This window comes from Segetibacter sp., assembly GCF_025963695.1.
Classification (GTDB): domain Bacteria; phylum Bacteroidota; class Bacteroidia; order Chitinophagales; family Chitinophagaceae; genus Segetibacter.
In genome coordinates, this window is the sequence record NZ_JAOQAH010000086.1 from 1 (window position 1) to 52,466 (window position 52,466).

The following is a 52,466-nucleotide window of genomic DNA, read 5'->3' on the forward strand; positions in this document are numbered from 1 at the left end:
TTTTAATGAAGTCTTAACAAAAAAACCAACCTACTGTGGCGTACGAAAGCAACGAACAAAAAATTGAAAGTGTTTACAGCAAAAGAATCCGTGCGGGAAAAAGAAGAACTTATTTTTTTGATGTAAGGGCTACCCGTAGCAATGATTATTTTTTAACCATTACAGAAAGCCGTAAAAGGTTTAACGACAATGGTTACGACAGGCATAAAATTTTTCTGTACAAAGAAGATTTTAATAAGTTTACCAAAGCATTAAATGAAGCTGTAGATTATGTGAAAACGGACCTAATGCCTGATTTTGATTTTGATGCTTTTAACCACGACAATTACGAAGAAAATGGGGGAGTAGTTGAAGCCACTGCTGTTGAAGTTGAAGAGGTGGCTATACCAACTATGCCAACTGAATTAAGCGAGGTAGTAGCATCTGTCTCCGTTCCATCTTCAAATCATAGTACTGAGGAAGTTGATAAATGGTAGAACAGTTGGTAAGCATTTTTAACTGATTAATCGTTTTTATACTAATAAAAAAAAGCAGGCATTTTTCGATGCCTGCTTTTTTATGTCCTTTATAAAAGATGCTTTTCTAGTCTGGTAAACGAAGGTATTTTTTTACCTCATCGTAATTATCCCAGTTAATGCCACTAGCCAAACGGGCAGCCTTGCCTCCAGGAATTAGAATATAGCGATACTGTAAATAATTAAAATTTCTTATTCTTCGTGAACTAAGGTTGGCGTTCGATATTAGCGAAATCTCCTGGTTAGTGAAATACGGGTTGGTTGTTACAAGGCCTCCAAAAAGAAAAAGATCGAATAATGGAAGCGGTACGACATATTGGCTCCTGGTAGAGTCACTCCCTAGGTTACAGTACACTCTCATTTCCCCTCTGTTCAAGATAGAATCTACCAGCTGTGGAGCTGGAATTGTAGCCTCATATCCAAGACTATCGGTACCAGCGAAAGTGACATTTAACCAGGCGGAATAAATTACATTAGCGGTACCTGGTGAACCGGGTGAACCTGGGACACCGGGTGCTCCCGCAGCACCTGTGGGACCAGCCGGACCAGCGGGGCCAGCTGCACCAGCAGGACCCTCTTTAGCACATGATGCGAATAATAACGCAATGGCTAAAAATAAAGAGCATTGGATAGTGAGGATTTTTTGTTTCATGAGTGTTTTGACTTTTTAATTTTTGTTAAAGCTTTCTATTAATATTAGGGATTGTACAAGAACAATTTAGGTAAACTTTAGAATAAAAAATGCACTTCTAAGAATTCTTTCGGAATTAATAATACAGCTATAAAGGTGCTGCATAAAACGCTTAACTATTATTTGCTGCTGTACCAGGAGATCCACGATTTGCCGTCTCTGGCACCCACCATATCATAACTTGATTCGCTTGTTTGGACTAAATAAAATCCAGCTGAATTGTAAAGTACCTGCCTCGAAGCTGCAGCTGCACCTGTTGTAGGGTAAGTGCCATATTCACCCAGTTCTCTAAACAGTGCGCGTCCATCGGAAGTAAAGGTCGGTATCCTTGGCGCTGAACCATAATCAACGTTAAGAGAATTGGTTGCCTCGTCTAAAAAAACAGGCGCAAAAAGATCGTTAGTAGTTCCATACTTTGGGTAATAGATTAAAAAGAAATAGGGAAGGTTACCGCTACTTACCAACTTGTTGACCCCAAACGCGTCTTCGACTCCATTTGCATGAAAGCCGTTAAAGGAATACCAATAGTCGTCGCTAACCGCGGCGTAATTCCACCAACGGAAAGGAGCGTTAAGATCGACTTTTAGAGGCACCATAACTTCTGTAATGGTTGCTGCTGCATTATTAACTGTAGCATCGATAACCTGGGTACTTGTCGAAAAGCTTAGATTAGTAATTTGTGATATTCTTAGATTTCCTACCGTAATCGGTTTGGTAAAACCAATACCTCCTAACACTAAAAAGTAATCCGTCATTCGTGAAGAGTCTAAAAGATTTCCGTTAACATCGGTCCATTTTATGGTTCGTGTGGCTGGGTCAAAATTAAAATCTACTGAAGCTGATCCTATTGTTAACCTTTTATAGTATGTCTGAATTTTATTTATTAATAATCCATTTGCTAATTGTCCACTTGTAAAAGCAGCAGCCTCCGCTTGTGTTGCTTTTACCAATACAGCCTTACTTCCATTAAACCTTCCAACCAGATTGATTGTGTCTGCAGAACTTGAGTCGAAATAATATTCAAAATCAGATTGTAAGCCTGCGCCTACCGGCCCTCCGTTCACGTTGGGATTTGGATCGGCAAGAACATGCAGATAAGAGTAGGTGTCAAACAAAAGACTAGGTTGCTGGATAGCTTTGAGGCGATAACTGCTTTCTTTAATATTAACGGCAGAAGCTGAGTCAAAGCTTGATAGCATCTGCACGCGGTTGGAGTTATTGAATTTAAAATAGAAAGTGTAAATACCTCCTCCTTTTGGATATATTAAACCCTTCCAGCCATTGGTCGCACCTGCTAGTTGGGTTTGGTATGCATTGAGGGCATCATTGAGCCTCTCGTCAGGCGGCTTACTAAAAATACTTTCATCATCCTTTTTGCAGGAAGAAAATAAAGTAACTGCGGAAACAATTATTATAAGTAGTTTTTTCATTTATTATTTAACCGGTTTTGATCAAAATAGAAGCGCATTAATTTCAGCTTTCGTTCTTAATTGCAGACTGTAAAAATTTATATTCCATGCCTGTTTGAAGTAGTTGATGACAACGGCTTCCTTTTGTCTTAATCTTGCTTTGGCTTTTTCTGCGGTAGTACCATTGGCTGTAGTACCTGTATAGTTGATAGAGTTAACGAGATCATCGAACCATGGTTTGCCGTTTACTAACATCAATGAAACCATTTCGGCCCAATCTTCTTCTTTACTGGATTGTGCGTAAGGAGTTATGAAACCGTCGTAGAGAGCGTCACGATCAGAAATGTTTAACCAATCAGATGTGTAAGAACTTGCGCTGGATGCGCTAAAATCTATAGGAACTTTGATGCTCTGGTCAAGTATGTGGGCATATTCATGGTGTATTACGTGAAACATTCTTAATACAACCCCATTGTCAGCAACTGAGTAGCCGGGCATACCTTTAATGCGAAAGTTATTGATGTTGCTGAGCACTACTTTTCGCCCCCCTTCTGCAAAACCTTCGACTATTGCCCCTCTTATATAAATGGGGCTACCAACCAAAATCATAAATTTTGGGCTGATCCTTTTAAAGAAAAGGTCGCCGCCTTCAGCTACATATGTATTTATCCATACCTTCTTTATTGCCCTCATTACCGGGATAATTTGTTCTTCTTTCGGAGGAACAAGGGTTTTGTCAAGAAAATTGTTTATCTCAAACTGGTCCCACTTATACTTAACCGAGATGTTATATGGAACGGTAAGGGTATCAAGAATATATTTATCTATTTGACCGCTAACCCAGCTATCACCGCCAAGTCCAGGAATATTATCGACACTGCCTGGTGCAGCTTCTTTCTTACAGGAAGAGGCAAGAATGGCTAATGAAAATAAGAAAAAAGCAACTTTTATAATCTTCATAATAATTGTGTTTATAAACTTACCGGGGATTAGGTGCTAAACCTGCAAGTGTTGTTGATTGCGGAAGTTGTAACACCCTACGGGGATCATCGCGGGTAAGTGTGATAACTTGTCCTTCTCTGGTGGGATGAACGACAGGTATTTTATATCTTAAAATGTCGAACCAACGCATTCCTTCGTGAACGAATTCCGCTCTTTTGTAATATAAAATGGCTGCAATTAAGCCGGCTCTGATATCATTCGCTCCAAAAGCAGATCTTATTCTTGACTCTGTAATGTTATTAGAAGCCGAATAATTGTTTATACGGGTGCTGGCATAAGCATTCAAATTAGCTAAAGCTCCGGCTACATTTCCAGTAGAGGCATAGGCCTCTGCCTGGTTAAACAATACTTCCTCTGCTGTAAAAAGTGGAACCATTACATATGGATCTCCAATGTTTGCATTAACCGAAACCTTTACAAAATATTCATCAATTTTAGGTACCAGGGAATGTGTGCCTTCGTAGGCAGAATATAACTTATAAGCAAAAGTGCCACCGGTTAAAGGATCAGGTCTTGGAAAAATCTGGCTTTGTTTTTCCTCACTAACACCGTAGCGCACATTGTAGTAATTGCGAGACCATAATGATTGGGTCTCCACTAAGAGCAGGTTAGCAGGCTCTGTTGATTTAGCGTAAATTTTAAAAAGTTCAGTTACATCTGTAATGTTTTGATAAGAGCTATTCCAACCCCTTAAATAAGGCAGGTAGTTATTACCCGGAATAGACAGATTAGCATACTGAATAGTTTTGTTATAATCCTTCTTAAACAAGTAAAATCTTGTGGCAAAAGCATTGGCAGCAGAACGGTTAAAATGATACTTTGGAACATTGTAGGCTTTATCTTCTATTAATGGAAGACCTTCTAGGATGTCTTTTTCAACCATATCGTACACATATTGTACTGTCTTTCTTTCATATTGTTTGATGACTACGGTTTCTGGCTCCGTTACATAAGGGATACCGGGGTCAGAGGAAGCTGTTGCTACATCATAAAACTTAGAAAAGAAATTTACAAGCATAAAATGTGCATATGCTCTTGCAAGTAAAGCCTCGCCTTTTTGGTTTCTAAATGTATTAGGATCGGGAGCTTTATTAATTGTTTCCAACGCTAAGTTTGCTGCTGCTATTGCGCTGTAACAGGCGTACCAGTAGCCTTCAGGAGAATCCTGTTGATTTTCTTTCGTATCAATGTAGAAATAGAGATCGTGAATGGTGTTGTCGGTTTGACCATTGCCTATATCAGTAACATTGTCAGACATGGTTTCTGCAATAGGCTGGTAATTGAACTGCGGATAGGCTGTTCCCAGCAATTGAGAAACCTTTTCGGGGCTATTTAACTTTGCCCTGTTGTCTGGTTCTTTATCCAGGTATTTATTGCACGCGGACAAAGTCAGTACAACTAAACAGGAAATATATAAAAAAATGTTTTTCATGCTACTAGTTTAAAGACCAACTTTTAGTGAAAGTGTAAATTGCTTTTGAATCGGTTGGGCAACTCCCCCTGAATTAAAAAATTCCGGATCCTGTCCTTTCAATGTAGGATCAGAATAGATCAGCCATGGGTTTGCAGCCACGGCCGTAACCGCGAGCGATTTAAAGCCTATTCTATCCAGGGTTTTCTTAGTTACATTATAAGTGAGAGATACTGTCTTTAATCTCACAAAACCTCCGTCAGCTATTCTTACTGTAGAATAATTATAGTTGTTGTAAGGGTATCCGCCGCTTCCACCTAACACATACCGTTGAAAAGCATCTACAATAGAGGGTACGTTTGTTAGTTTTTCATCTCCAGGCATCACCCACCTGTCGTTAAATTCTTTAGGCATGGCGTCAAAGTCGGTATATGCTGTTCTGAAGGACGGATAAAGTCTTATTTTATTTCCAGCCTGGTAGGTAACAAATACATTGAGTGAAAAAGCTTTGTAGTTAAAAGTGTTAGATAGACCTCCTGTTAAGGTTGGATCGACAGGTCCGGCATAAACAAGATTTGAGGTGTTTTGATCCTGCAAGTAAACATTTGAACTAACCTCGCCTTTTTCGTTTACAAATTGGGGCACACCGGTAATATGGTCCAGGCCTTTAAAATTAATTGAAAACAAACTGTTAACGGGGTACCCCTGGGTGTTGCCGCCTTCCGCTTTAACAAGGTCAAAAATTAGCGGTATATTTTTTACGTTTGTTATCTTGGTTTCATTGTAGCCTATTGTAAAGTTGGTTCGCCAACCCCAATTCTTTTTACGAATAATACTTCCTCCGATTAATGCTTCGGCACCTCTTGAAGTCATATCTGCATAGTTAGCTGCTTTAAGTGCTTCACCGCCAATACCAGCTGTTTTAATAATGCTGATGAGATCAAAACTATTTCTCTGATAAATATCAAAACTGAAGTTAAGCCTGCCTTTAAATAGTCCCCCATCCAGGCCTATATTGGTTTGGTAGTTTTTTTCCCAGGTAAGATCAGCGTTTTCAAGATTTGCGAGCCTTATAACTGATTCTCTTTCTGTCGGAAATGTTCTGTTAGTAGTAAGGCTTCTTAAAACTGTGTTTGAATTTGTTGCCGGCCCAAGACTGGCAGTCAGACCATAACTACCTCTCAGTTTAAGGAAGTCTATCGCAGTAAGGGTTTCCATAAATTCTTCCTCTTCAATATTCCATGCACCTCCAAAACTCCATGTTGGCAGCCAGCGAGCTTTCGGGGAAGAACCTAACCTGTTGGAACCATCATACCTGACAGTACCATAGAAATTATATCTCTTATTAAAAGTGTACTGAGAGTTGAGATAAAAGGCGGCAAAGCGGTCGTACTCTTTACTCATTCCATAATAAGGAAAACTACTTTCTATAGTTTGTTTTAGAAGGCGATAGTCAACGAATGGTATGCCGCCGTTTTCGTATTGATATCCATAACCGGTATTAGAGAAATTTTGTCGGTCGGCATATTTAATCTGCTGGCCAACAAGAATGTTTACATTATGCTTGTCATTAAAAGTATTGGTATAATTCAAACTATTCCTAACATCAAAATTTAATAACTGGTCTTCCGTCCGATTATAAAATCCGCCGTAAGGCAATACAACAACGGGAGGAGCAGATGGATTGTCAGGGTCTGTATATAAAAACTTGTTAGCTGCAGCAATGGTTGCATTTCCGTTCGCCCTGTAGGCCTGCGCCATGTTGGCGTTTTCGGTAATCTGATGTTCACGTGAAGATTTTACATAGCGAAGTGCACCAATAAACTCGTAACGAAGGTGCTGGTTGAATTTATACCCCAATTCGCCTTGCAACTTTAAGTCTATCACATTTATATCAAGGTAATTATTCTTTAACTCGTTAACGATGTTAAACGGAGCAAAATTTCTCCTGAAATATTCCTCATTACCTCTTTCGTCAAATGCAGTCATTGTTCTGCTCGTATTAAGCCCATAGCTAAAAGGGTTGATATCGAAGTCTCTATCAAACTGTCCGGAAACAGGGTTGCTTACCCGGCCTAATGCCCCGGGTGCTCTTTGTTGACGTACAGAACCTACAGTCATAAAACCTGTAGATAATCTGTCAGAAAAGTTATAATTATTACGGAAGTTTAACGTGTATCTTTTTACTTTATCAGCAATAGTCCAACCATTGTCATTATAAAAGCTTGTTGAAAAAAAGCTTTGCGACCTGTCTGTACCGGATGAAATACTAAGCGAATGCTCCTGGGTTAAAGAATTCTTGAACAAAACGTCAAACCAGTCAGTGTTGGCTGTTGCATACTTTTTAAGAAAGGCTGATTTGGCTTCTGTAGTATTTGCCAATAGAAAAACGCCATAAGCATCAGGAGTATTAATCAGATCAAACATTTTTCCATAAACTCCATAATCTGCCCTGCTAAGAATGTCAGGTTGCAAAATTCCTTTGCGTTCCAACTCACCCAACACAGACATTTGTTGTGCGGAATTCATGATGTTATAGTTACTGTACCGGGGTTTAAGTTGAGTACTGTAGTTGCCGGTGTAATTAACAGTAGGCTTGCCAGCACGACCTTTTTTAGTAGTAATTACCACAACCCCGTTCATTGCTCTTGCACCGTACAGGGCAGTGGCAGCGGCGTCTTTTAAAATATCAAAAGTTTCTATATCGTTTGCGTTAATGCCAGCAACGGACGAACCTAATAAAGTTGTAGGATCACCACTCGACAATTGTTCATTAGATATATTGACAATGTCTTCTAATACAACTCCATCCACCACCCATAAAGGTTTGTTTTCTCCATTGATAGATGTCGCACCTCGCACCCGTACTTTAGGAGCACTGCCAAAAGTGCTTGAAACATTTTGAACAGATACACCAGCTGCCCGCCCTTCAAGCATACGGCTCACATCTATAACACCTTCAATTTTTACATCTTCGGCTTTTAATGTAACGGCAGATCCTGTGAATCGTTTTTTGTCAATTCTTTGAAACCCGGTTACAACAACGTCCTGCAACATACCCAGGTCTGGTTTCATACTAATGTTAATTGATCTTTGTCCTGATGCAAGTCTTACTTCCTGTGTTGCCAGGCCAACAAAACTGACTACCAGCGTAGCTCTTTCAGTAACCCCATTTAATTGAAACTCACCAGCTGCATTTGAACTCGTGCCATTTTTAGTTCCTTTCTCTACAATAGAAACTCCTTGTATCGGCATATCGAGTGAGTCTGTAATCTTTCCCCTTACCGTATTACTTTGAGCGCTTAATGTCATCCCAATTGAGATAAGTAAAAATGTCAAACTAACAACAGGTAGTAGCTTTTTAACGATTAGTACATAGTTGTTGGAAAATGCGAACGCATTTTTTGTCATAATCTTTTTATTTGTTTCTTTCTTATTGTTTGTATAAGTCTTGTTTAAAATGCCCCTTATGCTGTATTATTAGTAAAAGGGCTAAGGCTATCAAGAGAGATGGAGAAACGATATTCCACCGTTCTATAATACTATTTTTTTCCGAAAATATGTCAAAATGAGAAATGGCCTCCTTTAAAATATTCTTTTAATTGTCAAAAGCGGTCAATAAATGTTTGAATACTGTAATAAGTGCCAACCGCAGTTATTAACTTAATTGATATAACTAAATTTTTACAATTGAAACTCCTGAATTTCGATCTTTTCCTTTTAAAACTCCCGCAGAAATAAAAGACATTATAATAGGAAAAGATGAGCACACAATATGCTGCTTCTACCTTGTTAATTTGATAATGCTAGGATGTAATGCAACAATTCTTCGTTGAACTATTCATCGTAAAATTTATCTTTGCAAAAACCGATTTATGCCATCATTCGACATTACCAGCAAAGTTGATTTGCAGACATTAGATAATGCTATTAATACCGTAAAGAAAGAAATTGAGAATCGCTTCGATTTTAAGGGGAGCCCGGTTAAAATAGAATTAAATAAAAAAGATTACAAGATTGACCTTGAAGCTGAGAGTGAAATGAAACTGACTCAGATAACAGATGTAATTCTTAGCCGAAGCATGAAACAGGGCATTTCTCCAGAAGCTTTTGATTTTAGCAACGAACATTCCCCTAGTGGAAAGGTGGTAAGAAAAGAGGTTCCGGTAAGAAATGGAATTAAACAGGAAGATGCAAAAAAGATCGTGAAAGCTATAAAAGACAGCGGATTGAAAGTACAGTCACAAATAATGGATGATGTTATAAGGGTTACAGCAAAAAAGATCGACGAGCTGCAGGATGTAATCTCTCTGTGCAAAAACAGTAATTTTGGAATTGCGCTTCAGTACGTAAACATGAAATCTTAAAGAACCGTAAAATGTTTGTCTTACTTCTAATTTCTTTTGGAGGAGAAGTAGTAAACACATAATTTTGCACGTCGAAATTAAGAAATGCAGCCGCTATAAACCCAGCGAAAAACAACGGCTTTTAAATATCAATACATTATTATGAAACAAGGTCTTCATCCCGCAAATTATCGGTTAGTAGTTTTTAAAGATATGAGTAACGGTCACAGCTTTTTAAGCCGTTCTACAGCCAACTCAAAAGAAACAGTACAATGGGAAGATGGTAACGAATACCCCGTTATAAAATTAGAGATCTCTAACACTTCTCACCCCTTCTATACTGGTAAAAACATGCTTGTAGATACTGCAGGTCGTATTGATAAGTTCAAAAAGCGTTACGCAAAGAAGTAATTTGGTTTTAAAATTATAAAGCGAGCCCCTCTCATCGAGGGGTTTAGTTTTTTATACCACTATCAAAACATTATAAAAATATTTGTAGAACAAGGCTTATAACCTGTTTCAACATTGTTGTGTCACTCACTTGTACTCTATATCTTTATTCATCTAATCTTACCTCTTAGAGAACGACAGCTATAATTCGGCTTAATTTTTTTTGAACTATACATCATTTTCATCTCTTTTTATTCCAAAGAATAATTTCTCCAACAGATTAGCCATCACGACCGCAACTACAGCTCCCACCGCATAACAGACTAAGTCGCTCCACAAAAAACCATATCCTAAAAGAAGACCAAAGGGATAAGTATGCCTGACTGTTTGAATCCAGGGTGCCTGGAACAGTTGAAGCGTTTCTATACATATACAAATGAAGTAAGCAGCTATTGCAACTTGCCATAAAGGTTTACCGGGTGCAAGAAAACGAACACCAAAAAAGATGCAGGTTGCCGACAAGATATCTCCTCCATAAGTTGCTAATATTGCTGGTAGGGTAGCATGGGTTGAGCGGGTACCAAGACCAAGCGGTATAGTAATTATGATAAGTAAAAAGTAAAGACACCGCTTATTTTTTGTCACAGTTCTGTTTTTGTCGTGTTGCTACCTTCAGCAACGTTTGCATGAGAGTTATTAGAACGAAGCCGACTCGCCCTGCTCTGTTTCCTAAAAAGCATCGCGCTCTGTTACCTAAATAAGCGATAACTGCCGAAGTTAGAAAGGGGTTTTCTTATTCCTGGTAGTGCTTGGTGGTAAACAATAGGCACTTTTTTGCAAGCAGCAACAAGTGACATAACGATAGAGCGGAAGATGTTTTTGAAGCTAAGGAATGAAAGCGTTGTGTTGAAATAGAATGTTGCTTGCAAAGGTGGGCAATACCCTCTCAAACTAGATAAAGATGTAGGAGGTGAATGCCTATGCTGCTTACATGTGAGTCCCCCTTGCATTTTTATTGCCGAAAACCTTTTTTAGCAGCACCACGATTTTTTCTACAATAAAACCTACCAACAGTCCGCCAATAGCACAGACCAGTACCTTGGCAAGCCAGGCCAATGCCGGTATATGGGCTAAAGCTTCTTCTAGGTCATGCAGTAGATGACTGGTAAACGGAATGCCATGGGCAATTATTTCGGCACCGACCCAAAGCATGGCTGCCGTACCCACATAACTTAGAATTCCCAGGAAGTGCGGCATAAACTTTACAATGCCGCGGCCAAATTTTTGAAGAGCCGGGTGAAATTTATCACGCGCCAGGTGTGATCCGATATCGTCTGCTTTTACAATGAGGCCAACAAACCCATACACTGCCACTGTAATAAAAACAGCCACGGCCAGCATCACCAAAACCTGGTTTAGCAGCGCCTGGCCAACTACCTGACTGTAAGCAATGGCCATAATTTCTGCAGACAAAATGATATCAGTCCGCACGGCACCTGTAACACGTTCTTTTTCCAGTTCCTCTGGTGTAATGGTTATTGCCGCGTCACTTTGGGTGGGTACTGTAGGGTGTTTGCTAAACATAGCATGCACCTTTTCGTAGCCTTCAAAACATAAATAAGCACCGCCTAACATTAAAACTGGAGTAATAGCCCAGGGGGCAAAGTATCCCAGCAACAAGGCCGCCGGGCTTAGGATAAGCAGTTTATTTACCAACGATTTTTTAGCGATACGGTAAATAATCGAAAGTTCCCGCGATGGGTCGAGGCCCACAACATACTTAGGTGTAACGGCGGTATCGTCGATGACAATGCCCGACACTTTTCCGGTAGTTTTTGTTACCATGGCAGGCACATCATCCAGACTGGCTGCGCTTGCTTTTACCAAAGCTGAAATGTCATCTAATAAAGCAAAAAATCCTGAAGCCATATTTCAATAGTTTGCTACTTAATGTTCGTTTTAAAACTGCTAGGCATTTTTTCTCCCTTTTTGCCGGCAGCAAGTTAAGCGCAGCTTTTTAATTAACAAACTTCGTTCTGCCAACAACTGATTAAGCATGTGTGTAGACTTAAGGGAACGGGCGTACCTGATGAAGCAAGCACAAGAGTAAAAGTGTGCGACGCAACATTGGGTTATTAGAATTTCTACAGTCGGGTACAAAAGAATAAAGCCTAACAATACCAGGGTCAGCAATATTCGTATCATGCTTGGTACAGAATGTTATTAATATTAATGGTATTCCGAAAAGGCTTGTTTAAATCTTTATCGTAATAGCATTTGAAAGCGACTTTTTGACCGATTAAACTACTAAAACCTGCAGTCCTAATATTAAGCATAAAGGTATTTTGTAACAAGCGCAGAATAAGCTTCACTAAACTTTTGTCATTATCCCCACTTAAATAGGCTACCTTTAGTTGCTTTCGAGGTTGTTTTGCCATATCATAATAGTCCTGTTTATATCTGCTTGTAAACAATTTTTACTTTCTCTATAATTCTGCTTTGCAAACAGACTGAGAATTTCTAATCGTATAGGTCGTAGATCATCTGCCTATGCTTTTACTCTTTTTAACTCATTAATAAATTTCAAGTTATGGCTGCATCTGTTCTGCAATCTAAGATTCTCTTTATAAGTACTTTCCCTCCTCGTAAATGTGGAATTGCGAGCTTTACGCACGATTTGGTAAATGCCATTACCAACGAAATAGCGGAAGAAATGGTTATTAATATTTGCGCTCTGGATAAGAAAAAGAATGCCGATTTATACGAGTCGCCCGTTACTATGGTGATGGACGGACATTTATTGGATTCGTGTCTTGAAACCGCTAAAAAAATCAACAAAGACCCTACTATAAAGCTTCTTTGCATAGAACATGAATTTGGTTTATTTGGTGGTGAGCTGGGTGAATATTTACTTGGCTTTTTATCGTTGATTGAAAAACCTTTCATCATTCGTTTTCATACGGTACTTCCTTCTCCTTCTGTAAAAATGTTACACATCGTTCAGTCAATAGGAATGCTTGCCGACAGAGTGATCGTGATGACTAAAAACGCCGCGAGAATATTGAAGGAAGACTATCAGCTAGGTTCGGATAAAATAATCATTATACCGCACGGAACACATGCAAACAGCACAAGAGATAGTGAGGAGTTAAAACTTAAATACAATCTCGACAACAAACATGTGCTTACCACATTTGGCTTACTGAGCCCTAATAAAGGAATTGAAAAGGGCATTTTAGCTATGAGGAAAATCAGTGCAAGTTTTCCTGATGCTGTGTATATTGTTTTGGGGCAAACTCATCCTAACTTATTAGAGGAGGAAGGTGAAAAATACCGCGACTATTTGCAACAGTTAATAGTTGATAATGGCCTGGAAGAAAACGTAAGACTGATAAATGAATATGTTCCTACAAAGAAACTGATGGAATATTTAACGTTGACAGATATATACCTTTTTACTTCAAAAGATCCCAACCAGGCAGTTAGTGGTACGTTCTTATATGCAATGAGCGCAGGTTGCCCGATTATTTCAAACTCGTTTGTTTTGGCTAAGGAAATGCTGGATGATAGAACAGGCGTTATTTTAACGCCGGGTAAGGATCATGAATTAGCCGAGAATGCAATCAGGATTCTTGAAGACCCGGAGCTAAAAAAAGAAATGAGTAATAATGCCTTTCTAAAAACAAGGAATACTACCTGGGAAAAAGTAGGTCAAAAGCATTCGAATTTATTTCTAAACATTTTGGAAGTACCCTTATTTACGCCGGAGTTAACTACTCAATACGTAAACTAAAAAGTAGTGATTGCTTTTATGGGTGGGCATAGGTAGTGCTATAAACATTGTTGGGGCAGGTAAGCCGGCTTTTTATACTTCCATTGACGAATTTAAAATAATTGTACAAGTGAGTGACACAACCGGAGGTGCACAAAGAATTGATGTCGGTTACCAAATAAAAAACATGAGTTAAGAGGCGACTCTTAAGTCAATTACAATATTGCAATAAATATTAAAACAAAATTTATGGAAACAGCAGAGGTATTAGTTCACTCAAACCCGCGTGTTCTTAAGAATAAAGACCTGCCACAGTTTAATTTTTCTCACATCAAAAGTCTTACAGATGATACCGGTATTATACAACACGCCATATTCAATATACCAAACCGCAAAGAGGGATATTGTATAGATGATAATGCAAGGGCCTTATTGCTGGCTGTATGGGCGTGTAAGGATAAACAACATTCGAGTGTCTTACCACTTCTACAGGTTTACTTAAGCTTTATTCACTACATGCAGACTGAGAATGGCGAGTTTAAGAATTTTATGAGTTATACTAAAGAAGCTTATGAAGAACGTGGCTCGGAGGATTCTTTCGGCCGCACCATTATGGCGCTTGGATTTCTTGTTAATGAAGCTCCTTCTCACCTGCTTAGTAAAACAGGCGCCGATATTTTTGCGAAAGCATATAGACATATAGACCAGCTTGTTTCTATACGTGGCATTGCTAATTCAATTGTTGGCGTTTGCCAGTATATTAAATACAATTACCCTGATGACGTGAAAAGAGACCTTGTGATAAAACTTGCCGACAAAATGGTTGGCATGTATGAAGCAAACAAGGACAGTAAATGGCATTGGTTTGAACCAGTTCTTACTTATGACAACGCTATATTACCCCTTGCTTTATTAAATGCGTACGAGGTTTCGAGCGATGAAAACTATTTGAATATTGCTTTAGAGGCTATGTGTTTTTTAGAGTCAAAAGTATTTCATTATGGGGTGTTAAGCCCAATCGGAAACCAGGGTTGGCTCAGGCGCGGAAGTGCTGCAGCAAGATTTGATCAACAGGGTATTGATGCAATGGCGATGGTTCTTTTTTATCAGCAGGCTTTTAGAATTACCCGAAACAAAAAGTACTTAAGCCGTATGTATCAAAGTTATTTATGGTTTCTTGGTACCAACGATCTTGGAGTGGCTTTGTACGACCCTAGCACTGGCGGATGCGCCGATGGGTTACATAGCGAAGGCATTAACCTAAACCAGGGCGCAGAAAGCACTTTGGCATACTGGATTTCACATATGGTAGTAGCAGCGGCAATTGCAGAATGAGAGTAGCCATTTTAGCTCCTGTTACCTGGCGTACTCCGCCCCGTAACTATGGCCCATGGGAACAGGTAGCTTCTGTATTAACAGAAGGATTGGTAAAGCAAGGGGTAGATGTAACGTTGTTTGCAACAGGAGACTCTGTTACGCAGGCAAAACTGCAATCTATAAGGCAAAAGCCATTAGGTGAATTTCCCGGGGATGCGAAAGTTGTTGAATGCCTGCACATTTCTAATGTAATGGAACAAGCCGAAAAGTTTGATATCATTCACAATCACTTCGATTTTCTTCCCCTTACTTATACAGGTTTAATCCGTACTCCGGTTATAACAACTATACATGGTTTTTCTTCAGAACAAATTGTTCCTGTTTATAAGAAATATAACGCACGCACTTCGTATGTTTCTATCAGCGATAGCGACAGGCATCCCGACCTGAAATACCTGGGTACTGTTTATAACGGCTTAAACGAGCAACAGTTTGAGTTCGGGCAGGGAAAGGGTGATTTTCTTTTATACTTTGGCAGAATACATCCACAAAAAGGAGCGTATGAAGCTATTCAGATAGCCATTCAATCAAATAAAAAACTTATCCTTTGCGGGCTTATACAAGAGCAATCATACTTTGATGAAAAAGTAGCTCCATATCTTAATGAATCCTCTGTCATTTATTTGGGTAATGCAGGGCCCGAACAGCGCAATCGATTACTGGGAGATGCAATTGCACTATTACATCCCATTGATTTTGAAGAACCATTTGGGCTAAGCGTAGCTGAAGCGATGATGTGTGGTACCCCTGTAATTGCCTTTAAAAGGGGCTCGATGAAAGAATTGATTGTTGACGGTAAAACCGGGTTTTTGGTAGATAACATTGAAGAAGCAGTTGTTGCAGTTAAAAAGACCGCGGGTATAAAAAGGTCTGAATGCCGCGATCACGCTATGGAGAAATTTAGCAGTGATACGATGGCATTAAGTTATATGAAATTGTATGAGCAGGTGGTAACGAACGCGAGTAATTTTTAATTTTGTTACAAGCATTTGTGCTTGTGGCATCCTGGTTGTGTCACTCACTTGTACCGCAAATCTATTTTCAGCGTGCTTGAAACAGTTGGAATATATTGAAAAAGCGAAAAATATGCGGTGGTTTTCAAACAATAGGCTGCAGAATTTCTTTTCTTAGAAATTAAGAGGTAAAAGACGAAACGGTTTGGATTATTTTATGCAGGTTTCAACAGGATGGAATGCCATTATAAAATGGTACAGAATTATTAAATATGGGTTAATACTTTTCCTTCTACTCTTTAAGCGTCTTCTGGGCACTAAAAGTACAAGTGTGCGACGCAACAATGCTTAACAGAAATGCTGTTGCCGGTTACCAAAAAAACGACTTATTGTTAATTGCTCTTCAAAATCTCATCTAACAACTCGCTAAGCGAAACGGTTGCAAAAGATGAGGCATGATCAGATACAGCATAAGGTATAAATAATTTATTACCATGTATTATAGAGCCGCAGGAGTAAACAACGTTTGGTACATACCCATCTCTTTCATCTTCGTTGGGTACCAACATTGGTTCTTTCAAACGGCCAAGCTCCCTGGTAGGATTATCAAGATCAAACAAACTTGCACCGAGGCAATATTTACGCATAGGCCCCACTCCATGTGTTATTACAAGCCAACCTTTTTCAGTTTCAATTGGCGAACCGGCATTTCCGATCTGCACGAACTCCCACGGAAATTTTGGCTGTTGCAATAGAGTTGCTTCTTCCCACACAAAGATGTCATCGGAGAACATGATATAATTATTGATGTTATCAATGCGCGAAAGCATTACATATTGCCCGTTAATTTTGCGGGGAAATAATGCAAGGTTTTTGTTTATAGCAGCTTTTCCGTGAAGTGGAGCAATTTTAAAATGACAGAAATCGGTAGTTATAATTAATTGGGGTAAAATAAAAGAACCATCATAAGCAGTGTATGTGGCAATGTATGTAGCTGAGCCGTCATCTTCAATAAATCGTACAAATCTCGCATCCTCAATTCCGTTCTTTTCGGTACGTGTTACAGGAAAAATAACACGTTCTGAAATGAGTGAGTCAGTTGAAAAATGCAATTCATAGTTTGTATTCACCCTGCCTAAAATGTCGAACCGTATCTTCTTTTTTTCAAAAGGAGCTTCTATTGTTAGCAAAGCATTTTCTAAAACATGCTCAATTTCTTTGTAAGAAAACTGATCTTTCAATTCGTTTAAAATAGCAGTACCCAAATTTTCAGGCAGACTTATCCGATCTAATAAATTTTTAAAATCAGATTTGCTGTCTTTTTTTTGCTGCGTCATAACCCCCTCCCTTATAAACCTGCCGGATGGTTCAAGGTGTATCATTGCATTTTCATCCAACAACGCTTGTTTGAAAACGATGGAAGAAATGTGACTTTCGCCGGTGGCCCTAAAACTTATAATTACTTTTTTTTGTCCGATCCCTGCCCCACGTTGATCGGGATCTTCTACTATTGAAGGATTGAACAAAGCGGCTGCTTCAATAGAATACTCCATAGTAAAATAGGAACCAATAATCTGCTTTTTTTCTTCAGATAAGATAATTAGTTCCTCTTCTGTTATTAAGTAGTTTATTAGTTCGAAATGCCTTGTAAAAATTGTCTTTATATTTTTGTATCGTAACGAGAATTCATTTAAAACCTCGTGCAATAAATTACTTGCCTCATCTTCCTGCATGTGCAGTATTCTTTCGATAAGTGTTCTGGCACGTACATCGCCTGTGTTGAAAAATCTTGGAATTACTTTCTTATAATCTGGATTAATTCTTGAGTTAATTCTTGTAACAGATACTGGCATTTTTGTTTACTTGGGATAGCTGACGAAGGTATGCTAATAACATCTCTAACCTGTTTATATAAAGGAATACCAGTTTTTTGCCAGAACTGGAAATACGCTACTATAGCTAACATTGGCTATTGTTTAAGCACCAGGCCGAATGTGCTGCATTTCTTCCAGTGCTTTCCGTAAAACACATTATCTGTAGTCTCATTTGCAATAGGCCTATTGCAACAGGTGAAAAGGCGTTGGCGGTAGGAATGCATTTAACGTAATTAATGGTAAAGGAGGTGCATGCCGGGCGACACAACTGGCAGCTTTAGACAGCGACGGGAGTGCTTACTCCTTTAATGAATTAGCAAAAGCGAAATTATGCGGGAAAAACAACGTTAAAAGTAGCTCCGACTCCAACAGTACTTTCAACCCATACTTGTCCCTGATGATTATCTACTACTTTTTGTACGATGGCTAGTCCTAAGCCGGTTCCTTCATACTCGGCTTTGCCGTGTAACCTTTTAAAGATGCCGAAGATCTGATGTAAATGCTCTTCCGCTATTCCAATGCCGTTATCTGAAACCTCGATTTGATGAAAAAATTTATCAGTGAAATTAGCTGGAATTCGGTCTGCATAACGCGCCCCAATTATTTTCCTTGAACTTAGTTGTATAAGGGGCGCAATTTCTTTTTTATGGTACTTTATTCCATTGCTAATCAGGTTTTGAAACAACTGCTTCATTTGTCGTGGATCGCCTTTTATTACAGGTAAATCCTCTTTTTTGATTACTGCATTTGTTTCTATAATGGTTGCCTCCATATCTTCCATTACCTCTTCTACTACTTTGTTAAGGTCAACATCAATAGCGCTTGTATTGCCTAAAGTAGAATTAGAGTAATCGAGCAAATCATTAATTAAGTTGCTCATACGGCTAACTGCCTGGCTAATCTTACCTGCATAACGTTGGTTAATTTCGCTAATCTCTGTTCCTAATCCGTTCATTAACCTTTCGGTAAAGAAATGAATTTTGCGTAAAGGTTCTTGCAGATCGTGAGAAGCAGCATAAGAGAATTGCTTAAGCTGCTCGTTTGCTATCTTCAGTTCAGTTGTTCTTTCCTCAATTTTTCTTTCCAGTAAAGAAGCAGCTTCTTTTTCTTCCGTAATATCAAGCGCAGTTCCTATTAAATAATTATTGCCTTGCTGACTGATCAGCGTTCCGTTTAACCGGATCCACCGAATGGTACGGTCAGGCAATTTTAACCGTGCTTCGTACAGCAAACTTCCTGTTTCCCTTGCGATAGCATGAGCTTTTTCCCGAATTGCCTGATCCTCTTCAATAACTGCATCTAAAAAATTTTTGTAACTCCAACTTTTATCTGGATCTAAACCAAATATTTCGGCAGCTCTACGGCTATGTATTATGGTTTGTTTATCAACATCAATTTCAAAGGTGCCCATAGCCGCAGACGCAACAGCTAAACGCGTTCTTGCTTCACTTTCTTTAAGGGCATCTTCTGCCACCTTTCTACTGGTAATATCTTGCATCGACCCTAACATTCTAATAGCCACCCCTTCTTCATTATGTAACGCATAACCGCGATCAAAAACAGTAGCATAACTTTTATCTTTCTTTAAAAATCGATATTCTTCTGACCAGTTTTTACCGCCTTTTATCACCTGATGAATATTTTCTACTACCCGTTCTTTATCATCGGGGTGAACACGCTTATACCATGAGTCTATAGTTGGTTCAATGTCTTCGTCCTTGTAACCAAACAACTCCTTAAAGCCTTCGTTCCACCAAATCAGGTTTGTTTTCAGATCCCAGTCCCAAATACAGTCTTGCGTAGCCTTTGCCACCAAGTCAAATCTTTCATTGGTTTCAATGATATCTTCTTCCGCTTTTTTCTGGTCATGAACGTCGGTGGTAGTGCCATACCATTTTATAATTTTTCCAGATTCATTTTTCATTGCAGTACCACGTGCTAAAAACCAGCGATAAGCACCGTCATGTCTTTTAACCCGGTATTCTAACTCGTAACCAACACCTGTCTCAACTGCGAGTGCCCAGGCTCTAACCGTTTTTTCTATGTCGTTTGGATGAAGTGTTCGTAGCCATCCTCTTCCAGCAAGCTCATCAAGATGTAACCCTGTATAACCATTCCATCTTTCATTAAAAAAATAGGCATTGCCATCGCCATCTGTAGCCCAAACAAGCTGGGGCATGGTGTCAGTAACAAATCTTAGTTCTTTATTTGCAGCTTCCAGTTGACCTTCAATTTTTTCTTGTTTTGCAACTGCCAGCCTAAACTCCAATTCATTCATTACCATCTTTGAAAAACGAACCAACAATTCTTCTTCTAAGGCTGTAAATATTCTTTGCTCCTTGTCAACAATACAAACAGAACCAATATTGTGTCCGTCTAAAGTTATCAAAGGAGCCCCCGCATAAAAGCGCAAACCAAAATCGCCGTGAACCAGAGGATTTGCCAGTAGACAAGGCTCATTTTTGGGGTCAGAAAAAATAGTGGGCGCAGGTGAAAGAATGGCGAAGGAACAAAGACTTACACTTCGGTCCGTATATTTTACACCCGGCATTCCGATGTTGCCTTTAAAAAACACTTTGTCCTCATCTACAAGAGATACAAGGGCAATGGGTGTTTTAAAAACATGGGTCATTATTTTAGCAATATTATTAAATGACTCTTCAACAGAAGTATCAAGGATTTCATAGCGCCGTAACGCAGTTAATCGTTTTTCTTCATCCTTAGGAAGAATATTATGTTCAGAGGGTAAAATATTCAAACTACTACGGGTTTTTAAGCAGGTAAACTTATATAACCATTTCTATCCGACATTGTTGTAAAATGTGTTTTTGACTTTCTGGTGTTCCACTCTTTCAAGGGTAATCCTTCGAACTTTTGTTTTTGATGTAGCCAGCCACAGAGTTTCAATTAAACATCGTTGTGTCACACCCGTGTACATTTCGTAAATTATCTCAACGCTAACCGTACGTCTTTTTCAATCGAATAATGTACTCGTTATAATCCTGGTCGATATCCGTGCCAGCAGTTCAAAAGGGTTTAGTTGCTGTTGCAGACAGCCTTTTACTTAGGGAAAAAGAAACCGAAACAGTACTTTATGAAGTAAGAAAAAGCTAAAAATAATTTTTACGGTGGAAGAATAATAGTTATTACCATAAAAATGATACCGCTTTTTTACATTAATTTTTAATCTTTATTCATCTAAGCCCTCCGAAAAGGAATGCAGGAAGGGTTTATTAGGAATATAAACGCCGAAGTTGTGATGGAGGGGATATATGTTTTATATAACGCTATTAGTAAGCATGAACAATTTAAGGTTTTCGAGCAGCAGGCATGGGGTATCTTTTTTAATACCATTGGACTAACCATCAGAGGGTTTTGCACAGCGAAAGGAGCGGATGAGTTAGATACTCATGTCGAAGATATTAAAGCCGCTGGAGGGGTGAAAGCATTTAAGAAAACAACGACCCTAACATAGGTGCAAAGGTTATTATTACGGTCATTAATTATTTGCTATCCGTCTTATAATTATTATCGGCTTTTGAATTTTTAATAAAAAACAAAAAAACAATCAGGATCATGAAAAAGTTAACAGCATTATTTGCAGGGCTATTCTTACTACTTCTATCATTTAACGCCCCCGCACAGACAGCACCAGCAAAAGATTATTTTGTAGCTAAGTGGGATCTGCTAATGGAAGGACTTCCTCAAGGCGATCCGCGCCTCATAGTTGATTTACAACGTAAGGATGGTAAATTAACCGGTACTATTTTAGACTCTACCAGCAAAGAAATCGCAAAGATTACCAGGGTAGAAGAAACGCCAACTACAGTCACTGTTTACTTCACTGCGCAGGATTACGATGTAAATCTGGCTATAAATAAAAAAGACGAAGACCACGTAACTGCAAGTTTGTTAGGAATGTTCGAGGGTAAAGGTGTACGGATGAAGGAAACAAAATAGTTGAGCCTGTTAATTAAAAACAGGTATGGCAGCAATGCCCCCATACCTGTTTCTAATTAATAAAAGTACAGCTGTCAGCTTTGAGCTGGTGATATTTTAATTAATAGTATTGTTATCAACTAATCGGTTGCTTTCTCAAACGAAAAAGTATCGCCATCAAACAGGCCTTTGTCGCTAAGTTTAAGATGAGGGATTACCAAAAGTGCCATAAATGAAAGGGTCATAAATGGTGCAGATAATTTTGATCCCAGGCTTTTGGCCATTTTATCTATTTCAGTGTATTGTTGCGCAACCTCGTATCCGTCTTTATGGCTCATTAATCCGGCAACAGGTAAACCAAGAACTATAGATTTTTCTTTTGAAACACAACTGACCCCGCCTTTTTCGGTAATTACCAGGTTTGCCGCTCTACACAAACTCTCATCGTCTACTCCTGTTACAATTATATTATGGCTGTCGTGGGCCACAGAAGAGGCAATGGCGCCTTCTTTTAACCCGAAATTTTTTATCCATCCTCTTGCAATTGGTGCTTTGTGATAGCGGTTGATTACTGCTATTTTCAAAATGTCTTCATTTGAATTGCTACATAAATAGTTATTATCTTTTTTAAGGAGCGAGGAAGAGACGAGTAGTTTGTTTGTTATTAATTGTCCATCCAGCGCCTCTATCACCGGTATTTGCTTTTCGCTGCTAGATAGATCTAACACCTCAAAATCTTTTGGAGTGGTTAGGTCACATTTAAAATGGTTAATGTTAAGTGAAGGAATAGATCTGATTTTTGTGGCTCCGTTTTCGGCCACTAATTCTCCAACTATGTACGTAGCGACTATGCTAAAACTTATAAGATCTTTCGCCATTATAAAATCTGCGCTATCACCTTCTTTAAGTAATCCAACATTAAGTTTATAGTGGGTTACCGGATTAACACATGCCGCTTGAAGCACGTCAAAAACATCAATACCTTTTGCTACGGCTCTTGCACAAAGTTTATTTATATGACCTTCAACAAGGCTGTCGGGATGTTTGTCGTCGCTGCAAAACATCATATTCCCCGAATGTTCCTGTAAGAGATGTGCAAGTGCTTCAAAGTTCTTTGCAGCACTGCCTTCACGTATTAAAATCTTCATTCCCAACTTAAGTTTCTCTAGTGCCTCTTCTGCTGTAAAACATTCATGATCGGTGCTAATGCCAGCATCAACATATTTCTTAGCATCTTCACCTCTCAATCCGGGAGCATGTCCATCGACCGGCTTATTTAGTTTATGTGAAGCTGCTATTTTTTGTATTACTTCCTCATCGTTAAACAATACCCCTGGAAAATTCATCATTTCACTGAGGTATTTAATTTCTTTACGTTGCAATAAATCTTCTACGGCTCTTGCGTCTAAGGCAGCGCCTGCTGTTTCAAATGTAGTTGCGGGTACGCAGCTAGGTGCTCCAAAATTAAATTTAAAAGGAACCTTGTTCCCATTTTCAAGCATATATTCTACGCCTTTAATACCACATACATTTGCAATTTCGTGTGGATCACTTATTGTTGCAACGGTACCGTGAACAACGGCAAGTCTTGCAAATTCAGAAGGTATTAGCATGCTGCTTTCTATATGCACATGGCTGTCTATAAATCCTGGAAGGATAAAATGTGGAAGTGTCCCTTCATCAAAAAGTTCTTCAATCCTTTCTATAATTCCATTTGCAACTTCAATTTTTGCAGCAAAAATTCTTTTGTTTGTTATGTCTACTAATTTGCCTTTTATAAAAAAGCGGCTATTATTTTTCATTGCTGAAAACAGTTTTGTGTGAATGAAATAAAACTACCTCTTTGTATAAAGACTTGCTTGTGTACAACCGATTTAGATAGAGGAGAGGTATGAGCGTGAGAATTGCATTCTTTGTTTTTATTCCCGTCGAAAAAAAGAAGGACATGATAAATGTTTACGCAGAATAGAAAGCCAATGTACAAGAGTGCGACGCAACAATAGTTGAAGAAATTTCCACGGTTCGACACCCTGAAACTTACCTTTTCGCAAACACTTCTTTAATTCGATTTATCCTAATTTTCTTATTTTTTCTATAATTCCCGTAGTGGAGTAGCCCGCTACTATTGGGTTGATTACGACGCGGCCTCCGTTGGCTATCACTTCTTTTGCGCCTACCATTTGATCTAATGTGTAATCGCCTCCCTTTACAATTACATCGGGCATTAAAGCTAAGATTAACTCGAAAGGAGTGTCTTCATCAAAGAGGGTGACTGCATCAACAATTGCAAGGCTTGCCAGTAAAAGAGCCCGGCTGCCTTCGTTGTTTACAGGTCTCTCTTCGCCTTTTAATCTTTTGGTACTTGCATCTGTATTGACACCAACAATTAAAATATCTCCTTCCCTGGCAGCTTCGCTAAGAGATGAAATATGACCCGAGTGTAAGATGTCGAAACAGCCATTCGTAAATGAAATTGATTTACCTAAAAACCGCCATATTGCAACTTGTTTAACCAAGCCTTCACGCGTGTATATTTTAGATGGAATTACTTCCGGCTTCTTCATATGTATTCTTTTTTTTATTAAAGTAGGGGAGAAGACCCAGTGATATAAAACCTACAAAAATGATTATCAGAAATTGGGCAAACCATTGTAAAGTGCCGTTGGCAAAGCCTATGGCAAAAGGAACTTGATGCTGCTCTAAAACTTTGGCAAGAAAAAATGCATAAGCGCCAATGCCACCCGGCGTTACAATCATGCCAATACTTGCGAATGCAAGGGCTGATACGGCAGTGCCTAACCCTAAACCGGCTGTTCCTGCGGTAGCGGCGAAACCGATCCATGTACCGGCCAGGTACATAGCCCAAATGCCAAGACTTGAAAATATAAAAGCCCACTTATGCTGTAGGTCTTTTATACTTATAATTCCCTGCCAAATACCTTTTATAATCCTTTGTATTGCAATTATAAAAGGCGTGTTAGTAAAGCGCCCGAATAAAAATCTTATGAGAATTATTACAGCAATTAAAATTGCGACGGCAATAACAATTTTAGAGGTATCAAAACTGCCACTTTTGCTACTAAATAACTTTTTTAAAAGGGCTGTTCCAAAGCCACCAATCACTTCAAACTGCAATGCAAATGCTAATAAGAATACCAATACAAGGCATACAAGATCGAAGGCGCGTTCGGCTACAATAGTGCCTACCAGCTTCTCCGCAGGTACATGTCCGTATTTTGCAAGAATAGTACATTTTAAAACTTCGCCCAGCCTCGGCACTGCAAGGTTTGCCAAATAACCAATCATGACGGCAAAAAAAGTGTTTGCTAAAGAGGGGGTATAGCCCATAGGTGAAATCAACATTCTCCAACGAATTGCCCGTAAAATATGACTGCCGACAAGAATGAAGAAAACCGGAACTAATAGCAGGTAATTAGCTGTAGAAAAGGCGGTTCGAAAATCTTTCCACTTTTCAGGAGGTATTTGGTGAAGACTCCACCATACAAGAAACACCCCCAGGCCAAGAAACATGAGGTATTTAAGTATGTTGAAAATTTTCTTTCTCATCGGTAGCTAAGGTGTGCAATATAATGCCAAACATTAAGATTGAGCGATAACCCTTAGCAATGAAAAAATTTACTCATCTAGTAGTAAATTGTCTATCAATCTGACATCCCCAATAAACGCTGCTATTAATGCAACCCGCTTTATTCCTTCGCTAATTGCACTTGTAGGTTGTAGCGTTTTTGCATCTGCTATTGAAACATAGTCGACTGCACGAAATCCAGACTTTATTAAGTAATTCGCAGCATAATTTTCAAGCGTGGAATGAGGGTTAGTAGTGCGGTTTTCTTTTATATACTGAAGCATCTTAAAAATTGCCGCGGCTTCCAATTTTTCATCCTTACTCAATCTCAAGTTACGGCTACTCATGGCAAGACCAGACTCTTCGCGATAGGTACCTACTGTGATAACGTCTATTGGCAAATTTAATAATTGAACCAATTTTTTTACAACAATACATTGCTGGTAATCTTTTTGACCCATAAAAAGTTTACCAGGTTTTACAATATCTAAAAGTCTATGTACTACCTGGCAAACTCCCTGAAAATGGCCTGGTCTAAATCTACCTTCAAGCAGGAGTTCAATTTCTCCCAAATCATAATGAGGAGCTTTACCGATTCCTGCGGGATAAATTTCTGATACAGAAGGTATAAATAAAATGTCGCAGCCTGCACTTTCTAAAGCCGATATATCGCTGCCAATGGTTACCGGATATTTTTCAAAGTCTTTAGGATCGTTAAACTGGGTAGGATTTACAAAGATGCTGCTTACTGTTATATCGCAAATGGTCTTCGACTTTTCGATCAGTGAAATATGGCCGCTATGAAGCGCCCCCATGGTGGGAGCAAAGCCGATTGAATTGCCCTTATCCCTGAGTTTACTTATATGTTTTGATAGGGGAGCTGCTTCTTTAAATAAGATCATTTATACGGTTTACAGTGCCAGGAAACCTCACTTCTGGCGATTCGGATAAAATTGATTAGTTTTGCACACTCTTTTTTAAGGGGTAAGAGTAAACCAAATTGGAATAATGTCAACAAAGAAAAGAATTTTATTTATTGCTAACGAAATGTCGCCATATTTAGAGCTGACAGAATTTGCGGAGATAGTGAACAAGCTGGCAATTAAGAGCAACGATGCTGGGTTAGAAGTAAGATGCGTTATGCCACGGTTTGGAACAATTAATGAAAGAAGACATCGTCTTCATGAAGTAGTTCGATTATCGGGAATAAATGTAAGTGTAGATAACGATGATTATCCTTTACAGATTAAGGTTGCGTCTTTACCTAATGCACGTTTGCAGGTATACTTTCTGGATAATGAAGACTTTTTTAAAAGGAAGTTCGTTTTTAGTGATGAGGACGAAAAATGGTATGATGATAATGATTTAAGAACCATTTTCTTTTGTAAAGGTGCCCTTGAAACAGTAAAGAAGTTTGGATGGCCGCCAGATGTTATTCATTGCAGTGGTTGGATGACCGCCCTTGTTCCCTTATACCTTAAGACTGTGTATAAAAAGGAACCCGTCTTTGCTCACAGCAAGGTTATTTATACTTTAGGCAGCGATACCTTTGAGGAAAAGTTAAGTGACGACTTTGCGAAAAGAGCACTTATTCATGTAAGCCTTAAAGAAAAAGATTTGGAAAATTATAAGGACGCTACTAATTACGCCCTACAAAGAGGGGCAGCTTCCTATGCTGATGCAATTTCTTTTGGTGCTGAAAACATAGACAAAAAACTTGTTGATGAATTCTCAAAAGTCAAGGGTAAAAAGGTGATTCCCTTTAAAGGTTGGGATACTGATTTAACAGAGTATTTAGAATTGTATAACGACCTTGCGTCTAAGTAAATTTACCCCTTAAAATAATCTATTTCAGTTAGATGCGTAAGCTTTTCAGCATAGCTATTGCTATTTCTTTTCTCATTTCAGCCTGTACTAAAATCGAATCTACAACTATAGGAAGCGGGTTAATTCCACCAGTAGACGGGGTTACTACTTTAGATACTACTCTTGATGTTTTTACTAATAATTATATTGATCCATTAGGAGACGCTACTAAAGTTTACAAAACTGATGATCATGTTATTGGCGTCATAAATAATGATCCCTTGTTTGGTGAGACACGAGCCACAGCTTTTTTTGAATTAAAGCCTACAACCTACCCGTTTTCTCTTCCAAATACACCTACAATAACGGCGGACTCAGCCGTTCTGATTTTAAGTTATAAAGGTGTGTTTGGCGATCCACAGATACCTCAAAACTGGGAGGTGCGCGAGCTTACAGAGTCTTTAAGAGGGGATACGATATTTAATGTAAATAAATCCTTTGCCACGGGTAATTTATTAGGTAGCAAATCTATAAACATTCCGGGTTTGAAAGACTCCGTAAATTACGGATTTGAAAACGCCAGTAATCAAATCAGAATCAAGCTTTCACAATCGTTCGCTGACAGGCTGATTAAGCAGTATGACTCAACAACTACTACCGGTGCATATGCAAAAGACTCTCTTTTTCGGGAGAATTTTAAAGGTTTTGCTGTTATGCCTGCAACACGTAGTCCGGGTAACGCCTTGATACGTATAAACCTATCAGATACCAACACTAAGCTTGCTTTGTTTTATAAGTTTCAGAATACTACAGCAGCGAAAAAAGATACTGCGGTTAGTTATTTTAGGTTCAGTAACGGTTCAGGTATTCCTGTCTCTGGAAACGCTAACTACATTGCGCGTGACAGAAATAATTCTCAAATGAATGCCTATTTTATCAATACTGTTAGGAACGACTCTCTGGTATTTATTCAAACGGCGCCAGGAACTTTTGCAACGGTAAAAATTCCCGGACTACGAGGACTTCCGAATATTTTAGTTCATCGCGCAGAGCTACTAGCATTTCAAGCGCCCGATGTTTCAAAGTTAGATCTGGTATTAACACCTCCACGTTACTTGTTACTTAGTAGTTATGATAGTACTAAAAAAGTGCAGACGAACTTGCCTAATGATTTTGTTGTGTCTGGAGGAACTCCTAATATTTCCACATCCGGCGGTTTTATGATGGAGAAAGAAGTTTCGGGTTATGGGATTGTGAAGGCTTATAATTTCGACGTCAGCAGGTATGTACAGGGTATTGTCTCCAGAAAAGATAGTAGCCTGACCTTGAGGTTGTCTGCTCCCAGTAATGACTCCCTGCAATACACTCCCCCATATCCTCAACCCAATGCCGTTTCAACCTTTTATATTACTCCCACTGTAGCCAATAACACTGGTGAGGGAAGGGTTCGTCTTGGAGGCGGAGGAATGACAAAGCAAAATCAATTGAGAATGCGCTTGAGGATTGTCTATTCCAAAATATAAGCAGAAGGTTGCGAAGCCTTATCTTTGCGACCATTTTTAAAAATATTCAATCAACTATGCCTTATTTATTTACCTCGGAAAGTGTTTCTGAAGGACATCCTGATAAAGTAGCTGACCAAATCAGTGATGCATTAATCGATAATTTTCTCGCTTTCGACCCACAAAGTAAAGTAGCATGCGAAACTTTAGTTACCACAGGACAGGTTATTCTTGCGGGTGAAGTTAAAAGTAAAGCTTACCTCGATGTTCAGGAAATTGCACGCGGCGTTATCCGTAAAATTGGATACACCAAGAGTGAGTACATGTTTGAGGCAAACAGTTGCGGTGTTCTTTCTGCAATTCACGAGCAGTCATCAGATATTAACCAGGGTGTTGACAGACAAGTTAAAGAAGAGCAGGGAGCGGGTGACCAGGGGATGATGTTCGGCTACGCTACTAATGAAACAGAGTCTTATATGCCTTTGGCTCTTGACCTCGCACACAAGCTTCTGTTAGAGTTGGCTGTTTTGAGAAGAGAAAACGATATTATTAGTTATCTCAGGCCTGATGCTAAAAGCCAGGTTACTTTAGAGTACGACGATAATAATCAACCTGTAAGAATAGACGCAATTGTTATCTCTACTCAACACGACGATTTTGGACATGAAGACACAATGCTTGCGAAGATTAAGAGCGATATTATTAATATTCTAATTCCAAGGGTAAAAAGTAAATACCAGAAATATAACCACCTGTTTACTGACGAGATAAAATATCACATCAACCCCACCGGTAAATTTGTTATTGGAGGACCGCATGGAGACACAGGGTTAACAGGACGTAAAATAATTGTAGATACGTACGGGGGTAAAGGTGCACACGGTGGCGGCGCTTTCAGTGGAAAAGATCCTTCTAAAGTTGACCGCAGTGCCGCTTACGCCACTCGCCATATTGCTAAAAACCTTGTTGCTGCAGGACTTTGTAGCGAAGTATTGGTTCAGGTATCTTATGCAATTGGGGTTGCACAACCAACCAGTATTTATGTAAATACTTATGGTACAGCGAAAGTTGGTATGTCGGACGGAGAGATTGCTAAGCTTGTTGAAGGGATTTTCGATATGCGTCCTTACTTCATAGAGCAACGCCTGAAATTGAGATCACCCATCTATAGCGAAACAGCGGCTTATGGTCACATGGGTCGTGAACCTGAAGTGAAAACAAAACAATTTGTAACACCCGCAGGTGAAGTAAAAACAGTAGAAGTCGAATTGTTTACATGGGAGAAGTTGGATTATGTAGATAAAGTAAAAGAAACGTTTAAACTACAATAGTTTACCCTTATAATATTAAAACCTCTGTTCGTTAGAATGGAGGTTTTTTTTGTTACCAGCAGTATATCAACATTTAAAATTGTTTCGACGCTCCATTCGGCTTTTGAATGGCAATTAGCCATTCCAACCTTTTTCCTGTAAAATCTCTTTAAACTCTAAAATCTTATCGTGGCTGGGCGACTGGTTTTGTGCAATAAAGAAATTCAGTTGAAGTGAGTGACACAACGATGTTGATAATAGTACAAAAGCTGGTGCAAAAATCTACCTTCTTCTATCCAAACTTCCTGGCACACTTACTAACCACTCTAATCAAAGTCTCCTAATTCTTAACTGCTTTATTCAATTTAGTCTTTACTTTGCCGTTATGAATTTTCGAAACCAGCAACAGAAGGCAAGGCCAAAAAAGAATACATTAATCGTAGGCCGAAGTAAAGTAATTGAAGCTTTACAGCAAGGCAAACAGTTAGAAAGAATTTACTTAGTTAGTACCATACATGGAGACGTAATAGACGAGATTAAGAGATTGGCGACAGATAATCAGATACCGGTCAATAAAGTGCCGGTCGAGAAGCTGAATGGCTTTAACGTGAGCAATCATGAAGGTTGTATAGCTGTTATTTCGAAAGTGCAATACCAGGATTTGCAGCAAGTTATTTCTTATGTGGTGGATAAGGGCGAGGCTCCTTTGTTTCTGATGTTAGACGGAATAACCGATGTGAGAAATATTGGCGCAATTGCAAGAACTGCGCTGTGTTGCGGTGTTCATGCTATCATTATTCCCGAAAAAGGAGTGGGAGCTTTAAACGAAGATGCAATAGCAACATCAGCTGGCGCTCTTGAGAAAGTAGCCATTTGCCGTGTCAGTAGTTTAATGAAGGCCGTTGACGAACTACACATGAACGGAATAAAGGTTTTTGCGAGTGACATGACTGCCGAGAAAAATCTGTTTGACGTGCAACTGCATGAGCCTGCGGCAATAGTTATGGGAAGCGAGGATAAAGGAATTTATCCGGCTTTAATGAAGGTTTGCGATGAACCATTTAAAATACCGATGAAGGGAAATTTTGAATCGCTAAACGTGTCTGTTGCGGCGGGGATGATTTTATATGAAGCATTGAAGCAGCGGATGCAAGGGAAGTAGGAAGTTGAACGAAGTTTGGCGTTTAAAGTTGGTTGTGGCAGATGGCTGAACCTGGCAACAAAACTTGCTAAAAATGAATCAAATGAAACGCGAACTTTCCTTTTGAATTGTATTCTAGTGAAGGTGCAGGAAACTTAAAAGCATTTAAAGCCCCTAGTGCTAGTTTCAGAAATTTGCTTTTAGTTTTAATTTTTGTCAAGTCTATATCGGGCGAGATGTAATACTGCCTGTACCGGGCTATATCGCTTCGATTGAAAGTTATGTTACCTGCATTGTCCCTTGCAACATTACTTAGTGCGCCAAACATTCCATCTGCGCCATAACCAAAAGCTACACCTAACCAGGAAGGCAAATTTGTGGTGGGCATAAAAGATTTTAGGTTAGCGCTGAGCCAATAAGTCTGACCGTTATAGTCCTTTATAAATTGCTGACTAAAACCATTGCCATAGAGAGTATTAGCGCGCATGTTTAAATCAGGAGAAGTGTAGTCTTTTTTATGAAAAGAAAACTTGAACTTGAGGCGTTGTTCATTCCACCTCAACTCCTGGCCGATTAACAATCCTATTCCAAAAAAATTGGAACCCATATCGCCCCAGCTCCATCCCCACTCAGCACTAAAGCCGTCCATTGTTTCAATTATCGATTGATAGGCGAGCGCACTCAGGCCACCGATCCAGGCGCTTTTTCTTCGCGACATTCCCGCCCAGCGCCACATCTCCATGCTGCCATAGCCTTCAATATAGGCGCTGTAAGCGTGCCCCACTTTATCAACCTGCTTCCATTCGTTGTTGTCGTTAAAAAAGTGAAAGTTGCTCTGCGGATAGTTTTTATACCAGTCAGAATACAGTCCAATTGTTGTCGCTCCATATCCAATAATATTTGCAGCAGCAACTAGTTTCACTCTTTTTTTGTTGAGAATAGAAATAGACGTATCGCGTAGGGTCTTGTAGTTTTGGAAAATAACGGGAGAATTCGTTTCAGATAAAGCAAGGGCGGTATCAATTGGAAACGTCTGAGCTGAAACATAAACGGGTAACAACGAAATAAGAAAGAGATATACTTGTGTGATTTGTCTTCGATTTGCCAACCTCATCTTCATGTGTCAAACGTACGGGATAAAAATATATAACACTTTATTTTTGAACGCTTTGATCAGTAATTTTTTCTTAAACTTGCGTTCTCAATTCGCTGCGTACTAACGAAGTTTGATTAATATTTGAAAGTTTCTTTTGTCAAACGATAACTTGCAATTTTAATTGTCTCATCATTATACAGCAGTTGAAAGAAGCGTCGCAACGAGGGTAAACCAGGGTTATGAAGCTGGTATCATAATTATGTACTTTCACTAAAAGTTTAAAAATATGGATGCTGCAATTTTAGAAAAAGCAAATGCTTGGTTGAATGGAAATTATGATCAGGCAACTAAAGACGAAGTCAGGCAATTGCAGGAGACTTCTCCCGAAGAACTTGCTGAGTCATTTTATCGAAGCCTTGAGTTTGGAACGGGAGGGCTGCGCGGAATAATGGGAGTAGGTACAAACCGGATGAATAAATATACGGTAGGTATGGCAACCCAGGGGTTTGCAAACTATTTGAAGAAAGTGTACGGAACTGCAGAAATAAAGGTTGCAATTGCACACGATTGCCGGAACAACAGCCGTTTTTTTGCGGAAACTACCGCTAATGTTTTTGCAGCAAATGGCATAAAAGTATACCTTTTTGAAGCACTGAGGCCCACACCTGAACTTTCATATACTATTCGGCATCTTAGCTGTCAGGCAGGTGTTGTGTTAACAGCTTCACACAATCCGAAAGAGTATAACGGTTACAAAGCATATTGGAATGACGGAGGACAGCTGGTGCCACCACATGATAAAAATGTGATTACAGAAGTGGACGCGATAACAAGTGTGGATGAAGTGCTGTTTACCGGTGGAGAAGAAAACATCTCGATACTCGGCAAGGGAATGGACGAGGCCTTTATTGATATGGTAAAAAGCCTTAGTATTTACCCGGAGGTGATAGAGAAGCAAAAAGACCTTAAAATTGTTTATACCCCTATACATGGTACCGGCATTACACTGATGCCTCAAGTATTAGAACGCTTTGGGTTCACCAACGTCACCATCGTCGATGAACAGGCAACTCCTGATGGAAATTTTCCAACGGTTGTTTATCCCAATCCCGAAGAAAGTGAGGCCATGAGCATTGGCCTGAAAAAAGCAAAAGAAATTGATGCAGACATTTTATTAGGTACCGACCCGGACAGCGATAGGGTAGGGATTGCGATAAAAAATACCAAAGGTGAATGGGTTTTAATGAATGGAAACCAGACAGCCGTTCTTGCGTTTAATTACATGATTGAGGCAAGAAAAGTGAAGGGTATTGCACAACGAAATGATATGGTTATTAAAACCATTGTCACCACAAACCTGATTGATGATATTGCGGCTGCCAGTGGTGTTACGTGTTATAATGTGCTTACTGGCTTTAAATGGATAGCTGAATTGATTACGGAAAAGTTGGGTAAGGAAAATTATATTATTGGTGGGGAAGAAAGTTACGGCTTAATGATAGGAGATAAGATACGTGATAAGGATGCCATTTCTGCTGTGGCAATACTTTGTGAAATGGCGGCATATCAAAAGAACCAGGGACAGAGTTTGTTTGAGAAATTGATCGATCTATATGTTCAGTATGGATATTACAAGGAAGGGCTTATTTCGATAACTAAGAAAGGAATGCGTGGAGCTGAAGAAATTGCAGAGATGATGCAAGGATTTCGGGACAATCCTCCTGCTACGATTAATGGCTCTCCTGTAGTGCAGTTGTTGGATTATGAAACCCAGGTTGGCAAGAACCTGCAGGGTGGAAGCGTGTGGGATATAGAGTTGCCAAAGAGCAACGTGCTGCAGTTTATTTTGGAAGATGGCTCTAAGATCTCTGCGAGACCAAGTGGTACAGAACCTAAGATTAAGTTTTACTTCAGTGTAAAAACAAGTCTTGAAAGTGCGGACAAATTTGATGAAACAGAAAAGCAAATGGAGGATAAAATAAAAGCAATTATTAGTGATATGAAGCTGAAATAATTTAAGTTTTTATATAGACTAAGGAAGGCCGTCTGCTAAAAGGCGGCTTTTTTTATGATTTCAATTTTTTAAAACATAAGCTTTCATTAATCCTGGTATCGATAAGTTGTAAGGGAATTGGGCAGCAGCAAGTGGGATTGCACACGCTTACACCGTGCCCACGCTAACCTAAATAAGTTACTCCGAAAATTTTTTTGTCAGCCGCCCCAAATGAAAGCCGGAAGTAAATAAGGAGATTCACTTTTATCCACTTTAGCTTATGTTGAGTGGCATGTGAGAAGATACCCGCGTACTTAACTAAAGCCTTTACGCATGTCGGTATTACGCAGGCACAAATAATAATCGCACTTCGATGAAAGATACTGCATGACTTAACTAATGACTGTTTTAATAAAATGACTGCCGGCCGGTTAATAATAACCGCTTGCCATTTGCATGCAGCAATCTTCGCATAAAATTTTACTGGCAAATAACAGCAGGTTAAAGAGCGTAACAATATGTACTTAGTGAAACAGTGGAACGCTTACGTTGGGGATAAGGATATTCCGTTTTCCTTTTTTTAGAATTATAGTTGCAATTATTTAAAGTATTTACCAATTTTATTCCTTAACAAAATAAACATTCCCTTATCAATAATATTATCCTTACAGTATTTAGCTCATAAACAGCTAAAAAGCTGAATAATGAAAGGAAAGTAAAAGAGTGCGACGCAACGGGGTTTAAAGTAGTTACACAGCTGAATTTTAAAAAAAGAGAAAAATTCTTCTGAGGACCAAAGTGCAAGTTTGTCTTATTAGTCAATTAAAGATTTATGTTTAGAATAATACACCTATCAATACTTGTTGTTTTTGTTCTTTTTGTTGGCTGTGTTCCATTAACAGAGGTACATAATTATGCAACTTCTTCTGTAGAAGCCCTTGATAAGGTAAATAGCGTTGATTATACATATAGAGATTACTGTCAGCAGAATTGTGAGCTGCAACAGATGAGGATAGGTGAACTCGACCCGAACTTTAACTGCAACTGTGTAGAGGCAGCATCAAACGCAGATGAAGCGATGCGGAAAATAAACAGTACGATTAAAGCTTACCTGGAAGCGGTAGCACAGTTAAGCAATAACAAGGAGTTTACCTATGATGTCTCTGGTTTAACCTCGGCCCTTCAAAACAGCACCCTTCTAAAACTAAGCGACAAGCAAGTTTCAGTTTCTACAAAAGCGGGAAACTTCATTGCTACCGCGGCCACCACTTTTTATCGAAAAAAGAAATTGAAGAAATATTTAATCGAGGCGGACACTATTTTTCAGCAACTGACTGAAACCTATATTTATCTTATAGACAATAGGCTTCGTGCTCAACTTCAATCTCAATACGATGCTCGCCTTCCTAACATTAAACAGGCTTTGGACAATGCCGGCGACAAGGGATTGAAACAAATATTTGTAAAGCAATACCTCGATCAAAAGGCTTACTACAATAAACACAATTCCCTGATTGATACCTATGTTGCCTTACTAAAGTTGGTACAAAAGGGGTATCACGAATTATACATACATCGGTATAATTTAAAGGATGTAAATACAAGAGCGCTATTGCTGCGATATACGAAAGAGCTACAGTATTTAGCGTCGACTTTGCAATAACCGGAGAATAAATAAAAATGAAACAAAAATGAACCCCGATACTCAACAGGTATTCCAGCTGTCCGACTACTTTGGCAGCCTCGCGAAGTTTATTGGAGAATATATTGACTTTAATAAGGGGAATATGAGTGCTATGGAAAGAAACCAGTTATACGATACCGAGATAGACCTGGCACAAATGGCAGGCGAGATAAATATGATTGGTGTTGATCTTGTTTTTAATGACGTAGAGGAAACGCTCGCTCAACTTGAAATAATAACGGAAGGAGTAAAATTGGCGGTAAAAAAGGCACTAGCTGTGCAGCATGCTATAAATATTGCTTCCGGATTAGTGAAGATAGGAACGGCAATTATATCAAAGGATCCTAGAGCCATTGTGCAGAGCACCATTAATTTGGGGAAAAGCCTAAAGTTATAAAGCAAGGTGCTGAAAGAAATACGTGTTTAGTTCGAGTGAAAAGTGAAAGAGGAAAAGTTGTAAAATGCTAAGTTGACTTTTCTTTTTTTTTAAAATTAATGCTACTATCGGTGCATCCCGCTATATCGTTTGCAAATTTAACTATTGGCATTCCTAAGACTTCTCCTGCATAATCAACTGGTAGTTCTCTTAGTGTGTAAGTTTTTATACTTCTTTTAAATTTACCTTCGAGACTGGTTTTTGCCTCTACAAAAAAATTACCGATCTGAAAAAGTTGATAGTTTGACTCATGATCTATCTTTTCAGAAATCTTTTTTGCATCAAAAATCATCTGCACCTTTAGTCGGTCTTCTAATTTTTTGAAATCATCAACGGTCATACTTACCCCTTTTTATATGGTAAGGAAGAATAGTGCCATTCTTACTCCTATTCTATTTTTCCAAATACTTACAAAGAAGTGGGGAAATAAGTTTACGAAAGAAATATTATAATTATTAAAAGTCCTCATAAAACATATTTATTATTAATAATATTAATGTTCTTTATTTCATCGAAATGCTGGTGTAAACAATTTCCTGACGTGTCCACAGAAAAATTACTAATGTATTTTGCGGCATTATGTGGAACGATAATAGCAATTTGACTTAAAAATTATTAAAGATGGAATTTCAATCGTTACAAAGTGAAACTCAATTGGAGAAGATTGCAGAAGCAAGTGGCAGCACAATTATTTTTAAACATAATACGACTTGCCCAATTAGCAAAAGCGTAAAGCAAAAGCTGGAGCAGGACGAGGACAAACTTCCTGTAAATACTCCTGTTTTCATTCTTGACTTGCTTTCTCATCGTGATATTTCAGATGCTGTGGCCGAAAAATTTGACATTCCCCACCAATCACCCCAGCTATTGGTTATTAAGGATGGGAAATGTATATATGATGAGGCTCTTTATAATATTTCGGCTGAAGAAGCGGCGCAGGCATTAGAAGCAAGAGAGCATTAGAAAAACATTTATTGAGGTATAATTTTTTTAGAAGGAGTTCGAAAATATTATCATTTAATAAATTAAACATTATGTCACAAAAAGGAAGAATTTCAGAAGTTTTAGTTGTAGCGGGACTTGCTGCATTTGCCTATTGGAGATATTCTAAAATGACTGAACTTGAAAAACAAAAAGTTCAAACTGACATAAAAGAAATTGGCGAGAAAGTAATTAAGGAACTACTTCCTGAGGGTATAAAAGGTCTCTTGCCTTCGTTTGCCAAGAGTTAACAACGAAGTTCTTAGCTGCTATAGGGAAACTTTTTAAAGGATTTTTTAAAGTATCCTTCATGCTTTCCATAGAGATATTATTTTTTATTTACCAAGGGCTAGGATTGCTAAGACCGGGCTAAAAAATCGACAATTGGTTTGTATACGGTGTCAGGAAATGTATATAAGCCGAAATGGTCCCCTTTCATAACTGCATACCCTTCGTCCGGCGGCCTTACGATAAAGTCTTTTTTACTATGAATTCTTAAGTCGGGATTAGTAGAAGGAGCATGGCTGATTGGATTGTAAACAACCATTAACTGCTTAGCAACGGTGGTTTTATCGGCTTGTTTTAGTTTGTCAAAAATTGATAATAATACAGCTTTTGACGCTTCTTTCGAATACAGTAATGACAGAAGAACCCGTACTAACTTATTTAGACCCCATCCGTTTTTTGCAATTAGATAAAGTAAACTCAGACTAGGCGACACTTTAATTACCTTTTTTATATCTGTCCATCCTGCTATTTGTACAATACGGCAACGACTTAGTTCCTTTACCCACAAAGCAACCCATGCCCCGAGGGAGTGTCCAATCACTACATCTTCTTTACTTATTTGGAATTTTTCCGTTATGTGTTTTGCATAAACCAGTGCAGTCAAGTCTTTTTCAGGTAACTCAGTTAGTAATGACCAGTTATCGATGAAAATTTTTTCTCCCGGAATTGAGCTTTGTATTTTATCGAAAATAAATATCTCTTCGCCAAGACCAGGAATGAAAAATATACGCATTGAAGATGTTTTAAAATTGGCTGTAATTTACTCCTTATAAATAGTTTCAATCAGAACACCGATTGTTATGGATCAGACATTGCTTTTACCGATAAAAATTAAACGTAGCAGACTCAAGACAAAATGATTCGAACTATTAGAAGCCAAAGCAATGGAGTTAGTCTTCTTAATTGCTTTACCATGGTTACTTTCTTGTGTTTAAAACTTTTTGTAATTATTTCAGCAAATAATACTGATAAGGGTATTTTTGCGTTAGTATACGAACGAACCATTAAAAAACTGTTAGCGAAAGAGAACTTATACGAGACATACTTTTAGCGACTGCTACATTTCATTTCGTATAACTATTGTTCAATTATGAATAGCCGGTCTACCAACCTCTTCAGGTTTTCATTTGCTGTTTTCGACTTATTGTGTCTTAACATAATACACTTTGTGCTTATGTTGTTGATGCAAAACGTGCCGATTCAGAAGGAATACATTACATTGTTTTTAATAAACAACGGAGCCTGGATACTCTGTGCTTATATAACTGCCCTTTACATTGGGAAGCAAAATAGCACCGATAATTTTTTCAAACGCTCTGTCGTTTCATTCTTCCTCTTTTCTGGTATTTCATTGTTTAGCATTTTTCTTTACAATTTTGGTTTTTCGCGTCTATTTGTAGTGCTAGTGTTTATAGGGTTTGGAACTACAATTATAATCAGCAGGACACTTTATGTAGGAGCAGCGTACTATTTAAGGAAACAGTACCCTTTGAATAAAAAGGTAATTGTAATTGGATATAATGAATTGTCAAAAAGGCTGGTAGAAAATTTTGACCGCTATTATAAGTCTATCTCCGTTGCAGGATTTTTTGAAGATGAGGAGTACATTTCGGGCAACGGAAGTCTTCCCATGCTGGGCCGAATAAATGATAGTGTACAATACGCTATTGAAAATAACATCTCTGAGATTTATTCTACCGTTTCTCCTGAAAGAAACTTTTACATTTATGAATTAGCCCAATTAGCGGAGACGAATTTTATCCGTTTTAAGTTTGTTCCAGATTTTAGGATGTTTATTAATAGGAAGGTGCATATAGATTTTGCCAGAAATATTCCTATTCTTTCACTTCGAACCGAGCCGCTAGAAAACGTTGACAGTCAACTCAAGAAACGCAGTTTCGACATAATTTTCAGTGTATTCATCATCTTTTTTATGTTATCCTGGCTAGTCCCGCTAATAGCCCTACTTATAAAATTAGAATCAAGGGGACCCGTTTTTTTTACTCAGTTAAGATCAGGTAAAAATAATAATCCTTTTCTATGTTATAAATTTCGTAGTTTAAAAGTAAACCACGAAGCACATAATAAACAGGTTACAAGGGATGATGACAGGTTTACGAGAATAGGTAGATTTCTACGTAAATCTAACATAGACGAATTGCCACAATTCTTTAACGTCTTTCGTGGAGAGATGTCAGTAGTTGGGCCTAGGCCTCATATGTTGAAACATACTGAGGAATATTCTCAGACGCTTAATCACTATATGATCAGGCACTTTGTAAAGCCGGGAGTTACCGGTTGGGCACAAATCAATGGCTATCGTGGAGAAATAAAAAAGAAAAAAGATCTGCGAGGCAGAATTGAACATGATATCTGGTACATGGAGAATTGGACAATGTGGCTTGATTTAAGAATAATTGTACTAACGGTTTATAAAAGTATTCGTGGGGATAAGAATGCTTTCTAAATAATAATAGCATTATTGCAACAGTAATGGTTGCAGGTTATCATAACTGAACTAATCTTCCATATAACTTAAAGTATAAAGAATATTCTATGAAAATCGTTATTGTCGGAACTGGTTATGTTGGGCTTGTCACCGGCGCATGCCTTGCTGAGGTGGGTGTAGATGTAGTGTGTGTAGATGTAAACCAAAAAAAAATCGATAACCTGAAAAATGGGATCCTTCCGATTTTTGAACCTGGGTTAGATACAATAGTTAAGAGCAATTATAATAAGGGACGTCTAAATTTTAGTACAAACCTTAGTGAAGCTGTTAAAGAGGCGCAAGTGGCCTTTATTGCTGTTGGTACTCCTCCCGGGGAAGATGGAAGCGCTGACTTAAAGTATGTACTACAAGTCGCAGATACAATTGGTAGTTGTATTGACGACTACATTATAGTGGTAACAAAGAGTACGGTACCAGTTGGTACGGCAAAAAAGGTTAAATCAGGGATTGCTGCCGCTCTTGAGAAGCGAGGGGTACAGATAGAATTTGATGTTGCCTCCAATCCGGAATTTTTGAAAGAAGGAGCTGCGGTTGAAGATTTTCTTAAACCTGATCGCATTGTTATTGGTGTAGAATCTGACCGCGCAAAAGAGGTGCTCGGCCGGTTGTATCATCCGTTCTTGCTAAATTCACACCCTGTATTGTTCATGGACATTCCTTCTGCGGAAATGACTAAATATGCTGCAAATGCAATGTTAGCAACCAAGATTTCTTTCATGAATGATATTGCCAACCTATGCGAGTTGGTAGGTGCAAATGTAAATGAGGTACGAAAAGGCATAGGTTCTGATCCGCGCATTGGCAATCGTTTTATTTATCCGGGAATAGGGTATGGCGGTTCTTGCTTCCCGAAAGATGTAAAGGCTCTTTTTCATACTTCTGATGACTATGGCTATAATATGAGAATTTTAAAAGCAGTCGACGCTGTAAACGACGACCAGAAGCACGTAGTTTTTAAAAAAATTGAGCAACATTTTAAGGGCGATTTAAAAGGAAAAGTATTTGCTTTATGGGGACTGTCTTTTAAACCTAATACAGATGATATGCGTGAAGCCCCCTCGCTGGTGCTAATACAATCTCTTTTAAAAGCAGGAGCAAAAGTTCAGGCATATGATCCGGTGGCAATGGATGAAGCAGCACACATGGTTGATGAACAGGTCATTTTTACCAGGGGAGCTATAGATGCAGTTAAAGGGGCGGATGCACTTGTTTTAGTAACTGAGTGGGCAGAATTTCGGTTGCCTGATTGGCCGAAAGTAAAAACAATCATGAACGGCAACGTAGTTTTTGATGGTCGTAACATTTATGATCCGGCCGAAGTTACAGAAGCAGGTTTTTCTTATTACGGCATTGGAGTACAACCGTCAAATTTTAATTAATGAAGAAAAGAATATTAATAACAGGGGCAGCAGGGTTTTTAGGTTCCCACTTATGCGATCGTTTTATAAAAGAAGGATTTCAGGTTATTGCAATGGATAACCTTATCACAGGGGATCTAAAAAATATAGAACATCTTTTTCCTTTAGAAAATTTTGAATTTCATCACCATGATGTATCTAAGTTTATTCATGTTTCCGGCACATTAGATTATATATTACATTTTGCCTCTCCCGCAAGTCCGATAGACTATTTAAAAATACCTATTCAGACCCTCAAAGTAGGTTCTTTAGGAACTCATAATTGCCTGGGTTTGGCCAAAGACAAAAAGGCTACCATTTTAGTTGCTTCTACAAGCGAGGTCTATGGCGACCCTCTGGTACACCCGCAAACGGAAGATTATTGGGGTAACGTAAATCCTGTTGGCCCCAGGGGCGTTTACGATGAAGCAAAACGGTTTCAGGAAGCAATCACGATGGCGTATCACACCTTTCACCAGGTTGAAACAAGGATAATTAGAATTTTCAATACTTACGGCCCACGTATGCGGTTGAACGATGGCCGAGCTTTGCCTGCATTTATCGGTCAGGCATTGAGAGGAGAGGATCTCACAGTTTTTGGAGACGGCTCCCAGACCAGGTCTTTCTGCTATGTTAATGATTTGGTTGAAGGTATTTATCGGTTGCTTATGAGCGATTATGCTAGTCCTGTCAATATAGGAAACCCGGATGAAATCACTTTAAAGGAGTTTGCTGAAGAAGTGTTGAAACTTACTAAATCAGACGTAAAAATTATCTATAAACCACTACCGGTTGACGATCCAAAGCAAAGGCGCCCCGATATCACAAGAGCCAAAGAGATACTTGGGTGGCAGCCAACGGTGTCGAGGGCGGAAGGATTGAAAATAACATACGATTATTTCAAAAACTTATCGAACGATGAGTTATACAAAAATCCTAAAGAATTCATTAGTAAATAGCAGCAAAGGACTAGTAATTATCGAATAGAAATTTGTAAAAGCAAGAGAAGTACACACTTCTTTTGCTTTTTTTGTTTACGATCTCCAACATTTTAATTTGCATTGCTGCAACGCCCTTTCAAACATAGATCATACAATTGTCCGAAAAGTCCTAATCACAGAATTGTTATTTTAAGTTGTGTAAAAGGACGCAATGTTCGAACCACAGCGATTTTATAAAATAAAATCATCTTAAAAGGAACATTTCCAGTATCAAAAAAGCATTCAGTTGAAATTAATCCCCATATTGGCAATTTTTTTGCAACTTTTTCCAAAAATTCTTTTTAAAATGTTGGAAGCTAATATGTATCCTCTTACCTTTGCGCTCCCAAATCAGATTAACGAAGACAAATAAAAATTATTCTGTACTTCTTAATTGGAAAAACTGGGGATAGATTATGTCTCAAAGAATCAGAATCAAACTACAATCTTACGATCACAACCTGGTAGATAAGTCTGCTGAGAAAATTGTGAAAACTGTTCGCAGTACTGGCGCCGTGGTAACTGGTCCTATTCCTTTGCCTACGCACAAAAGGATATTTACTGTGTTGCGTTCTCCGCACGTTAATAAAAAAGCAAGAGAGCAATTCCAGCTGTGTACGCACAAAAGGTTGTTAGACATTTATACTTCTTCTTCAAGAACTGTAGATGCGCTTAGCAAACTTGACCTGCCTTCAGGTGTTGAAGTCGAAATTAAGGCATAAGCAGCCCCTAAGGAAATAGCTAGAAGTTCTTAAGACATCATCTCTTAGTTGTAGTATTACAAAAAAGAGATGATAAAGTAAAAAAAATTCTCATCTGTTTTAAAGAGATGAGGGACATATGAACAAACCCTTCGAGGTTTGTTTACCATCGGCACTTCCTCTCTCGCAAGTGAGAGACTTTGGAAAAGGTCGATGGCAAACGGGGATTGAATTACGCCAAGCGTAATGTCCTTGCAACATCGGAGGCTAAAACAACATAACAATGAAAGGTATTATTGGCAAAAAGATTGGGATGACCAGTATCTTCGGCACCGATGGAAAGCAAACAGCTTGTACCATTATCGAAGCTGGTCCCTGCACAGTAACCCAGGTTAAAACTGCGGATACTGATGGTTACACTTCCACTCAGATCGCTTACGGCGACAAGAAAGAAAAAAACTCCACTAAAGCCGAAATTAATCACTTCGCTAAGGCTAACACTACTGCAAAGCGCATAGTAAAAGAATTCAGAAATTACTCATTAGACAAAGCATTAGGAGATACTATTACCGTTGATATTTTTACCGAGGGTGAGAATGTTGAAGTAGTTGGAACTACAAAAGGTAAAGGTTTTCAGGGTGTTGTCAAGCGTCATGGTTTCCATGGTGTGGGTGAAGCATCTCACGGTCAGCACGATCGCCAGAGAGCTCCCGGATCAATTGGTGGATCATCCTATCCTGCCCGTGTATTTAAAGGTATGCGTATGGCCGGCCGTATGGGTCAGGACAGAGTGAAAGTGAAAGGATTAAAAATCGTTAAGATCTTTCCTGAAAAGAATTATTTATTAATCAGTGGTTCTGTTCCCGGCCACAATGGTTCCATCGTTTTAATACAGAAATAATCATGCAAATAGACGTTTTAAATATACAAGGCCAACCAACCGGCCGTTCTGTAGAATTACCGGAAGAAATTTTTGGTGCAGAACCTAACACCCACGTTGTTTATTTGGCTGTTAAACAATACCTGGCTGCTCAGCGTCAGGGTACTCACAAAGTAAAAACCCGTGCTGAGGTGCAGGGTGCAAGCCGTAAACTTCATAAGCAAAAAGGTACCGGTGGAAGCCGTAAAGGTAATATCCGTAACCCTTTATATAAAGGCGGTGGTACGATCTTCGGGCCAAAACCGCATAGCTACGACATTAAGTTGAATCGTAAGGTGAAAGATCTTGCTAAGATTAGCGCACTTTCGAGCAAAGCTAAAGACAATGCTATTGTGGTTGTTGAGGATATCAATATGGATACACCTAAAACTAAAACATTCTTAAGTATTATGGATACGTTAAATGTATCTAATAAAAAGACTTTGTTTGTAGTTCCTGAGTATAACGAGACTTTATACCTAAGCAGCAGAAATATACCAAATGCAGCAACAGTTTTACTAAGTGATGTAAACACTTACGAAATTGTAAATGCAGATATACTTGTACTTACTGAAAGTGCAGCAAGGATTTTTGTTGACGAAGAAGCGGTAGTAGAAGAAGCATAAGTAATGTGCTGATTTGAAAATGTACTAATGTAGATTACTACAATTTTCGAATTGTCAAATTAAGAAATTTTCAAATTAAGAATAATGAAACTCACAGAAGTTTTAGTAAAACCGATACTTACAGAAAAAGCAAACCTTCAACAGGATAAACTGAGGAGATATGCTTTTAGGGTTGGTCGTAAAGCAAACAAGCTCGAAATTAAAAGAGCGGTGGAAGAATTTTACGGTGTAACTGTAATCAACGTAAATACTGCGGTAGTACCTGGAAAAAATAAGACCCGCTACACAAAAGCTGGTTTCGTAAAAGGCCAAAAACCTGCTTACAAAAAAGCGCTTGTAACCGTGGCAGAGGGTGAAAACATAGATTTATACGGAAATATCTAAGTAAAAAATCAAAAGTAAGAAGTCAAAGAAAAGGGTTTCAATTGACTTCTGAATTAACAGTATGGTCAGCAAGACCGCTAAAATTGCAATATGGCACTAAGAAAATATAAACCGACGACAGCGGGTACCAGATGGAGAATTGGTAATGCCTATGCTGAAATCACCAGCGACGTTCCGGAGAAAACATTACTTGAGGTTAAAACGCGTACCGGTGGTAGAAACTTCCAGGGTAGAAGGGCAATGCGTTACATTGGTGGCGGACATAAGAAGATGTATCGTATCATCGATTTCAAAAGAGATAAGAAAAATATTCCTGCTGTTGTAGCTAGCATTGAGTACGATCCGAATCGTACAGCATTTATTGCTTTGCTTAAATATGTTGACGGCGAGAAAAGATACATAATAGCCCCGCAGGGTTTACAAGTTGGTGCTACTGTTTTAAGTGGTGATGCTGTGGCACCTGAGCTTGGACATGCGCTTCAAATGAAAAACATGCCATTAGGTACTGTTGTTCACAACGTTGAAATGCAACCTGGACAGGGCGGTAAATTGGTAAGAAGCGCTGGTGGATCGGCGCAGTTGAGTAATAAAGAAGAAAGATACGCTGTACTTAAAATGCCAAGCGGCGAGCTGAGAAAGGTATTGATCAATTGTTATGCTACTGTAGGTGTTGTTAGTAACAGCGACCATAGTTTGCAAAGCATGGGTAAAGCAGGCCGTAACGTATGGAAAGGTATCAGACCACGTACAAGAGGTGTAGCTATGAACCCTGTTGATCACCCGATGGGTGGTGGTGAAGGTAGAGCTTCAGGCGGACAGCCTCGTAGCAGGAACGGCCAATACTCGAGGGGCTTGAAAACAAGAACCAGGGGTAAGTCAAGCGATAAGCTAATTATCCAGAGAAGCAATGGTAAGAAACTAGCTAAATAATGTGAAAATGTGAAAATGGCACAATAGCTCAATGCTTGGAGCGTCATTTTCAAATTTCTAAATTTTCAAATTTTCAAATTAACATGGGTCGTTCAATTAAAAAAGGTCCTTACGTAGCAGCTAAGCTGGAAGGTAAAGTGCTTGCTATAAATGATGGTACTACTAAGAAATCTGTTATTAAAACATGGTCTCGCCGCTCTACTATCACCCCGGATTTTGTGGGACATACGTTTGCTGTACATAATGGCAACAAGTTCATTCCTGTTTACGTAACGGAATTTATGGTAGGTCATAAACTGGGTGAATTTGCCCCAACCCGCAATTTCAAAGGACACAGTAACAAAAAACAATAAAAGTTTAAAGTTGAAAGTTTAGAGTTTAAAGTTGAGCAACCTTAAACCTTGAACTTTAAACCTTAAGCCTCGAAACTTATAAAAAATGGAAGCAGTAGCAAAATTGATGAATTACCCGACTTCTCCCCGCAAAATGCGTTTGCTGGCAGATCTTATCCGTGGAATGGCTGTGGAAAATGCCATAGCTACTTTGGAGCATCATCCAAAGCATCCGGCTACGCCACTGGGGAAGTTGTTGAAAAGTGCAATAAACAACTGGGAGCAGAAGAATGAAGGAACAAGTGCAGCCGATGCCAGCCTGGTTGTAAAAACAATAATGGTTGATGGAGCTCGTACCTTACGTCGTATGCGTCCGGCACCACAGGGTCGTGGGTACAGAATTCGTAAGCGAAGTAACCACGTAACGATTATTGTGGATACAAAAACAACTGAAGTGTCTAAGAACGTTTATGGTTCTAACGACAGGGCTTCTAAAAATAATCATTCGTAAAACTTATATAACCAAAATATGGGTCAGAAAACAAATCCTATTGGTCTAAGGTTAGGTATCATTAAGGGTTGGGAAAGTAACTGGTATGGTAATCATAAAGATTACGCCGGTAAGCTTATTGAAGATCATAAGATCAGAACATACCTTACTGCACGTATCAATAAAGGTGGTATAGCCAGAATTGTAATCGAGCGTACTTTAGGAAAGTTGATCATTACTATCCATACATCCAAGCCAGGTATCATTATCGGTAAAGGTGGTGGAGAAGTAGATAGAATTAAAGAAGAGCTTAAAAAGCTTACTAATAAAGAAGACGTTCAGATCAATATTCTTGAAATCCGTCGTCCAGAGTTAGATGCAAACATTGTAGGAGATACAATTGCACGACAAATTGAGAACCGTATCAACTTTAAGAGGGCTATTAAGATGTCTATCGCTTCTGCACTTCGTATGGGTGCTGAAGGTATCAAAGTAAAAGTAAGCGGCCGTTTAGGTGGTGCTGAAATTGCCCGTAGCGAAGAAATCAAACAAGGTCGTACTCCGTTACATACTTTACGTATGGATATTGATTACTCTAGTGTTTTCGCTCAAACTGTGTACGGAAAAATTGGTATCAAGGTATGGATCTGTAAAGGTGAAGTATTAGGTAAGAGAGAATTGAATCCGAATTTTGTTGGTGGTAAAGAGGCTGGTGAAAGAAGAGACGGTGGTGGTGATAACAGGAGAGGAGATGACAGAGGTGGTTTTAGAGGTGGAGACAACCGTGGTGGCGGTGGCGGAAGAGACAACCGTGGTGGCGGTGGAGATAATCGCGGCGGTGGTGGAAGAGATAATCGTGGTGGTGGCTACCAAGGTCAAGGCGGCGGTGGAGGAAGAAGATAAGCGAGCCTGCCTGAAGGGGCTTTAATAACAATTTTGAATAATTAAGGTGCAAGTTTTCCAATTTAGAATCTTACACCTGAAACTTGAAACTATAATAAGATGTTACAGCCAAAAAGATCGAAGCACAGAAAAATGCAAAAAGGCCGGATGAAAGGTGACACTAAACGTGGCTTTACCTTATCCTTTGGTTCTTTCGGTTTGAAAGCATTAGACTCGGTGTGGCTAACTAATCGCCAAATCGAATCTGCTCGTCAGGCAATGACCCGCTCAATGAAACGGGAGGGTAATGTTTGGATACGCATTTTCCCTGATAAAGTAATTACTCATAAGCCTGCAGAGGTTAGGATGGGTAAAGGTAAAGGTAACCCCGAATACTGGGCTGCAGTGGTACAACCTGGTCGTATCATTTTTGAAGCGGATGGTGTATCTGAAGAAGTGGCTAAAGCAGCTTTTGCTCTTGCGGCTCAGAAGCTTCCTATTCAAACCAAGTTTGTAGTTCGCAGAGAGTTGCAAGCATAAGGTAAATTACTCAATGGGGAAATTCGAAAATAACTTGATGGACCAATTTAAGTTGGTGGTGGCTTCTTTTCATTGAGCAATTTTCAAATTTTCGCATTTCTAAATTAAACACAATGGCTAATAAGAAATTTGAATTTAATAAGGGTCTTAAAGATTTGAACGAAAGTGATCTTAATGCCCGTATCCAGGAAGATGAACTTCGTTTGAAGAAACTTGAGTTTGCACATGCAATTTCTCCCTTGGAAAACCCGATGAGCATTAGAGCTTTAAGAAGGGATGTTGCCCGTTTGAAAACAGAATTAAAGAACAGAGCGTTAGGCGTCTAACCCATAATAAACATTACAATGTTAGAAAGAAATTTGCGTAAAATCAGGATCGGGGTGGTTCGCAGCAACAAAATGGATAAAACCATCGTGGTGGCTGCTGAAAGAAAAGTAAAGCACCCGATTTACGGTAAATTCGTAAAGAAAACTACGAAATTCCATGCCCATGATGAAAAGAATGAGTGCAGCATTGGCGATACTGTAAAGATCATGGAAACCCGTCCGCTTAGCAAAACTAAGCGTTGGAGATTGGTTGAGGTTGTTGAGAAAGTGAAGTAAATAACCCATAAGCTTTAGCTGCAGGCTAAAAGCTATGGAAAATAGTCGCAAGCTTTTAGCTACAAGCTACAAGCCTCTGCTAATATTAGAAATCTAATTTGTTATTTGCTATTGGCCATGTGCTGGTAGCTGAAAGCTAAAAGCTAAAAAAATGATTCAGCAAGAAAGTAGATTGAACGTAGCTGATAACAGCGGTGCAAAAGAAGTTTTGTGTATCCGCGTGTTAGGTAACTCCGGTCAGGACTACGCTAGAATAGGTGACAAGATAGTTGTTACTGTAAAAGACGCAATGCCGGCAGCCGGTGTTAAAAAGGGAACTGTATCAAAAGCGGTTATCGTTCGTACAAAAAACAAATTACGTCGTAAAGACGGTTCTTACATCCGCTTTGATGACAATGCGGTGGTATTGTTGAACAACTCTGACGAGCCAAGAGGGACCCGTATATTCGGACCTGTTGCAAGAGAGTTAAGAGATAAAGGGTATATGAAGATTATTTCCCTGGCTCCTGAAGTTTTATAAAAAGTATAACGAGAATTTTGAGACGGATTTGATCACGAAAGATTACTTTCGCGCCTCGTTTTTCTCGTTTTTGTTGTGTAGAGTAGTGTTTTGTGGTATAAGGGAGTGACACAACAGATGTAGAATAAAGGATTGAGGCTGGCTAACAAAAAGAAGAAATAGTTACGGGGTTGGAAATCTCGTAATATGCAATAAGCAAAAAAACAAACAAAGTGAACAACAGATTTAAACCTAAATACAACATCAAAAAGGGCGACCAGGTGGTGGTCATCGCTGGTGATGACAAAGACCTGAAGAAACCGCGTACGGTTTTAGAAGTAATTCTTGAAAAAGGTCGTGTTGTAGTTGAGGGAGCAAATATCATTACAAAACACACCAAGCCAAGTGCACAGAACACTAAGGGTGGGTTGATTAAAAGAGAAGCATCTATCAATATTAGTAACGTAATGTTGTGGGATGCTAAAGCTGGCGCTGCCACAAAGGTAAAGCGTGATCGCCAGGAAGGTAAACTAGTTCGTATTGCAAAAAAATCAGGGGAGGTAATTAAATAATGACTACCGCTACTTATAAACCGAGATTGGCAGACAAGTACAAAAATGAAGTTGTACCTGCTTTAATGAAGAAATTCGGATACAAATCTATCATGCAAGCTCCAAGACTGGAGAAGATCTGTTTAAACCGTGGGGTTAACGGAGCTGTATCTGATAAAAAACTTGTTGACGTTGCTGTTGATGAGCTTACAACCATTTCTGGCCAGAAAGCTGTGTCTACAATGTCTAAAAAAGACATCTCAAACTTTAAGCTTAGAAAGAACATGCCCATTGGTGCAAGGGTAACTTTGCGCGGTGTGAAGATGTACGAATTCCTTGACAGGTTTATCGCTGTTTCTTTACCACGTGTTCGTGACTTTAAAGGAGTTAACGATAAAGCTTTTGATGGTCGCGGCAACTATACACTTGGTATTACTGAACAAATCATTTTCCCTGAAATTGATATTGACAAGGTTAACAGGATTACCGGTATGGATATCACTTTTGTAACTTCTGCAAATACAAATGAAGAAGCTTACGAATTGTTGAAAGAAATGGGTATGCCGTTTAAAAACGTAAAAAAAGACAATCAAGAATAACAATAAATTTGCTGATGTATGATGTCTGATTTTAAGATTTTTTAAATCAGGTAACTAAATCAGAGATCACAAAATCAGAAATCAGAAATTAAACATTATGGCAAAAGAATCTGTAAAAGCCAGGCAAAGAAAGAGAGAGAAAATGGTTGCTAAGTTTGCTGCAAAAAGAACTGCTTTGAAAGAAGCTGGTGATTACGCAGGATTGGACTTACTTCCTAAAAATGCTTCTCCCGTACGTTTGAAAAACCGTTGCCAGCTAACAGGCCGTCCAAGAGGTTACGTAGGTTATTTCGGATTATCAAGAAACGTATTTCGTGATATGGCGTTAGCGGGCAAAATTCCAGGCGTAACTAAAGCAAGCTGGTAGAAACAAGTTGACAGTTGTCGGTTGACAGTTGTTGGTAAGAACTGAACTCATTTTTTTAAATTTTATTCCAATTATCCGCCAAAGGCGGACGTAGGAGGACAATAATTATGGTAACCGATCCTATTGCAGATTTTTTAACCAGGGTTCGTAACGCTCAAATGGCTAACCACAGGATTGTGGAAATTCCGGCGAGTAATTTAAAGAAGCGTATCACTGAGATCCTTTACGAAAAAGGATATATTCTGAAATATAAATTCGAGGATGATAATAAACAAGGTGTGATTAAGATCGCCTTGAAATACGATGCTGCTACTAAAATACCAGCTATCCGTAGCCTCGAAAGAGTAAGCCGTCCTGGTTTACGTCAATATTCTAAACCAGCTGATTTTGCGAGAGTGAAAAACGGTTTAGGTATTGCAATCATCTCTACTTCGAAAGGTGTAATGACCGATAAAGAAGCGAAAGTTCAGAATGTAGGCGGAGAAGTTCTTTGCTACATCTACTAGGGAGAAAAGAAGAAGGGAAAGAAATGGTTGTTGATACATTAAGCCGAAACTATACTAGGCTGACCGGTCAACAATAGTCAATCAAATAATAAAACATTAGAAAATGTCTCGTATAGGTAAACAACCCGTTACATTGGCGAGTGGTGTAACAGTTACAGTAGGCGGCGATAATACCATTACTGTAAAAGGTCCGAAAGGAACTTTATCTCAGACTATTGATAGAGATATCAAGGTTGAGGTAACAGGTACTGAAGTTCTTATAACACGACCTACTGACCAGATCCGTCATCGTGCAATGCACGGTTTATACAGGTCTTTGATCAGCAACATGGTTAAAGGTGTAACTGAAGGTTTTAAAAAGCAGCTTGAGTTAGTGGGTGTGGGTTACAAAGCAACTAACGCAGGTAATACATTAGATCTTTCATTAGGTTTTTCTCACAATATCATTTTTGATGTTCCGACTGAAGTTAAAGTAACAACGGTTACTGAAAAAGGTCAGAACCCGAAAATACATTTGGAAGGTACTGATAACCAGTTATTAGGTGCTGTAGCTGCAAAAATCCGCAGTCTTCGTAAGCCTGAGCCGTACAAAGGAAAAGGTGTTAGATATTCTGATGAGTTTATACGCAGAAAAGCTGGTAAAGCGGCTGGTAAATAAAACCCCTGGCCCCCGACTAAGGGGGAATTGGGAAAGATCTTAATAATCAGATTAAAAATATTCTCCTCACTCCCCTTTAGGGGGTTGGGCACATTCCCGGCAGTATCGGGAAGCAATAATATAACAATGGATAAAATAATAAAAAGGCAAAAGATCAGGTACAGGATACGTAAGAAGGTATCTGGTATTGCCACCAAGCCTCGCCTGTCTGTTTTTAGAAGTAATGCTGAAATTTATGTTCAGCTAATCGATGATACTACCGGAAATACTCTGGCTGCTGCGTCGTCAAGACAAAAGGACATCGCTGCACAAACTGCTCCTAAAGTTGAGAAAAGCAAAATGGTTGGCGCCGCTATTGCTCGTAAAGCAATTGAACTGGGAATTACTACCTGTGTTTTTGACAGGGGTGGCAATTTGTACCACGGTCGTGTGAAAGCTGTAGCTGACGGAGCAAGAGAAGGTGGTCTTCAATTTTAATAAACGATTTATAAA

Annotated in this window: 55 protein-coding genes; 39 read left to right on the top strand and 16 right to left on the bottom strand. The window is 38.9% G+C overall.

The window, feature by feature from the left end:
* The first annotated feature begins 35 nt into the window (after positions 1-35).
* Complete coding sequence (locus JWR87_RS15125; RefSeq protein WP_297821595.1) at positions 36-476, top strand: DUF3276 family protein; 441 nt, start codon at positions 36-38, stop codon at positions 474-476.
* Positions 477-582: 106 nt separating this feature from the next.
* Here the strand turns inward: JWR87_RS15125 and JWR87_RS15130 are convergent, their stop codons facing one another.
* The 5 genes from JWR87_RS15130 to JWR87_RS15150 all read right to left on the bottom strand — a co-directional run bounded on the left by JWR87_RS15130 (position 583) and on the right by JWR87_RS15150 (position 8,439).
* Positions 583-1,167 carry a hypothetical protein gene (locus tag JWR87_RS15130; RefSeq protein WP_297821597.1) on the bottom strand — a complete coding sequence of 195 codons (585 nt, stop codon included), beginning with the start codon at positions 1,165-1,167 and terminating at the stop codon, positions 583-585.
* A gap of 158 nt (positions 1,168-1,325) precedes the next feature.
* Entirely contained in the window at positions 1,326-2,636 is a 1,311-nt protein-coding gene (locus tag JWR87_RS15135; protein WP_297821599.1) for a DUF4302 domain-containing protein, read from the bottom strand.
* A gap of 21 nt (positions 2,637-2,657) precedes the next feature.
* Positions 2,658-3,575 carry a substrate import-associated zinc metallohydrolase lipoprotein gene (locus JWR87_RS15140; RefSeq protein ID WP_297821601.1) on the bottom strand — a complete coding sequence of 306 codons (918 nt, stop codon included), beginning with the start codon at positions 3,573-3,575 and terminating at the stop codon, positions 2,658-2,660.
* A gap of 19 nt (positions 3,576-3,594) precedes the next feature.
* Complete coding sequence (locus JWR87_RS15145; protein ID WP_297821603.1) at positions 3,595-5,049, bottom strand: RagB/SusD family nutrient uptake outer membrane protein; 1,455 nt, start codon at positions 5,047-5,049, stop codon at positions 3,595-3,597.
* A 9-nt stretch (positions 5,050-5,058) separates the two neighbouring features.
* A complete protein-coding gene (locus JWR87_RS15150) occupies positions 5,059-8,439 on the bottom strand; it encodes a SusC/RagA family TonB-linked outer membrane protein (protein ID WP_297821605.1) in 3,381 nt (1,126 codons plus the stop codon).
* 464 nt (positions 8,440-8,903) lie between these two features.
* On the opposite strand from JWR87_RS15150, the gene JWR87_RS15155 reads away from it, so the two are divergent.
* Together JWR87_RS15155 and JWR87_RS15160 are read left to right on the top strand one after the other, a co-directional pair.
* The gene (locus JWR87_RS15155; protein ID WP_297821607.1) at positions 8,904-9,395 is read left to right on the top strand and encodes a YajQ family cyclic di-GMP-binding protein; all 492 of its coding nucleotides are present in this window, start codon (positions 8,904-8,906) and stop codon (positions 9,393-9,395) included.
* 141 nt (positions 9,396-9,536) lie between these two features.
* A complete protein-coding gene (locus JWR87_RS15160; RefSeq protein ID WP_147204981.1) occupies positions 9,537-9,785 on the top strand; it encodes a type B 50S ribosomal protein L31 in 249 nt (82 codons plus the stop codon).
* Positions 9,786-9,992: 207 nt separating this feature from the next.
* Here the strand turns inward: JWR87_RS15160 and JWR87_RS15165 are convergent, their stop codons facing one another.
* Positions 9,993-10,409 (bottom strand): DUF2809 domain-containing protein, encoded by a 417-nt coding sequence (locus tag JWR87_RS15165; RefSeq protein WP_297821612.1) that lies wholly within the window; start codon positions 10,407-10,409, stop codon positions 9,993-9,995.
* A gap of 342 nt (positions 10,410-10,751) precedes the next feature.
* A complete protein-coding gene (locus tag JWR87_RS15170) occupies positions 10,752-11,693 on the bottom strand; it encodes a DUF808 domain-containing protein (protein ID WP_297821614.1) in 942 nt (313 codons plus the stop codon).
* A 661-nt stretch (positions 11,694-12,354) separates the two neighbouring features.
* On the opposite strand from JWR87_RS15170, the gene JWR87_RS15175 reads away from it, so the two are divergent.
* From JWR87_RS15175 to JWR87_RS15190, 4 genes are read left to right on the top strand one after another with little or no spacing between them, the layout of a single operon-like run.
* Entirely contained in the window at positions 12,355-13,557 is a 1,203-nt protein-coding gene (locus JWR87_RS15175; RefSeq protein WP_297821616.1) for a glycosyltransferase, read from the top strand.
* Positions 13,558-13,567: 10 nt separating this feature from the next.
* On the top strand, positions 13,568-13,732 hold the full coding sequence (locus JWR87_RS15180) for a hypothetical protein (RefSeq protein WP_297821618.1): 165 nt from the start codon (positions 13,568-13,570) through the stop codon (positions 13,730-13,732).
* Between the two features lie 53 nt (positions 13,733-13,785).
* Positions 13,786-14,871 (top strand): glycosyltransferase, encoded by a 1,086-nt coding sequence (locus JWR87_RS15185; protein WP_297821621.1) that lies wholly within the window; start codon positions 13,786-13,788, stop codon positions 14,869-14,871.
* The gene (locus JWR87_RS15190; RefSeq protein WP_297821623.1) at positions 14,868-15,887 is read left to right on the top strand and encodes a glycosyltransferase family 4 protein; all 1,020 of its coding nucleotides are present in this window, start codon (positions 14,868-14,870) and stop codon (positions 15,885-15,887) included. Before JWR87_RS15185 ends, JWR87_RS15190 begins: the two co-directional genes overlap by 4 nt.
* Positions 15,888-16,258: 371 nt before the next feature.
* Here the strand turns inward: JWR87_RS15190 and JWR87_RS15195 are convergent, their stop codons facing one another.
* Both JWR87_RS15195 and JWR87_RS15200 read right to left on the bottom strand, forming a co-directional pair.
* A complete protein-coding gene (locus tag JWR87_RS15195; RefSeq protein WP_297821625.1) occupies positions 16,259-17,719 on the bottom strand; it encodes a glycoside hydrolase family 130 protein in 1,461 nt (486 codons plus the stop codon).
* A gap of 349 nt (positions 17,720-18,068) precedes the next feature.
* The gene (locus JWR87_RS15200; protein ID WP_297821628.1) at positions 18,069-20,498 is read right to left on the bottom strand and encodes a PAS domain-containing protein; all 2,430 of its coding nucleotides are present in this window, start codon (positions 20,496-20,498) and stop codon (positions 18,069-18,071) included.
* A 459-nt stretch (positions 20,499-20,957) separates the two neighbouring features.
* Between JWR87_RS15200 and JWR87_RS15205 the strand changes: the two genes are divergently transcribed.
* Both JWR87_RS15205 and JWR87_RS15210 read left to right on the top strand, forming a co-directional pair.
* On the top strand, positions 20,958-21,215 hold the full coding sequence (locus tag JWR87_RS15205; protein ID WP_297821630.1) for a hypothetical protein: 258 nt from the start codon (positions 20,958-20,960) through the stop codon (positions 21,213-21,215).
* Positions 21,216-21,316: 101 nt separating this feature from the next.
* Positions 21,317-21,700, top strand: a complete 384-nt coding sequence (locus JWR87_RS15210) for a hypothetical protein (protein WP_297821632.1) — start codon at positions 21,317-21,319, stop codon at positions 21,698-21,700.
* A gap of 119 nt (positions 21,701-21,819) precedes the next feature.
* Here JWR87_RS15210 and ade read toward each other — a convergent pair whose 3' ends face one another.
* The 4 genes from ade to panC all read right to left on the bottom strand — a co-directional run bounded on the left by ade (position 21,820) and on the right by panC (position 26,167).
* Positions 21,820-23,481, bottom strand: a complete 1,662-nt coding sequence (ade, locus tag JWR87_RS15215; protein ID WP_297821634.1) for an adenine deaminase — start codon at positions 23,479-23,481, stop codon at positions 21,820-21,822.
* Between the two features lie 267 nt (positions 23,482-23,748).
* Positions 23,749-24,243, bottom strand: a complete 495-nt coding sequence (gene rfaE2, locus JWR87_RS15220; protein ID WP_297821636.1) for a D-glycero-beta-D-manno-heptose 1-phosphate adenylyltransferase — start codon at positions 24,241-24,243, stop codon at positions 23,749-23,751.
* On the bottom strand, positions 24,215-25,246 hold the full coding sequence (locus JWR87_RS15225; RefSeq protein WP_297821637.1) for a lysylphosphatidylglycerol synthase transmembrane domain-containing protein: 1,032 nt from the start codon (positions 25,244-25,246) through the stop codon (positions 24,215-24,217). Before JWR87_RS15225 ends, rfaE2 begins: the two co-directional genes overlap by 29 nt.
* A gap of 69 nt (positions 25,247-25,315) precedes the next feature.
* Positions 25,316-26,167, bottom strand: a complete 852-nt coding sequence (gene panC, locus JWR87_RS15230; RefSeq protein ID WP_297821639.1) for a pantoate--beta-alanine ligase — start codon at positions 26,165-26,167, stop codon at positions 25,316-25,318.
* A 106-nt stretch (positions 26,168-26,273) separates the two neighbouring features.
* Between panC and JWR87_RS15235 the strand changes: the two genes are divergently transcribed.
* The 4 genes from JWR87_RS15235 (at position 26,274) to rlmB (ending at position 31,045) form a co-directional block, all read left to right on the top strand.
* A complete protein-coding gene (locus JWR87_RS15235) occupies positions 26,274-27,092 on the top strand; it encodes a glycogen/starch synthase (protein WP_297821641.1) in 819 nt (272 codons plus the stop codon).
* A 32-nt stretch (positions 27,093-27,124) separates the two neighbouring features.
* Positions 27,125-28,594 (top strand): DUF4270 family protein, encoded by a 1,470-nt coding sequence (locus tag JWR87_RS15240; RefSeq protein WP_297821644.1) that lies wholly within the window; start codon positions 27,125-27,127, stop codon positions 28,592-28,594.
* 56 nt (positions 28,595-28,650) lie between these two features.
* Entirely contained in the window at positions 28,651-29,904 is a 1,254-nt protein-coding gene (gene metK / locus JWR87_RS15245) for a methionine adenosyltransferase (RefSeq protein WP_297821647.1), read from the top strand.
* A gap of 364 nt (positions 29,905-30,268) precedes the next feature.
* Positions 30,269-31,045, top strand: a complete 777-nt coding sequence (rlmB, locus tag JWR87_RS15250; protein ID WP_297821650.1) for a 23S rRNA (guanosine(2251)-2'-O)-methyltransferase RlmB — start codon at positions 30,269-30,271, stop codon at positions 31,043-31,045.
* Positions 31,046-31,112: 67 nt separating this feature from the next.
* Here rlmB and JWR87_RS15255 read toward each other — a convergent pair whose 3' ends face one another.
* Positions 31,113-32,144, bottom strand: a complete 1,032-nt coding sequence (locus JWR87_RS15255) for a DUF2279 domain-containing protein (RefSeq protein WP_297821653.1) — start codon at positions 32,142-32,144, stop codon at positions 31,113-31,115.
* Between the two features lie 262 nt (positions 32,145-32,406).
* On the opposite strand from JWR87_RS15255, the gene JWR87_RS15260 reads away from it, so the two are divergent.
* The 3 genes from JWR87_RS15260 (at position 32,407) to JWR87_RS15270 (ending at position 36,194) form a co-directional block, all read left to right on the top strand.
* Positions 32,407-34,134, top strand: a complete 1,728-nt coding sequence (locus JWR87_RS15260) for a phospho-sugar mutase (protein WP_297821655.1) — start codon at positions 32,407-32,409, stop codon at positions 34,132-34,134.
* 811 nt (positions 34,135-34,945) lie between these two features.
* Positions 34,946-35,776, top strand: a complete 831-nt coding sequence (locus JWR87_RS15265) for a hypothetical protein (protein ID WP_297821657.1) — start codon at positions 34,946-34,948, stop codon at positions 35,774-35,776.
* A 28-nt stretch (positions 35,777-35,804) separates the two neighbouring features.
* A complete protein-coding gene (locus JWR87_RS15270) occupies positions 35,805-36,194 on the top strand; it encodes a hypothetical protein (RefSeq protein ID WP_297821659.1) in 390 nt (129 codons plus the stop codon).
* A 67-nt stretch (positions 36,195-36,261) separates the two neighbouring features.
* Here the strand turns inward: JWR87_RS15270 and JWR87_RS15275 are convergent, their stop codons facing one another.
* Entirely contained in the window at positions 36,262-36,573 is a 312-nt protein-coding gene (locus tag JWR87_RS15275) for a hypothetical protein (RefSeq protein WP_297821661.1), read from the bottom strand.
* A 281-nt stretch (positions 36,574-36,854) separates the two neighbouring features.
* On the opposite strand from JWR87_RS15275, the gene ytxJ reads away from it, so the two are divergent.
* Complete coding sequence (ytxJ, locus tag JWR87_RS15280) at positions 36,855-37,196, top strand: bacillithiol system redox-active protein YtxJ (RefSeq protein ID WP_297821663.1); 342 nt, start codon at positions 36,855-36,857, stop codon at positions 37,194-37,196.
* A 71-nt stretch (positions 37,197-37,267) separates the two neighbouring features.
* On the top strand, positions 37,268-37,465 hold the full coding sequence (locus tag JWR87_RS15285) for a hypothetical protein (protein ID WP_297821665.1): 198 nt from the start codon (positions 37,268-37,270) through the stop codon (positions 37,463-37,465).
* A 107-nt stretch (positions 37,466-37,572) separates the two neighbouring features.
* Here the strand turns inward: JWR87_RS15285 and JWR87_RS15290 are convergent, their stop codons facing one another.
* A complete protein-coding gene (locus JWR87_RS15290) occupies positions 37,573-38,235 on the bottom strand; it encodes an alpha/beta hydrolase (RefSeq protein WP_297821667.1) in 663 nt (220 codons plus the stop codon).
* 357 nt (positions 38,236-38,592) lie between these two features.
* On the opposite strand from JWR87_RS15290, the gene JWR87_RS15295 reads away from it, so the two are divergent.
* From JWR87_RS15295 to rplR, 21 genes are all read left to right on the top strand, one after another.
* A complete protein-coding gene (locus JWR87_RS15295) occupies positions 38,593-39,969 on the top strand; it encodes an undecaprenyl-phosphate glucose phosphotransferase (protein WP_297821669.1) in 1,377 nt (458 codons plus the stop codon).
* An 89-nt stretch (positions 39,970-40,058) separates the two neighbouring features.
* Positions 40,059-41,390 (top strand): UDP-glucose/GDP-mannose dehydrogenase family protein, encoded by a 1,332-nt coding sequence (locus JWR87_RS15300; protein ID WP_297821671.1) that lies wholly within the window; start codon positions 40,059-40,061, stop codon positions 41,388-41,390.
* The gene (locus tag JWR87_RS15305) at positions 41,390-42,367 is read left to right on the top strand and encodes a UDP-glucuronic acid decarboxylase family protein (protein WP_297821673.1); all 978 of its coding nucleotides are present in this window, start codon (positions 41,390-41,392) and stop codon (positions 42,365-42,367) included. The genes JWR87_RS15300 and JWR87_RS15305 overlap by 1 nt, the downstream gene beginning before the upstream one ends.
* Before the next feature lie 437 nt (positions 42,368-42,804).
* On the top strand, positions 42,805-43,110 hold the full coding sequence (rpsJ, locus tag JWR87_RS15310; protein WP_297821675.1) for a 30S ribosomal protein S10: 306 nt from the start codon (positions 42,805-42,807) through the stop codon (positions 43,108-43,110).
* Between the two features lie 262 nt (positions 43,111-43,372).
* Positions 43,373-43,990, top strand: coding sequence for a 50S ribosomal protein L3 (rplC, locus tag JWR87_RS15315; protein ID WP_297821677.1), 618 nt, complete (start codon positions 43,373-43,375; stop codon positions 43,988-43,990).
* A 2-nt stretch (positions 43,991-43,992) separates the two neighbouring features.
* A complete protein-coding gene (gene rplD / locus JWR87_RS15320) occupies positions 43,993-44,634 on the top strand; it encodes a 50S ribosomal protein L4 (protein ID WP_297821679.1) in 642 nt (213 codons plus the stop codon).
* Positions 44,635-44,718: 84 nt separating this feature from the next.
* Positions 44,719-45,018, top strand: a complete 300-nt coding sequence (rplW, locus tag JWR87_RS15325) for a 50S ribosomal protein L23 (protein ID WP_297821681.1) — start codon at positions 44,719-44,721, stop codon at positions 45,016-45,018.
* A 90-nt stretch (positions 45,019-45,108) separates the two neighbouring features.
* Positions 45,109-45,948 (top strand): 50S ribosomal protein L2, encoded by an 840-nt coding sequence (rplB, locus tag JWR87_RS15330; protein ID WP_297821682.1) that lies wholly within the window; start codon positions 45,109-45,111, stop codon positions 45,946-45,948.
* A gap of 83 nt (positions 45,949-46,031) precedes the next feature.
* Complete coding sequence (rpsS, locus tag JWR87_RS15335) at positions 46,032-46,301, top strand: 30S ribosomal protein S19 (RefSeq protein WP_297821684.1); 270 nt, start codon at positions 46,032-46,034, stop codon at positions 46,299-46,301.
* Between the two features lie 85 nt (positions 46,302-46,386).
* The gene (rplV, locus tag JWR87_RS15340; RefSeq protein ID WP_297821687.1) at positions 46,387-46,791 is read left to right on the top strand and encodes a 50S ribosomal protein L22; all 405 of its coding nucleotides are present in this window, start codon (positions 46,387-46,389) and stop codon (positions 46,789-46,791) included.
* A gap of 18 nt (positions 46,792-46,809) precedes the next feature.
* Positions 46,810-47,673: a 30S ribosomal protein S3 gene (gene rpsC / locus JWR87_RS15345; RefSeq protein WP_366090780.1), complete on the top strand. Its 864-nt coding sequence runs from the start codon at positions 46,810-46,812 to the stop codon at positions 47,671-47,673.
* Positions 47,674-47,772: 99 nt separating this feature from the next.
* Positions 47,773-48,192, top strand: coding sequence for a 50S ribosomal protein L16 (gene rplP / locus JWR87_RS15350; protein ID WP_297821689.1), 420 nt, complete (start codon positions 47,773-47,775; stop codon positions 48,190-48,192).
* Between the two features lie 113 nt (positions 48,193-48,305).
* Positions 48,306-48,518: a 50S ribosomal protein L29 gene (gene rpmC / locus JWR87_RS15355; protein ID WP_297821691.1), complete on the top strand. Its 213-nt coding sequence runs from the start codon at positions 48,306-48,308 to the stop codon at positions 48,516-48,518.
* A gap of 18 nt (positions 48,519-48,536) precedes the next feature.
* The gene (gene rpsQ / locus JWR87_RS15360; protein ID WP_297821693.1) at positions 48,537-48,794 is read left to right on the top strand and encodes a 30S ribosomal protein S17; all 258 of its coding nucleotides are present in this window, start codon (positions 48,537-48,539) and stop codon (positions 48,792-48,794) included.
* Between the two features lie 151 nt (positions 48,795-48,945).
* Positions 48,946-49,314, top strand: coding sequence for a 50S ribosomal protein L14 (rplN, locus tag JWR87_RS15365; RefSeq protein ID WP_147201818.1), 369 nt, complete (start codon positions 48,946-48,948; stop codon positions 49,312-49,314).
* Between the two features lie 212 nt (positions 49,315-49,526).
* Positions 49,527-49,865 carry a 50S ribosomal protein L24 gene (rplX, locus tag JWR87_RS15370; RefSeq protein WP_297821696.1) on the top strand — a complete coding sequence of 113 codons (339 nt, stop codon included), beginning with the start codon at positions 49,527-49,529 and terminating at the stop codon, positions 49,863-49,865.
* Positions 49,865-50,443 (top strand): 50S ribosomal protein L5, encoded by a 579-nt coding sequence (rplE, locus tag JWR87_RS15375; protein WP_297821698.1) that lies wholly within the window; start codon positions 49,865-49,867, stop codon positions 50,441-50,443. Before rplX ends, rplE begins: the two co-directional genes overlap by 1 nt.
* Before the next feature lie 97 nt (positions 50,444-50,540).
* The gene (gene rpsN, locus JWR87_RS15380) at positions 50,541-50,810 is read left to right on the top strand and encodes a 30S ribosomal protein S14 (RefSeq protein WP_297821700.1); all 270 of its coding nucleotides are present in this window, start codon (positions 50,541-50,543) and stop codon (positions 50,808-50,810) included.
* Positions 50,811-50,914: 104 nt separating this feature from the next.
* Positions 50,915-51,316 carry a 30S ribosomal protein S8 gene (gene rpsH / locus JWR87_RS15385; RefSeq protein ID WP_297821706.1) on the top strand — a complete coding sequence of 134 codons (402 nt, stop codon included), beginning with the start codon at positions 50,915-50,917 and terminating at the stop codon, positions 51,314-51,316.
* A gap of 103 nt (positions 51,317-51,419) precedes the next feature.
* A complete protein-coding gene (rplF, locus tag JWR87_RS15390) occupies positions 51,420-51,974 on the top strand; it encodes a 50S ribosomal protein L6 (protein ID WP_297821702.1) in 555 nt (184 codons plus the stop codon).
* 126 nt (positions 51,975-52,100) lie between these two features.
* Positions 52,101-52,451 (top strand): 50S ribosomal protein L18, encoded by a 351-nt coding sequence (rplR, locus tag JWR87_RS15395; RefSeq protein WP_297821704.1) that lies wholly within the window; start codon positions 52,101-52,103, stop codon positions 52,449-52,451.
* The last annotated feature ends 15 nt before the right edge of the window (positions 52,452-52,466 follow it).

What these genes read in the sequence shown, in the direction of transcription:
- JWR87_RS15170 (WP_297821614.1), bottom strand. Translation starts at nt 11,693, where the DNA reads ATGGCTTCAGGATTTTTTGCTTTATTAGATGACATTTCAGCTTTGGTA.
- rpsN (WP_297821700.1), top strand. Translation starts at nt 50,541, where the DNA reads ATGGCAAAAGAATCTGTAAAAGCCAGGCAAAGAAAGAGAGAGAAAATG.
- JWR87_RS15305 (WP_297821673.1), top strand. Translation starts at nt 41,390, where the DNA reads ATGAAGAAAAGAATATTAATAACAGGGGCAGCAGGGTTTTTAGGTTCC.
- rpsS (WP_297821684.1), top strand. Translation starts at nt 46,032, where the DNA reads ATGGGTCGTTCAATTAAAAAAGGTCCTTACGTAGCAGCTAAGCTGGAA.
- rlmB (WP_297821650.1), top strand. Translation starts at nt 30,269, where the DNA reads ATGAATTTTCGAAACCAGCAACAGAAGGCAAGGCCAAAAAAGAATACA.
- JWR87_RS15225 (WP_297821637.1), bottom strand. Translation starts at nt 25,246, where the DNA reads ATGAGAAAGAAAATTTTCAACATACTTAAATACCTCATGTTTCTTGGC.
- JWR87_RS15275 (WP_297821661.1), bottom strand. Translation starts at nt 36,573, where the DNA reads ATGACCGTTGATGATTTCAAAAAATTAGAAGACCGACTAAAGGTGCAG.
- JWR87_RS15255 (WP_297821653.1), bottom strand. Translation starts at nt 32,144, where the DNA reads ATGAAGATGAGGTTGGCAAATCGAAGACAAATCACACAAGTATATCTC.
- rplB (WP_297821682.1), top strand. Translation starts at nt 45,109, where the DNA reads ATGGCACTAAGAAAATATAAACCGACGACAGCGGGTACCAGATGGAGA.
- JWR87_RS15270 (WP_297821659.1), top strand. Translation starts at nt 35,805, where the DNA reads ATGAACCCCGATACTCAACAGGTATTCCAGCTGTCCGACTACTTTGGC.
- JWR87_RS15190 (WP_297821623.1), top strand. Translation starts at nt 14,868, where the DNA reads ATGAGAGTAGCCATTTTAGCTCCTGTTACCTGGCGTACTCCGCCCCGT.
- JWR87_RS15160 (WP_147204981.1), top strand. Translation starts at nt 9,537, where the DNA reads ATGAAACAAGGTCTTCATCCCGCAAATTATCGGTTAGTAGTTTTTAAA.
- rplP (WP_297821689.1), top strand. Translation starts at nt 47,773, where the DNA reads ATGTTACAGCCAAAAAGATCGAAGCACAGAAAAATGCAAAAAGGCCGG.
- JWR87_RS15260 (WP_297821655.1), top strand. Translation starts at nt 32,407, where the DNA reads ATGGATGCTGCAATTTTAGAAAAAGCAAATGCTTGGTTGAATGGAAAT.
- JWR87_RS15175 (WP_297821616.1), top strand. Translation starts at nt 12,355, where the DNA reads ATGGCTGCATCTGTTCTGCAATCTAAGATTCTCTTTATAAGTACTTTC.
- JWR87_RS15140 (WP_297821601.1), bottom strand. Translation starts at nt 3,575, where the DNA reads ATGAAGATTATAAAAGTTGCTTTTTTCTTATTTTCATTAGCCATTCTT.
- JWR87_RS15290 (WP_297821667.1), bottom strand. Translation starts at nt 38,235, where the DNA reads ATGCGTATATTTTTCATTCCTGGTCTTGGCGAAGAGATATTTATTTTC.
- JWR87_RS15195 (WP_297821625.1), bottom strand. Translation starts at nt 17,719, where the DNA reads ATGCCAGTATCTGTTACAAGAATTAACTCAAGAATTAATCCAGATTAT.
- ade (WP_297821634.1), bottom strand. Translation starts at nt 23,481, where the DNA reads ATGAAAAATAATAGCCGCTTTTTTATAAAAGGCAAATTAGTAGACATA.
- rplF (WP_297821702.1), top strand. Translation starts at nt 51,420, where the DNA reads ATGTCTCGTATAGGTAAACAACCCGTTACATTGGCGAGTGGTGTAACA.
- rpsQ (WP_297821693.1), top strand. Translation starts at nt 48,537, where the DNA reads ATGTTAGAAAGAAATTTGCGTAAAATCAGGATCGGGGTGGTTCGCAGC.
- JWR87_RS15150 (WP_297821605.1), bottom strand. Translation starts at nt 8,439, where the DNA reads ATGACAAAAAATGCGTTCGCATTTTCCAACAACTATGTACTAATCGTT.
- JWR87_RS15135 (WP_297821599.1), bottom strand. Translation starts at nt 2,636, where the DNA reads ATGAAAAAACTACTTATAATAATTGTTTCCGCAGTTACTTTATTTTCT.
- JWR87_RS15240 (WP_297821644.1), top strand. Translation starts at nt 27,125, where the DNA reads ATGCGTAAGCTTTTCAGCATAGCTATTGCTATTTCTTTTCTCATTTCA.
- rpsJ (WP_297821675.1), top strand. Translation starts at nt 42,805, where the DNA reads ATGTCTCAAAGAATCAGAATCAAACTACAATCTTACGATCACAACCTG.
- rplD (WP_297821679.1), top strand. Translation starts at nt 43,993, where the DNA reads ATGCAAATAGACGTTTTAAATATACAAGGCCAACCAACCGGCCGTTCT.
- JWR87_RS15265 (WP_297821657.1), top strand. Translation starts at nt 34,946, where the DNA reads ATGTTTAGAATAATACACCTATCAATACTTGTTGTTTTTGTTCTTTTT.
- rpmC (WP_297821691.1), top strand. Translation starts at nt 48,306, where the DNA reads ATGGCTAATAAGAAATTTGAATTTAATAAGGGTCTTAAAGATTTGAAC.
- JWR87_RS15205 (WP_297821630.1), top strand. Translation starts at nt 20,958, where the DNA reads ATGCAGGAAGGGTTTATTAGGAATATAAACGCCGAAGTTGTGATGGAG.
- rplV (WP_297821687.1), top strand. Translation starts at nt 46,387, where the DNA reads ATGGAAGCAGTAGCAAAATTGATGAATTACCCGACTTCTCCCCGCAAA.
- metK (WP_297821647.1), top strand. Translation starts at nt 28,651, where the DNA reads ATGCCTTATTTATTTACCTCGGAAAGTGTTTCTGAAGGACATCCTGAT.
- JWR87_RS15130 (WP_297821597.1), bottom strand. Translation starts at nt 1,167, where the DNA reads ATGAAACAAAAAATCCTCACTATCCAATGCTCTTTATTTTTAGCCATT.
- JWR87_RS15145 (WP_297821603.1), bottom strand. Translation starts at nt 5,049, where the DNA reads ATGAAAAACATTTTTTTATATATTTCCTGTTTAGTTGTACTGACTTTG.
- rplR (WP_297821704.1), top strand. Translation starts at nt 52,101, where the DNA reads ATGGATAAAATAATAAAAAGGCAAAAGATCAGGTACAGGATACGTAAG.
- rpsC (WP_366090780.1), top strand. Translation starts at nt 46,810, where the DNA reads ATGGGTCAGAAAACAAATCCTATTGGTCTAAGGTTAGGTATCATTAAG.
- ytxJ (WP_297821663.1), top strand. Translation starts at nt 36,855, where the DNA reads ATGGAATTTCAATCGTTACAAAGTGAAACTCAATTGGAGAAGATTGCA.
- rplE (WP_297821698.1), top strand. Translation starts at nt 49,865, where the DNA reads ATGACTACCGCTACTTATAAACCGAGATTGGCAGACAAGTACAAAAAT.
- rplW (WP_297821681.1), top strand. Translation starts at nt 44,719, where the DNA reads ATGAAACTCACAGAAGTTTTAGTAAAACCGATACTTACAGAAAAAGCA.
- panC (WP_297821639.1), bottom strand. Translation starts at nt 26,167, where the DNA reads ATGATCTTATTTAAAGAAGCAGCTCCCCTATCAAAACATATAAGTAAA.
- JWR87_RS15210 (WP_297821632.1), top strand. Translation starts at nt 21,317, where the DNA reads ATGAAAAAGTTAACAGCATTATTTGCAGGGCTATTCTTACTACTTCTA.
- JWR87_RS15235 (WP_297821641.1), top strand. Translation starts at nt 26,274, where the DNA reads ATGTCAACAAAGAAAAGAATTTTATTTATTGCTAACGAAATGTCGCCA.
- JWR87_RS15300 (WP_297821671.1), top strand. Translation starts at nt 40,059, where the DNA reads ATGAAAATCGTTATTGTCGGAACTGGTTATGTTGGGCTTGTCACCGGC.
- JWR87_RS15185 (WP_297821621.1), top strand. Translation starts at nt 13,786, where the DNA reads ATGGAAACAGCAGAGGTATTAGTTCACTCAAACCCGCGTGTTCTTAAG.
- JWR87_RS15285 (WP_297821665.1), top strand. Translation starts at nt 37,268, where the DNA reads ATGTCACAAAAAGGAAGAATTTCAGAAGTTTTAGTTGTAGCGGGACTT.
- JWR87_RS15295 (WP_297821669.1), top strand. Translation starts at nt 38,593, where the DNA reads ATGAATAGCCGGTCTACCAACCTCTTCAGGTTTTCATTTGCTGTTTTC.
- rplC (WP_297821677.1), top strand. Translation starts at nt 43,373, where the DNA reads ATGAAAGGTATTATTGGCAAAAAGATTGGGATGACCAGTATCTTCGGC.
- rplN (WP_147201818.1), top strand. Translation starts at nt 48,946, where the DNA reads ATGATTCAGCAAGAAAGTAGATTGAACGTAGCTGATAACAGCGGTGCA.
- JWR87_RS15155 (WP_297821607.1), top strand. Translation starts at nt 8,904, where the DNA reads ATGCCATCATTCGACATTACCAGCAAAGTTGATTTGCAGACATTAGAT.
- rfaE2 (WP_297821636.1), bottom strand. Translation starts at nt 24,243, where the DNA reads ATGAAGAAGCCGGAAGTAATTCCATCTAAAATATACACGCGTGAAGGC.